49 protein-coding genes and 1 pseudogene (2 of these 50 running past the window's edge) are annotated in these 57,237 nt (G+C 66.3%); 34 read left to right on the forward strand and 16 right to left on the reverse strand.

What is annotated here, in order from left to right:
• The 12 genes in view from trbE to BA022_RS04025 are tightly spaced (at most 44 nt apart) and all read left to right on the forward strand, a layout consistent with a single transcriptional unit that may run on beyond the window.
• Positions 1-1,102: the final stretch of a conjugal transfer protein TrbE gene (gene trbE / locus BA022_RS03970; protein ID WP_033474853.1), read on the forward strand. The gene continues 1,349 nt to the left of window position 1, outside the view; the window shows 1,102 of its 2,451 coding nt (coding positions 1,350-2,451); the start codon falls outside the window, past its left edge; the stop codon is at positions 1,100-1,102.
• Positions 1,099-1,842 (forward strand): P-type conjugative transfer protein TrbJ, encoded by a 744-nt coding sequence (gene trbJ, locus BA022_RS03975; RefSeq protein ID WP_033474855.1) that lies wholly within the window; start codon positions 1,099-1,101, stop codon positions 1,840-1,842. The genes trbE and trbJ overlap by 4 nt, the downstream gene beginning before the upstream one ends.
• A 12-nt stretch (positions 1,843-1,854) precedes the next feature.
• On the forward strand, positions 1,855-2,181 hold the full coding sequence (locus tag BA022_RS03980; RefSeq protein WP_033474856.1) for a hypothetical protein: 327 nt from the start codon (positions 1,855-1,857) through the stop codon (positions 2,179-2,181).
• Positions 2,178-3,566, forward strand: coding sequence for a P-type conjugative transfer protein TrbL (gene trbL / locus BA022_RS03985; RefSeq protein ID WP_033474857.1), 1,389 nt, complete (start codon positions 2,178-2,180; stop codon positions 3,564-3,566). The genes BA022_RS03980 and trbL overlap by 4 nt, the downstream gene beginning before the upstream one ends.
• A gap of 16 nt (positions 3,567-3,582) precedes the next feature.
• A complete protein-coding gene (gene trbF / locus BA022_RS03990; protein ID WP_088886607.1) occupies positions 3,583-4,287 on the forward strand; it encodes a conjugal transfer protein TrbF in 705 nt (234 codons plus the stop codon).
• The gene (gene trbG, locus BA022_RS03995) at positions 4,284-5,273 is read left to right on the forward strand and encodes a P-type conjugative transfer protein TrbG (protein ID WP_033474859.1); all 990 of its coding nucleotides are present in this window, start codon (positions 4,284-4,286) and stop codon (positions 5,271-5,273) included. The genes trbF and trbG overlap by 4 nt, the downstream gene beginning before the upstream one ends.
• Positions 5,274-5,275: 2 nt before the next feature.
• Entirely contained in the window at positions 5,276-6,568 is a 1,293-nt protein-coding gene (locus BA022_RS04000) for a TraB/TrbI/VirB10 family type IV secretion system protein (RefSeq protein WP_033474860.1), read from the forward strand.
• Positions 6,565-6,804 carry a DUF2274 domain-containing protein gene (locus BA022_RS04005; protein ID WP_033474861.1) on the forward strand — a complete coding sequence of 80 codons (240 nt, stop codon included), beginning with the start codon at positions 6,565-6,567 and terminating at the stop codon, positions 6,802-6,804. The genes BA022_RS04000 and BA022_RS04005 overlap by 4 nt, the downstream gene beginning before the upstream one ends.
• 43 nt (positions 6,805-6,847) lie before the next feature.
• Positions 6,848-7,504 carry a TetR/AcrR family transcriptional regulator gene (locus tag BA022_RS04010; RefSeq protein ID WP_198421470.1) on the forward strand — a complete coding sequence of 219 codons (657 nt, stop codon included), beginning with the start codon at positions 6,848-6,850 and terminating at the stop codon, positions 7,502-7,504.
• A 31-nt stretch (positions 7,505-7,535) separates the two neighbouring features.
• Complete coding sequence (locus BA022_RS04015) at positions 7,536-8,402, forward strand: 3-hydroxyacyl-CoA dehydrogenase (RefSeq protein ID WP_033474862.1); 867 nt, start codon at positions 7,536-7,538, stop codon at positions 8,400-8,402.
• Positions 8,403-8,426: 24 nt separating this feature from the next.
• Positions 8,427-10,196 carry an oleate hydratase gene (locus tag BA022_RS04020; protein ID WP_033474863.1) on the forward strand — a complete coding sequence of 590 codons (1,770 nt, stop codon included), beginning with the start codon at positions 8,427-8,429 and terminating at the stop codon, positions 10,194-10,196.
• A 44-nt stretch (positions 10,197-10,240) separates the two neighbouring features.
• Complete coding sequence (locus tag BA022_RS04025; RefSeq protein ID WP_081044034.1) at positions 10,241-12,727, forward strand: heavy metal translocating P-type ATPase; 2,487 nt, start codon at positions 10,241-10,243, stop codon at positions 12,725-12,727.
• 103 nt (positions 12,728-12,830) lie between these two features.
• Here BA022_RS04025 and BA022_RS04030 read toward each other — a convergent pair whose 3' ends face one another.
• The 6 genes from BA022_RS04030 to BA022_RS04055 form a co-directional block, all read right to left on the reverse strand.
• On the reverse strand, positions 12,831-13,808 hold the full coding sequence (locus tag BA022_RS04030; protein WP_088888504.1) for a zinc-binding dehydrogenase: 978 nt from the start codon (positions 13,806-13,808) through the stop codon (positions 12,831-12,833).
• 16 nt (positions 13,809-13,824) lie between these two features.
• Positions 13,825-14,235 carry an organic hydroperoxide resistance protein gene (locus BA022_RS04035; RefSeq protein WP_033474864.1) on the reverse strand — a complete coding sequence of 137 codons (411 nt, stop codon included), beginning with the start codon at positions 14,233-14,235 and terminating at the stop codon, positions 13,825-13,827.
• Between the two features lie 46 nt (positions 14,236-14,281).
• Positions 14,282-14,611, reverse strand: coding sequence for an aldehyde dehydrogenase family protein (locus BA022_RS04040; protein ID WP_033474865.1), 330 nt, complete (start codon positions 14,609-14,611; stop codon positions 14,282-14,284).
• Positions 14,608-15,303, reverse strand: a complete 696-nt coding sequence (locus BA022_RS04045) for a type 1 glutamine amidotransferase domain-containing protein (protein ID WP_033474866.1) — start codon at positions 15,301-15,303, stop codon at positions 14,608-14,610. The genes BA022_RS04040 and BA022_RS04045 overlap by 4 nt, the downstream gene beginning before the upstream one ends.
• A 15-nt stretch (positions 15,304-15,318) precedes the next feature.
• Positions 15,319-15,957 (reverse strand): TetR/AcrR family transcriptional regulator, encoded by a 639-nt coding sequence (locus BA022_RS04050; protein ID WP_081044035.1) that lies wholly within the window; start codon positions 15,955-15,957, stop codon positions 15,319-15,321.
• Positions 15,958-16,031: 74 nt separating this feature from the next.
• Positions 16,032-16,934 carry a LysR substrate-binding domain-containing protein gene (locus BA022_RS04055; RefSeq protein WP_033474867.1) on the reverse strand — a complete coding sequence of 301 codons (903 nt, stop codon included), beginning with the start codon at positions 16,932-16,934 and terminating at the stop codon, positions 16,032-16,034.
• 103 nt (positions 16,935-17,037) lie between these two features.
• On the opposite strand from BA022_RS04055, the gene BA022_RS04060 reads away from it, so the two are divergent.
• Both BA022_RS04060 and BA022_RS19610 read left to right on the forward strand, forming a co-directional pair.
• Positions 17,038-17,721: an alpha/beta fold hydrolase gene (locus tag BA022_RS04060; protein ID WP_418236209.1), complete on the forward strand. Its 684-nt coding sequence runs from the start codon at positions 17,038-17,040 to the stop codon at positions 17,719-17,721.
• Positions 17,646-17,927 carry an alpha/beta fold hydrolase gene (locus tag BA022_RS19610; RefSeq protein ID WP_418236110.1) on the forward strand — a complete coding sequence of 94 codons (282 nt, stop codon included), beginning with the start codon at positions 17,646-17,648 and terminating at the stop codon, positions 17,925-17,927. Before BA022_RS04060 ends, BA022_RS19610 begins: the two co-directional genes overlap by 76 nt.
• Before the next feature lie 85 nt (positions 17,928-18,012).
• On the opposite strand, the gene BA022_RS04065 is transcribed toward BA022_RS19610, so the two are convergent.
• The 4 genes from BA022_RS04065 to fabI form a co-directional block, all read right to left on the reverse strand.
• A complete protein-coding gene (locus BA022_RS04065) occupies positions 18,013-18,336 on the reverse strand; it encodes a helix-turn-helix domain-containing protein (protein ID WP_033474869.1) in 324 nt (107 codons plus the stop codon).
• On the reverse strand, positions 18,329-18,700 hold the full coding sequence (locus BA022_RS04070) for a type II toxin-antitoxin system RelE/ParE family toxin (protein WP_033474870.1): 372 nt from the start codon (positions 18,698-18,700) through the stop codon (positions 18,329-18,331). The genes BA022_RS04065 and BA022_RS04070 overlap by 8 nt, the downstream gene beginning before the upstream one ends.
• Positions 18,701-19,045: 345 nt before the next feature.
• A complete protein-coding gene (locus BA022_RS04075) occupies positions 19,046-20,335 on the reverse strand; it encodes a tyrosine-type recombinase/integrase (RefSeq protein WP_080375619.1) in 1,290 nt (429 codons plus the stop codon).
• A 460-nt stretch (positions 20,336-20,795) separates the two neighbouring features.
• Positions 20,796-21,596 (reverse strand): enoyl-ACP reductase FabI, encoded by an 801-nt coding sequence (gene fabI, locus BA022_RS04080; RefSeq protein WP_015913435.1) that lies wholly within the window; start codon positions 21,594-21,596, stop codon positions 20,796-20,798.
• 89 nt (positions 21,597-21,685) lie between these two features.
• Here fabI and BA022_RS04085 point away from each other — a divergent pair, with 89 nt between their 5' ends.
• From BA022_RS04085 to otnI, 7 genes and pseudogenes are all read left to right on the forward strand, one after another.
• Positions 21,686-23,560 (forward strand): extracellular solute-binding protein, encoded by a 1,875-nt coding sequence (locus BA022_RS04085; RefSeq protein ID WP_015913434.1) that lies wholly within the window; start codon positions 21,686-21,688, stop codon positions 23,558-23,560.
• Between the two features lie 7 nt (positions 23,561-23,567).
• Complete coding sequence (locus tag BA022_RS04090; protein WP_011805074.1) at positions 23,568-24,605, forward strand: microcin C ABC transporter permease YejB; 1,038 nt, start codon at positions 23,568-23,570, stop codon at positions 24,603-24,605.
• 3 nt (positions 24,606-24,608) lie between these two features.
• Positions 24,609-25,706, forward strand: a complete 1,098-nt coding sequence (locus tag BA022_RS04095; RefSeq protein WP_088886608.1) for an ABC transporter permease — start codon at positions 24,609-24,611, stop codon at positions 25,704-25,706.
• Between the two features lie 21 nt (positions 25,707-25,727).
• Positions 25,728-27,365 carry an ABC transporter ATP-binding protein gene (locus BA022_RS04100; protein ID WP_088886609.1) on the forward strand — a complete coding sequence of 546 codons (1,638 nt, stop codon included), beginning with the start codon at positions 25,728-25,730 and terminating at the stop codon, positions 27,363-27,365.
• 330 nt (positions 27,366-27,695) lie between these two features.
• Positions 27,696-28,204: pseudogene (locus BA022_RS19410) on the forward strand (DUF4382 domain-containing protein); the annotation flags it as partial.
• Positions 28,184-28,861 (forward strand): carboxypeptidase-like regulatory domain-containing protein, encoded by a 678-nt coding sequence (locus tag BA022_RS19415; RefSeq protein WP_236884915.1) that lies wholly within the window; start codon positions 28,184-28,186, stop codon positions 28,859-28,861. The pseudogene BA022_RS19410 and the gene BA022_RS19415, both read left to right, overlap by 21 nt.
• Before the next feature lie 77 nt (positions 28,862-28,938).
• A complete protein-coding gene (otnI, locus tag BA022_RS04110; RefSeq protein ID WP_088886610.1) occupies positions 28,939-29,766 on the forward strand; it encodes a 2-oxo-tetronate isomerase in 828 nt (275 codons plus the stop codon).
• A 117-nt stretch (positions 29,767-29,883) separates the two neighbouring features.
• Here otnI and BA022_RS04115 read toward each other — a convergent pair whose 3' ends face one another.
• Both BA022_RS04115 and BA022_RS04120 read right to left on the reverse strand, forming a co-directional pair.
• The gene (locus tag BA022_RS04115) at positions 29,884-30,750 is read right to left on the reverse strand and encodes a universal stress protein (protein WP_088888505.1); all 867 of its coding nucleotides are present in this window, start codon (positions 30,748-30,750) and stop codon (positions 29,884-29,886) included.
• 148 nt (positions 30,751-30,898) lie between these two features.
• Entirely contained in the window at positions 30,899-31,831 is a 933-nt protein-coding gene (locus BA022_RS04120) for a LysR family transcriptional regulator (RefSeq protein ID WP_088886611.1), read from the reverse strand.
• 96 nt (positions 31,832-31,927) lie between these two features.
• Here BA022_RS04120 and BA022_RS04125 point away from each other — a divergent pair, with 96 nt between their 5' ends.
• The 3 genes from BA022_RS04125 to BA022_RS04135 are packed head-to-tail and all read left to right on the forward strand — an operon-like array spanning position 31,928 to position 34,683.
• A complete protein-coding gene (locus BA022_RS04125; protein ID WP_088886612.1) occupies positions 31,928-33,280 on the forward strand; it encodes an acyclic terpene utilization AtuA family protein in 1,353 nt (450 codons plus the stop codon).
• 9 nt (positions 33,281-33,289) lie between these two features.
• Positions 33,290-33,652 carry an AtuA-related protein gene (locus tag BA022_RS04130; RefSeq protein ID WP_011805082.1) on the forward strand — a complete coding sequence of 121 codons (363 nt, stop codon included), beginning with the start codon at positions 33,290-33,292 and terminating at the stop codon, positions 33,650-33,652.
• A 44-nt stretch (positions 33,653-33,696) separates the two neighbouring features.
• On the forward strand, positions 33,697-34,683 hold the full coding sequence (locus BA022_RS04135; protein ID WP_088888506.1) for a Bug family tripartite tricarboxylate transporter substrate binding protein: 987 nt from the start codon (positions 33,697-33,699) through the stop codon (positions 34,681-34,683).
• Positions 34,684-34,751: 68 nt separating this feature from the next.
• Here the strand turns inward: BA022_RS04135 and BA022_RS04140 are convergent, their stop codons facing one another.
• Positions 34,752-35,810: an AI-2E family transporter gene (locus tag BA022_RS04140; RefSeq protein WP_041835977.1), complete on the reverse strand. Its 1,059-nt coding sequence runs from the start codon at positions 35,808-35,810 to the stop codon at positions 34,752-34,754.
• A gap of 216 nt (positions 35,811-36,026) precedes the next feature.
• Here BA022_RS04140 and BA022_RS04145 point away from each other — a divergent pair, with 216 nt between their 5' ends.
• The 5 genes from BA022_RS04145 to BA022_RS04165 all read left to right on the forward strand — a co-directional run bounded on the left by BA022_RS04145 (position 36,027) and on the right by BA022_RS04165 (position 43,601).
• Entirely contained in the window at positions 36,027-38,903 is a 2,877-nt protein-coding gene (locus tag BA022_RS04145; protein ID WP_011805085.1) for a 2-oxoglutarate dehydrogenase E1 component, read from the forward strand.
• 48 nt (positions 38,904-38,951) lie between these two features.
• Positions 38,952-40,217 carry a 2-oxoglutarate dehydrogenase complex dihydrolipoyllysine-residue succinyltransferase gene (gene odhB / locus BA022_RS04150; RefSeq protein ID WP_088886613.1) on the forward strand — a complete coding sequence of 422 codons (1,266 nt, stop codon included), beginning with the start codon at positions 38,952-38,954 and terminating at the stop codon, positions 40,215-40,217.
• Between the two features lie 89 nt (positions 40,218-40,306).
• Positions 40,307-41,734, forward strand: coding sequence for a dihydrolipoyl dehydrogenase (gene lpdA, locus BA022_RS04155; RefSeq protein ID WP_088886614.1), 1,428 nt, complete (start codon positions 40,307-40,309; stop codon positions 41,732-41,734).
• An 83-nt stretch (positions 41,735-41,817) separates the two neighbouring features.
• Entirely contained in the window at positions 41,818-42,915 is a 1,098-nt protein-coding gene (gene zapE / locus BA022_RS04160; protein WP_041836257.1) for a cell division protein ZapE, read from the forward strand.
• A complete protein-coding gene (locus tag BA022_RS04165) occupies positions 42,915-43,601 on the forward strand; it encodes a hypothetical protein (RefSeq protein WP_088886615.1) in 687 nt (228 codons plus the stop codon). The genes zapE and BA022_RS04165 overlap by 1 nt, the downstream gene beginning before the upstream one ends.
• A 59-nt stretch (positions 43,602-43,660) precedes the next feature.
• Here BA022_RS04165 and BA022_RS04170 read toward each other — a convergent pair whose 3' ends face one another.
• The gene (locus tag BA022_RS04170; protein ID WP_011805090.1) at positions 43,661-44,464 is read right to left on the reverse strand and encodes a PP2C family protein-serine/threonine phosphatase; all 804 of its coding nucleotides are present in this window, start codon (positions 44,462-44,464) and stop codon (positions 43,661-43,663) included.
• A 171-nt stretch (positions 44,465-44,635) separates the two neighbouring features.
• Between BA022_RS04170 and BA022_RS04175 the strand changes: the two genes are divergently transcribed.
• Complete coding sequence (locus tag BA022_RS04175; RefSeq protein ID WP_088886616.1) at positions 44,636-46,702, forward strand: ATP-dependent DNA helicase; 2,067 nt, start codon at positions 44,636-44,638, stop codon at positions 46,700-46,702.
• On the opposite strand, the gene BA022_RS04180 is transcribed toward BA022_RS04175, so the two are convergent.
• Positions 46,665-47,462 (reverse strand): outer membrane protein assembly factor BamD, encoded by a 798-nt coding sequence (locus BA022_RS04180; RefSeq protein WP_015913419.1) that lies wholly within the window; start codon positions 47,460-47,462, stop codon positions 46,665-46,667. The genes BA022_RS04175 and BA022_RS04180 overlap by 38 nt on opposite strands.
• A gap of 134 nt (positions 47,463-47,596) precedes the next feature.
• Here BA022_RS04180 and dnaE point away from each other — a divergent pair, with 134 nt between their 5' ends.
• The 4 genes from dnaE to phbB all read left to right on the forward strand — a co-directional run bounded on the left by dnaE (position 47,597) and on the right by phbB (position 54,951).
• Entirely contained in the window at positions 47,597-51,136 is a 3,540-nt protein-coding gene (gene dnaE / locus BA022_RS04185) for a DNA polymerase III subunit alpha (RefSeq protein WP_088886617.1), read from the forward strand.
• A 77-nt stretch (positions 51,137-51,213) separates the two neighbouring features.
• Positions 51,214-51,582: an ATP-dependent Clp protease adapter ClpS gene (gene clpS, locus BA022_RS04190; protein WP_015913417.1), complete on the forward strand. Its 369-nt coding sequence runs from the start codon at positions 51,214-51,216 to the stop codon at positions 51,580-51,582.
• Between the two features lie 59 nt (positions 51,583-51,641).
• Positions 51,642-53,990 (forward strand): ATP-dependent Clp protease ATP-binding subunit ClpA, encoded by a 2,349-nt coding sequence (clpA, locus tag BA022_RS04195; RefSeq protein WP_088886618.1) that lies wholly within the window; start codon positions 51,642-51,644, stop codon positions 53,988-53,990.
• A 223-nt stretch (positions 53,991-54,213) separates the two neighbouring features.
• The gene (gene phbB, locus BA022_RS04200) at positions 54,214-54,951 is read left to right on the forward strand and encodes an acetoacetyl-CoA reductase (protein WP_015913416.1); all 738 of its coding nucleotides are present in this window, start codon (positions 54,214-54,216) and stop codon (positions 54,949-54,951) included.
• Between the two features lie 450 nt (positions 54,952-55,401).
• Here the strand turns inward: phbB and BA022_RS04205 are convergent, their stop codons facing one another.
• On the reverse strand, positions 55,402-57,237 hold the 3' portion of the coding sequence (locus BA022_RS04205) for an ATP-binding cassette domain-containing protein (RefSeq protein WP_088886619.1). Its footprint extends 135 nt past the window's final position; the window shows 1,836 of its 1,971 coding nt (coding positions 136-1,971); the start codon falls outside the window, past its right edge; it ends in the stop codon at positions 55,402-55,404.

Genomic DNA, 57,237 nt, shown 5'->3' on the forward strand with positions numbered 1-57,237 from the left:
CGGCATGGGCAAATCGGTCCTGGTCGCCATGATGGCGATGCAGTTCCGCCGCTATCCCGGCTCGCGCATCTTCGCCTTCGACGTGGGCCGATCCATTCGTGCTGCCACCCTGGGCCTGGGCGGCGAGCACTACGACTTGGGCGCGGATGGCGACATTGCCTTCCAACCGCTGGCGCGGATCGACGACGAGGGCTACCGCACCTGGGCCGCCGATTGGGTCGAAGGTCGGTTGATACGCGAAGGCGTGGCAGTCGGCCCCGACGAGAAGGCGGCGATCTGGTCGGCGCTGGAAAGCCTGGCCGGTGCGCCCGTGGCGCAGCGCACGATGACGGGGCTTTCCGTCTTGCTGCAATCGAACGCGCTGCGCCAGGCACTTTCGCCCTACGTGCTCGGCGGCGCCCACGGCAAGCTGCTGGACGCCGACCACGACCGGCTGGGCATGGCGGACGTGCAGTGCTTCGAGATGGAGGAGCTGATGCACAGCAAGGCCGCTGTTCTGGCCGTGCTGAATTACTTGTTCGCGCGTCTGGAAGAGCGATTCGATGGTGCTCCGACCATGCTTTTCCTCAGTGAAGCATGGACTTTCCTGGATGACCCGGTGTTCGCCGCACGGCTGCGGCAGTGGCTGAAAACCTTGCGGAAAAAGCAGGTCTCCGTCGTCTTCGATACGCAATCCCTCGCGGACATCAAAGAGTCGTCCATCGCGCCAGCCGTCATCGAAAGCTGCGCCAGTCGGATTTTTCTACCGAACCCGCAGGCCACCGAGCCGCAGATGCGTCCGATCTACGAGGGCTTCGGCCTCAACAGCCGACAGATCGAGATCGTCGCGAACGCCCAGCCCAAACGTGACTACTACTACCAATCGCGGCTCGGCAATCGCGTGTTCGACCTCGACCTGGGGCAGGCCGCGCTCGCTTTCGCGGGCGCATCCACTCCCCAAGACCAACGCGACATCGACCGCGTGCTGACACAAGCCGGCGCTCCCGGCTTCGCCGGTGCGTGGCTGCGCCATCGCGGCCTCGATTGGGCTGCTGACCTGCTGCCGTCCTCACCGCCAGCGGCTTCCTTCCTCGCGTCTCAACGACCGGAGGTTTCACCATGAAGACCAAACCCCGTTTGCTGTCTGCCTCGCTCGCCGCCGTGCTGTCGGTGTCGCTGCTGGCCGTGCAGCCCGCATCCGCGCTGACGGTGTTCGACCCGTCGAACTTCGTACAGAACACGCTGACCGCCGTGCGCACGCTGGAGCAGATCAACAACCAGATCAACCAGCTTCAGAACGAAGCGCAGATGCTGATGAACCAGGCGCGCAACCTCGCGAATCTGGACTTCAACATCGTCAATCGCCTGCGCTCGACGCTCGCCACGACCGAGCGCCTGATCGCCGAGGCGCGCGGCCTAGCCTACGACGTGCAGAGCATGGATGCCACGTTCGCCCGGCTGTACCCGGAGCAGTATGCCGCAACCGTCAGCGGCGACCAGATGCTGCGCGATGCGAAGGAACGCTGGACGAACACCTTGAACGGCCTGCACACCGCGATGCGGATGCAGGCGCAGGTGTCGCAGAACTTGGCGCAAGACGAGAGCGCTCTGTCCGATCTGGTCAGCCAGAGCCAGTCCGCCACCGGCGCGCTGCAAGCCATGCAGGCGACCAACCAGCTTCTGGCCCTGCAGGCCAAGCAGTCGATCCAGGCGCAGCAGCTCCAGATCACGCAGGAACGCGCCGCCGCACTGGAACTGGCACGCCAAGCGGCGGCTGTCGAGCGCGGCCGGGAAGTAACGCGCCGATTCCTGGGCGATGGCACGCCGTACACGCCGCAGCGTGTGGATTTCTACGGCAACTGACGGGAGACGGCCATGCGATGCGTTTTCTTCCTGCTGCCCGTGCTGCTGGTCGCTTGCAGCCAGCAGCCGACCGAAGACCTGGCCGCCACCTTGGCCGCCGATCCCGTGCGGCTCAAGGCGCTGCGTGCCCGATGCGCAACCGACCTGCAAGCCGCAGGCGAAGGCGCCTGCCGCGCCACCGCCGAAGCCTTCCGGCAGCGCTTCTTCGCCGGCCAGACCGGGCCAGACGAGTACCGGGCGCTGGCCGACTTGCCGCCGATTCCGCCGAGCTTCGATACGCCCGCCGACGACGTACACGAAGGCGACGCGCCACCCGCATCGCCGGAGGACGTGCCATGAACGACGTGACGGTGATCGACCGCTTTCTCGATACTTTCTCGCGCTACATCGACTCGGGCTTTGGGCTGCTGCAGGGAGAAGTCGCGTTCCTCACCGCCACGCTGATCGTCATCGACATGACCATCGCCGGGCTCTACTGGGCGATGAGCCATGCCACCGGCCAGGGCGATGACGTGATCGCCAAGCTGCTGCGCAAGGTGCTCTACGTCGGTGCCTTCGCCTACATCATCAACAACTTCAACTGGCTGGCCAGCATCGTCTTCCGCTCGTTCGCGGGCCTGGGCCTGACGGCCAGCGGCTCGACGATGAGCATGGGCGAGTTCCTGCAACCAGGACGCCTGGCCAAAACCGGCATCGACTCGGCGGCCCCCATCCTTGAGCAGATCAGCGACATGGCGGGCTTCCCCGAGGTATTCGTGAACATGACGCCCATCGTCGTCATGTTCCTGGCCTGGGCGGTGGTGATCCTGTGCTTCTTCGTGCTGGCGATCCAGCTTTTCATCACGCTGATCGAGTTCAAGCTGACCACGCTCGCGGGCTTCGTGCTGGTGCCGTTTGCACTGTGGAACAAGACCAGCTTTCTCGCCGAGAAAGTGCTGGGTAACGTCGTGTCTTCAGGCATCAAGGTGCTGGTGCTGGCCGTCATCGTCGGTATCGGCTCAGGCCTGTTCGCCGAGTTCCAGGTGCATCCGTCCGAGCCGTCCATCGACCATGCGGTGGTCATCATGCTGGCCTCGCTCACGCTGCTGGCGTTGGGAATCTTCGGCCCTGGCATTGCCACCGGGCTGGTCTCCGGCGCACCACAGTTGGGTGCCGGGGCGATGGCCGGTGCTGCGATTGGTGCCGCAGGCGCGGCGGTGGCCGTGGGGGCCACTGCCACCGGCGTGGGCGGTGCGGTCATGGCCGGAGCGCGCATGGCACCGGCTGCCGCCAAACTCGCCGGGGCTGGCGCGCGGGCCGCGACCTCGGCGGCTGGCAGCGCGAAGTCGGCATTCCAAGCTGGTTCCGCCGCTGCGGGCGGCGGAGCCAAGGGAGCGATGGCAGGGCTGGGTAATGTCGCCAAGGGCGGTGCACAGGCGGCAGGCCAGCGCGCCGGTGCTGGCATCAAAACGGCGGCAGCCAAGGCCGCTGCGCCATTCAAAGCAGGCTGGCAAGGCTCTGGCGCAGATGGTGGCTCAGGCGGTGGCACTACTGGGCCAGCCGCCACGGGTGATGCCGCTGGCACCACGGCCACCGCACAGAAGCAGGAACAACCCGGCTGGGCAAAGCGCCTGCAACGCCGCCAACGACTCACCCAGGCCACCACCACTGCCGCCCACACGCTGCGCGGTGGCGATGGCGGCGGCTCCGGGCAAGGCCCGAGCCTGCGCGATTCCGATAGCTGACTTTAAGGAGAACCCCATGCGATTCAAGCGACCGCAGGTGCGCTATGCCGACACGCCGCAGCCTGCTACTCCCTATCAAGCTGCCGCCCAGGTGTGGGACGACCGTATCGGCTCGGCCCGTGTGCAGGCGAAGAACTGGCGGCTGATGGCCTCCGGCTGCCTGGTGCTCGCGCTGCTGATGGCCGGCGGCCTGGTGTGGCGCTCGGCCCAATCCATCGTCACGCCCTATGTCATCGAGGTCGATCAGGCCGGCCAGGTACGTGCGGTCGGCGAAGCCGCTACGCCGTACCGGCCCGCCGATGCACAAATCGCTTTCCATCTGGCGCACTTCATCGGCCTGGTTCGATCGCTGTCCATCGACCCGGTCGTCGTGCGCCAGAACTGGCTCGATGCATACGACTACACCACCGACCGGGGCGCGGCGGTGCTCAACGACCATGCCCGCACCAACGACCCGTTCGCCCGCATTGGCAAGGAGTCGGTGACGGTGCAGATCACCAGCGTCGTGCGCGCCAGCGACACGTCTTTCAACGTGCGTTGGACGGAACGCCGCTACGTCAATGGCGCAGCTGCGGGGCTGGAGCGATGGACGGCCGTGGTGTCCATCGTCCTGCAAACCCCGCGCACCGAACAGCGCCTACGCCGCAACCCGCTGGGCATCTACGTCAACGGCCTGTCGTGGAGCCGTGAACTGGATTCTTCTGAAGGAGTGAAGCCATGAATGCGCTTTTCCGCAAATCCGCCTTGCCGGGGATTCTTTTTGCCTTGGCCGGCTGCGCCTCGCAGGGCAAACCGCCGCCGACCATCTCGCTCGATGAGCCGGTGCTGGCCCAGCCATTGCCCGAACCGCCCATGCCGATGGAAGTCGTCGCCGTCCCCGAACCGCTGCCGATGCCGGCGCAGTTGAAGCCGTTGCCCGAGGCCGAGGACGCTGAACCTGCACCAGAGCCTGCCGACGAGAAGGTGCGCGTCTCCCGCGCCAACGCGGAGGCGCGCATCGCACCGACCCGTGAGGGCTACGTCAATGCGATCCAGGTCTGGCCGTTCACTGACGGTGCGCTGTACCAGGTCTATGCGTCGGTGGGCCGCGTGACGGTGATCGCGCTCCAGCCCGGCGAGGAACTGGTGACGGTCGCTGCGGGCGATACCGTGCGCTGGATCGTGGGCGACACCTCCAGCGGCAGCGGGGCCGATCTGCGCGTCAATGTACTGGTCAAGCCTATCCGTTCCAGCTTGAAGACCAATCTGGTCATCACCACCAGCCGCAGGACGTACCTGCTGGAACTGATCTCGACCGACAAGGCATGGATGGCATCGGTGTCCTGGGACTACCCCAGGGATCGGATGCTGGCCTTGCAGCGCCAAGCACAGGCTGCCAACGCTGCCGCGCCGGTAGATGTGGGCCTGTCGTTGGAGAACATCCGTTTTCGCTATGCAATCAGCGGCAGCAATCCACCGTGGAAGCCGCTGCGCGCCTTCGACGATGGCGAGAAGGTCTATATCCAGTTCCCGCCGGGCATCGCCCAAGGCGAGCTGCCGCCGCTGTTCGTCATCGGCGCGCAGGGCGACGGGCAACTGGTGAACTACCGCTTCCGCCCGCCGTACTACATCGTTGATCGGCTGTTCGGTGCGGCTGAACTGCGCCTGGGCGGGGATAAGGGCGACGTGGTGCGCATCGAGCGCACGGATGGTACGCGGAGGAACTGACCATGAGCCAGGACGACACTCCCGACGTTGCCGTGCCGCAGGCGGGCAAGGTCGAACCCGAGGCGGTGGCGCTGCGCGCCCAGCCGCGTCCGGTCACACGGCTGAACCGGCGCACGCTGGCCATCCTCGCCGGCGGCCTGTCGGTCGCCGTGCTCGGCGCGTTGATGTGGTCTTTGCAACCGCAGCGGCGCGCGGCCAACGAGCAGACCGAGCTTTACAACGTGGATCGCGTTTCACGCTCCGAAGGACTCGACCAGCTTCCGGCCGACTATTCCAAGCTGCCGCCGACCTTGCTCCCCGACGTGCCCGAGCTGGGGCCGCCGCTGCCGGGCGACCTTGGGCCGGCCATCGTGAACTCGCAGCAGCCGGCCGTGGCCGCCTACGCCACACCCGGTCACGACCCGGCCGAGGCGGAACGCTTGGCGCGGTTAAAGGAGGCCGAGGAAGCGGCTGCATCGTCGGTATTTTTCCGCACCGGCACCCAGCAAGCCGCGCCGGTGGCGCAGTCGCAGGTGGCCGCCGCGCCGGGCTTCGCCGCCAATGCGGCCTTCGACCCGATGGCAGCCGGGCCGGCTTCGACGGCGGCCCAGCCCGCCGACCCGACGGCCGTGCAGAACAGGCAAGACCAGAAAGAGGCGTTCCAGCAAGCCGGAACCACGGAAACCCGTAATTCCGGCAACCTGCAAATGCCCGCATCGCCGTATCAGGTGATGGCCGGAACGGTGGTCGCCGGGGCGCTGGTTACGGGCATCAAGTCGGACTTGCCCGGCGACGTGATCGCCACAGTGACGGAGCCGGTCTATGACACGGCCACCGGGCGCTTCCTGCTGATTCCGCAGGGTTCGCGCATCCTCGGCCGCTACAACAGCCAGGTCAGCTACGGGCAGAGCCGCGTTCAAGTCGTCTGGAACCGGATCATCCTGCCCGACACGTCCTCGCTCACGCTCGACAACCTGGCCGGCACCGACCCGGCCGGCTACGCGGGCCTGGAGGATGGCGTCGATTGGCATTGGGATCGCATCTTCGCCGGTGCGGTGCTGACCACGCTGTTAGGCGTCGGCGCCGAGCTGGCCGCGCCGGAGAACCGCCAGGACGGCGATCGCATCATCATCGCCGGGCGCGACAGTGCGCAGGACAGCATCAATCAGGTCGGCCAGGAGATGACCCGGCGCAACCTCAACATCCAGCCCACCTTGACCGAGCGACCGGGCCTGCCGGTTCGCATCATCGTCAATCGGGATCTCGTGCTGCGGCCGTACCAGCCGTTGTTCTTCAATCGGGGGGCTTCGCGATGAGCACGACCAAAAGGCTGCGGCTGGGGCCGCTGCCCAAGACCGAAAGCGTCAAGCTGACCTTCGCTTGCCCGGCCGGCCTGAAAGCCGACCTCGACCGCTACGCCGCGCTGCACGCGCAGACGTATGGCGAGGCGGTCGATGCAGCGACGCTGATCCCGCACATGCTGGAGGCGTTCATCGCGGGGGATCGGGGGTTTCCGGGCGGCAGGAGAAACCGGGCGCGATTGCGACAATAATTGAGTACACTCATAAATGAGCAAACTCAGTCAATCGCCATCCATGATCACGACCGACGCGCTCGCCCGACCCGGTCGGCGCGACCGCAACATGCAGGACAAGCATGGCCGCATCTTCCAGGCGGCCGCAGCGCTGTTCGAGGCGCATGGCTATGCCGGCGTCACCACGCAGGCGATCTCCGAGCGCGCCGACGTCGGCGCGGGCACGCTGTTCCGCTACGCGTCCTCCAAGGACGAACTGCTGCTGATGGTTCTTAACCAGGCGTTGCGCGCGGCGCTGGCACAGGGCGCCGCGCGGGCCCGTGGATTGCGCGACCCGGTGGACATCGCGGTGGCGATGGTCGCGCCCATCCTGCAATTGGGCGGCCGGCATGCGGAGAACCTGGCGGTCTACCAGCGCCAGCTGATGTTCGGCGCCCCGGGCGAGAAATACCGCAACGAAGGCCTGGCACTGCTGGCCGGGCTGGAGGCGGCCGTGGCCGCCGGCCTGCTCGAGCAGGCCGGCGCGCGCGGCCTGCCGGCACGCCCGGAGCTGGCGCGAGTGGCCAGCATCTCGATCTTCGGCGCTGCGCATCTGGCGGTCTCGCGCGCCTCCACCGGCGCCCATCCCGGCCATGTCCCGATGGACGACCTGCGCGCGCAGGTCCGGCAAATCGTGGACGGCTATTTCGCGGGCCTGGCTACCGAAGGGCCAGCCTAGCCCTGTTCCCTTCGATACAAGGAGTTGTGCTTTGGACAAGATTAACAAGGTGACGGTGCTGGGCACGGGCGTGCTGGGTTCGCAGATCGCGTTCCAGACCGCCTACAGCGGCTTCGAGGTATCGGTCTACGACATCGACGAGGCGGCCATCGCCAAGGCGCGGCAGCGCCTGGACGGGCTGGTCGAAACCTACGAGGAGGAGGTGGCCGGCGCCGACGGCGACAAGCTGCACGCCGCATTGGCGCGCATCGCCTTGCACACCGACCTGGGTGCGGCCGTGGCCGATGCCGACCTGGTGATCGAGGCCATCCCCGAAGTGCTGGAACTCAAGCGCCAGACCTACGCCAGGCTGGACCGGCTGGCGCCGGAGAAGACCATCTTCGCCACCAACTCGTCCACGCTGCTGCCGAGCGCGATCCAGGACGCCACCGGCCGACCCGACCGCTTCATCGCCCTGCATTTCGCCAACCAGATCTGGAAGTACAACACCGCCGAGGTGATGGGCACGCAGGACACCGACCCGAAGGTGTTCGACGCGCTGCTGGCTTTCGCCGCCGACATCGGCATGGTGCCCATCGCGCTGCATAAAGAAAAAGCGGGCTACGTGCTCAACTCGCTGCTGGTGCCGCTGCTCAACGCGGCCGCCGAGCTGGCCGCCGGCGGCTATGCCGACCCGCACGACGTGGACAAGGTCTGGCGCATCGCCACCGGCGCGCCGCTGGGGCCGTTCCAGATCTACGACATCATCGGCCTGACTACGCCCTACAACATCCTGTCCCACGGCAACACCCACACCCAGCAGCTGGCGGCCTGGCTGAAGGAGCACTACATCGACCACGGCAAGCTCGGCGTCGCCTCCGGCGAGGGCTTCTACCGCTACGACAAGACCCCGAACTGACCCCTCATAAGGAAAGGACAACGCATGTACTACAGCAGCGGCAACTACGAAGCCTTCGCCCGCCCGCGCAAGCCGGCCGGGGTGGAGAACAAGACCGCCTGGTTCGTCGGCTCGGGCCTGGCTTCGCTGGCCGGCGCGGCCTTCCTGGTGCGCGACGGACACATGCCCGGCGAGCGCATCACCATCCTGGAGCAGCAGGCGATCGCCGGCGGTGCGCTCGATGGGCTGGACGTGCCCGAGAAGGGTTTCGTGATCCGCGGCGGGCGCGAGATGGAGGACCACTTCGAGTGCCTGTGGGACCTGTTCCGCTCGATCCCCTCGCTGGAGATTGAAGGTGCCAGCGTGCTCGACGAGTTCTACTGGCTCAACAAGGACGATCCCAACTACTCGCTGCAACGCGCCACGGTGAACCAAGGCGAAGATGCGCGCACCGATGGCCTGTTCACGCTCAGCGAGCAGGCGCAGAAGGACGTGATCAAGCTGTTCCTGGCCACGCGCGAGGAGATGGAGAACAAGCGCATCGACGAGGTGCTGGGCCGCGACTTCCTCGACAGCAACTTCTGGCTCTACTGGCGCACCATGTTCGCCTTCGAGGAATGGCACTCGGCGCTAGAGATGAAGCTGTATCTGCACCGCTTCATCCACCACATCGGCGGGTTGCCGGACTTCTCGGCATTGAAGTTCACCAAGTACAACCAGTACGAGTCGCTGGTGCTGCCGCTGGTGAAGTGGCTTCAAGGCCACGGGGTGAAGTTCCAGTACGGCACCGAGGTGACCGACGTCGATTTCGACATCGCCCCGGGCCGCAAGCAGGCCACCCGCATCCACTGGAAGCGCGACGGCGCCGATGGTGGCGTGGACCTTGGCCCGGACGACCTGGTGTTCATGACCATCGGCTCGCTGACCGAGAACTCGGACAACGGCGACCACCACACCCCAGCCAGGCTCGATGAAGGCCCGGCCCCGGCCTGGGACCTGTGGCGCCGCATCGCGGCCAGGGCACCGGACTTCGGCCGCCCGGATGTGTTCGGCGCGCATATTCCCGAGACCAAGTGGGAGTCGGCCACCGTCACCACGCTGGACGCGCGCATCCCGCAGTACATCCAGAAGATCGCCAGGCGCGACCCGTTCAGCGGCAAGGTGGTCACCGGCGGCATCGTCAGCGTCAAGGATTCGAGCTGGCTGCTGAGCTGGACGGTCAACCGCCAGCCACATTTCAAGAAACAGCCCAAGGACCAGATCGTGGTCTGGGTGTACTCGCTGTTCGTGGACACGCCCGGCGACTACGTCAAAAAGCCGATGCAGGCGTGCACCGGCGAGGAGATCACCCGCGAGTGGCTGTACCACCTAGGCGTGCCGGTGGAGCAGATCGACGAACTGGCCGCGACCGGCGCCAAGACGGTGCCGGTGATGATGCCGTACATCACCGCGTTCTTCATGCCGCGCCAGGCCGGCGACCGGCCCGACGTGGTGCCGGAAGGCGCGGTCAACTTCGCCTTCATCGGCCAGTTCGCCGAGTCCCGGCAGCGCGACTGCATCTTCACCACCGAATACTCGGTGCGCACGCCTATGGAAGCGGTGTATACCCTGCTGGGTGTGGAGCGCGGCGTGCCAGAGGTGTTCAATTCCACCTACGACGTGCGCACGCTGCTGGCGGCGACCGGCCGCCTGCGCGACGGCAAGGTACTGGACATTCCCGGCCCGGCGTTCCTGCGCAACCTGCTGATGAACCGGCTCGACAAGACCCAGATCGGCGCGCTGCTGCGGGAGTTCAAGCTGGTCACCGAAGATTGAAAACGCCGCGCGTGTAGACGCACGGCCTCATGCCGGGAGGCTCCATGCACACACCTCATCCGCCTGCCGGTCAGGCAAGCACAAGCGACAAGACCACCAGCCCACAGGTGGAGCATGGCCCTGGTGCGCACGGCCCTGGCAGCGCGCACCAGGTCACGCCGTTGCACGACCCGGTCTGCGGCATGGCGGTATCCGGGGACTCGCCGCACCGCGTCGAGCATGCCGGGGCCACGCAGGTGTTCTGCAGCGCCCGCTGCCTTGAGAAGTTCGTCGCCGAGCCCGATCGGTATCTCGCGCCCGTGCAGGCGACCGCTGCGGTGCCATCCGCCCCTGGCGGGCACGGGGCACACCATGGCGAACATGCCGCACCGGCCGCTTCTGCCTCGCAGGCAACAGGGGCGCCGTCTCGCGCCGGGATGCTCTACACCTGCCCCATGCACCCGGAGATCCGCCAGGACCACCCCGGCACCTGCCCAAAGTGCGGCATGGCCCTGGAGCCGGAATTGCCCAGCCTGGAAGACGACGACAACCCCGAGCTGAAGGACTTCTCGCGCCGCTTCTGGTGGACGCTGCCGCTGTCGGTGGTGGTCATGCTGCTGGCAATGGCCGGCCACCGGCTGCACCTGTTCGACATGGCGACCCAGAGCTGGGTGGAACTGGTGCTGGCCGCGCCCGTGGTGCTTTGGGCCGGCGCACCGTTCTTCCAGCGCGGCTGGCAATCGCTGGTCCATCGCAGCCCCAACATGTGGACGCTGATCGGCCTGGGCACCGGCGCAGCCTTCGTCTACAGCGTGGTGGCCACCGTGGCGCCGGGCGTCTTCCCCGCGTCCTTCGTCTCGATGGGGCGGGTCAACGTCTACTTCGAGGCGGCGGCGGTGATCATCTCGCTGACGCTGCTGGGACAGATGCTGGAACTGCGCGCGCGTTCGCAGACCTCGGCAGCGATCAGGTCACTGCTGGGGTTGGCGCCCAAGACCGCCCGGCGCGTGCGCGAGGATGGCACGGAGGAGGACGTGCCGCTGACCCACGTGCAGGTGGGCGACCGCCTGCGCGTGCGGCCCGGCGAGAAGGTGCCGGTCGACGGCATCGTGCTCGAAGGCGCAAGCGCGCTCGACGAGTCCATGCTGACCGGCGAGCCGCTGCCGGTGACCAAGCGCGCAGGCGACCGGCTGATCGGCGCCACCCTCAACACCAGCGGCGCGCTGCTGATGCGCTGCGAGCGGGTCGGTACCGACTCCGTGCTGTCGCAGATCGTGCAGATGGTCGCCCAGGCGCAGCGCTCCAAGGCGCCCCTGCAACGCATGGCCGATGGCGTGGCCGGTTGGTTCGTGCTGGCCGTGGTCGGCGTGGCCATCGTCACCTTCTTCGCCTGGGGGCTGTTCGGCCCCGCCCAGGGCTGGGTGTTCGGCCTGATCAACGCGGTCTCGGTGCTCATCATCGCCTGCCCGTGCGCGCTGGGCCTGGCCACGCCGATGTCGATCATGGTGGCGACCGGGCGTGGCGCCAGCCAGGGCATCCTGTTCCGCGACGCGGCGGCCATCGAGAACCTGCGCAAGGTCGACACGCTGATCGTGGACAAGACCGGCACGCTGACCGAGGGCCGCCCGGCCTTCGACCGGGTGGTGCCCGCCGAGGGCTTCGCCGCCGAGGAGGTGCTGCGCCTGGCGGCCAGCCTGGACCAGGGCAGCGAGCACCCGCTGGCCGACGCCATCGTCCGCCAGGCGCGCGAACAGGGCATCGCCTTGGATGCGGTGGAGCAGTTCGACTCGGGCTCGGGCATCGGCGTGCAAGGCCGCGTCGCCGGCCGTTCGCTGGCGCTGGGCAACACCGCGCTGATGGCCCGGCTCGGCGTGGCCGTCGAGGTGCTGGCGGCGCCGGCCGAGGCCCTGCGCCGGGAAGGCGCCAGCGTCATGCACCTGGCCGTGGAGGATCGGCTGGCCGGGCTGCTGGCCGTTTCCGACCCGGTCAAGGCGAGTACGCCCGAAGCCCTGTCGGCGCTGCACGCGGCGGGTATCCGCATCGTCATGGCCACCGGCGACGGCGTGACCACCGCCCGCGCGGTGGCCGCGCGCCTGGGGATCGACGAGGTGCACGGCGAGGTCAAGCCCGAGGACAAGCTGGCGCTGGTCGAGCGCCTGCAGGCCGAGGGTCGGGTGGTGGCGATGGCCGGCGACGGCATCAACGACGCCCCGGCGCTGGCGCGCGCCGACGTCGGCATCGCCATGGGCACCGGCACCGACGTGGCGATGAACAGCGCCCAGGTGACCCTGGTCAAGGGCGATTTGCGCGGCATCGCCGTGGCGCGCGGGCTGTCGCAGGCCACGGTGGCCAACATGCGCCAGAACCTGGCGTTCGCGCTGGTCTACAACGGCCTGGGCGTGCCGCTGGCCGCCGGCGTGCTTTACCCGCTGACCGGCTGGCTGCTCTCGCCGATGTTCGCGGCCCTGGCCATGAGCCTGAGCTCGGCCTCGGTGGTGGGCAATGCGCTGCGGCTGCGCGCCCAGCGTATCAATCCAGGCCGAACTGGCTGATCCCGCACATGCTGGAGACGTTCATCGCGGGGATCGGGTTTCAAGAAGAGGCGCATTCCACAGGCACGATCGCCAAAACACAGCGAATGGGAAAACCCCTTTCTCATGGCTTCAGCAAGACCTTGCCCTTGCGCCCCGGTTGCAGGCTGGCGGCCGCGGCCTGGGCTGCATCGGCCAGGTCGTAGATCGCCTCGACCGGCAGCAACAGTTCACCGGCCAGCGTGCGCTGCAACAGTTCGCCCACCAGCCGGCGCTTGTCATCCGCCGACAAAGCCTGGCTGACCTTGCTGCCCCAGAAACCCTTGACCGTGGCCTGCTTGAAGATGAGTGAGCCCGAGTCGATCTGCATCGGCTCTCCTGCCATCGTGCCGAAGGAAACAAGCGTGCCGCCTTCGCCCAGCAGGCCCAGCAGCGCTGCACTGGCCGCGCCGCCGATGGAGTCGACGGCCGCGTGGGCCAGGGTGGAGCCAAGGAGCGCGCGGGCGCGTTCCTGCCACTCCGGCTGCGCAGTGGAAATGACGTTGCCGATGCCCACGGCCGCCAGTTCGTCCACGCCCGCGTCGCGGCGCACCAGACTCAGCACCTGCACACCGCGTGCGGCGGCCAGCATGGCCAGCGTCTTGCCGACCGCGCCGTTGGCCGTGTTCTGCACGATCCACTGGCCCGGCTCGGCGTGCAGGAACTCCAGCAGCATCAACGCACTGAGCGGCATGGCGATGAGCTGCGCGGCGGTCTCGTCGGGCAGGGCCTGCGGCACCGGCACCAGCAGCCGCGCCGGGGCCAGGAAGTACTCGGCCCAGGTACCGTGTGCCGAGGCCACGGCAACACGCTGGCCGACGGTGGCGCCTTCGACACCCTCGCCCAGTGCATCGACGATGCCGACCGCCTCGCTGCCGCCGATGGCGGGAAGTTCCGGCTTGTAGCCGTAGCGGCCGCGGATCGTCCACAGGTCATGGTTGTGGATCGGCGCCAGCGAGGTCTTGATGCGGACTTCGCCCGCGCCAGGCTGCGGCACCTGACGGTCGCCGAGTTCGAGGACGTCGGCAGGCTCGCCAAATGTGGTGTGGATGGCACTGCGCATGATGCTGTTCTCCTGCTCAGGCCACGGAAACATGCAGGCGCACGTCGATATTGCCGCGCGTGGCATTTGAATACGGACACACCTGATGCGTGGCCTCCACCAGCTTGCGCGCAGCGGCCTCGTCCAGGCCCTGGACTTCCACATGCAAGTCCACGTCCAGTGCATAGCCGCCGGTGGCCGTCTGGCCGATGCCGACCTCCACCGAGGTGCGCGTCCCGGTCGGCGCCAGGCCCAGTTGCTTGGCGGCCACGGGCAAGGCGTTGTCGAAGCAGGCGGCGTAGCCCATGGCGAAAAGCTGCTCGGGGTTGGCGCCGGTCTTGCCGGAACCGGGCGTGGCCAGGTCGAGCGCCAGGCTGCCGTCGTCCAGCGCGGTGCGGCCGGAACGGCCGCCCGTGGCGGTGGCGCGGGTCTTGTAGAAGATCTTCATGGCTGGCTCCTGTTGGATGAGAGAGGCAAAGGATGAAAGCGGAACGTCACGCAACGCCGGCGAGCGCGGCCTGCGCCTGCGCCAGCGCGTCGGCATACGGTGCGCGCAAGCGCAGGTTGGACGCGCCATCGGCGCTTTGCACCACCACGGCCTTGGCGTAGCTGAAGCGACGGAAGCCGTGGATGCCGTGGTAGGCGCCCATGCCGGACGGGCGCACGCCGCCGAAAGGCACGCTTTCGACCACGGCATGCGTCATCACGTCGTTGATGACCGCGGCGCCGGAGGTGGTGCGGTCGAGAAACGCCTGCTGCCTGGCTGGATCGTTTCCGAAGTAATAGGCCGCCAGCGGACGCGGATGCGCGTTGTCTGCATTCATGACGCTTCTACGTCCCGCGCCAGCAGGGACAACAGCGCCTGGGCCACGCCCTCGGAACTGCCTGGGTTCTGCCCGGTGACCAGGCGGCCATCGGTGACGACGTGCGCCTGCCAGTCCGGGCCCTTCTGGTAGTGGCCGCCCAAGCGGATGAATTCGTCTTCGATCAGGAATGGCACGACGGCGCTCAGACCCACGGCCGCTTCCTCGCTGTTGGTGAAGCCGGTGACACGGCGTCCCGCGACGAGCGGCTGGCCGTTCGCTGCACGCACCTTCACCAGCGCGCCCGGCGCGTGGCAGACCAGGCCCAGCGGTTTGCCGGCGCGCTCGAAGGCTTCGAGCAAGGCGATGGAGGCGGGATCGTTGGCCAAATCCCACAACGGGCCGTGGCCGCCGGGGTAGAACACCGCATCGAAATCCGCGGCGTCCACCTGCGCAAGCGGTACGGTGGCAGCCAGGGCCGCTTGCGCCTGGACGTCCTGGCGAAAGCGTTCGGTCGCGGCCGTTTGCGCATCGGGTTCGTCGCTCTTGGGATCCAGCGGCGGCTGGCCGCCTGCGGGCGAAGCCAGCGTGATGGCGGCGCCGGCGTCCTTGAACACGTAGTAGGGGGCGGCGAACTCCTCCAGCCAGAAACCGGTCTTGTGGCCGGTATCGCCCAGGCGGTCGTGGGAAGTGAGTACGAACAGGATTTTCATAAAAAGCTCCAGGCGTTATCGGGAAAGTGCTTGGTCGGCCGCGATGTGCCGTGCCGTGCCGCAGGCCAGCAACTGCCCCGTGGCGTCGCGCGCCTGCGTCAAAGGCGTCTTGTCCTGGCTCAACTTCGCCAGCAGCGCCGCGCCCAGCCACATCTGGTAAAGCACCCGGGCCAATGCCGGCGATGGTGAGCCAGCAGGCAAGGAGCCGTCCGCGCGGGCTTCGTCGATCAGTGCCGCGATCCTTGCCAGAAGCCGTTGCACACCGGCATCGAGTACCCGGCGCATGTCTTCGGAAAGGTCGGCCACTTCCGCCGCCAGCTTCACCACCAGGCATTCGTCGGCCCATCCCTGTGCCGGATCGGCGGGATCTGCGATCCAGGCATCCCAATACCGCATCAGGCGCTCGTTGCCGTTGCCGGGCACCGAAAGCAGGCCATCGAGCTTGCGCGCGTAGCCATCGACGTACTGTTGCAGCAGCTCGCACCCGAAGGCTTCCTTCGACGGGAAGTAGTGATAGAACGAGCCCTTGGGCACGCCGCAGGCCTTGAGGATTTCGAGCAGCCCCAACGCGGAAAACCCTTTGTGCAGCACGAGCCGGTGCCCCGTATCGAGGATGTGCTGGCGTGTCGCTTCGGCTTTCTTGGTCAGGTGCATGCTGGGCATTATGCATTAAAATAGACCGGTCGTCTATATCTCGGATTCAATCAACACGAAGACAGGCATAGCGCCTATCGGTCCCGCAGCCCTCGCGGAGTAAACCGGCTTTGGCCGGCGCGTCGGGCCGCCTCGATCAGCGCCGTGCTGGCCGGGCTGTCCTTGCCGGCGAAAGCGTAGAAGCGCGCCGCCGGCAGTTCGGGCAGGCCATCCTCACCGCCCAGCACGCGCAAGCCTTCGCCGCGCTGGCTGTCGGCGATGACCGTGGCGGCGAAACCTGCCCGCGCCGCCGACAGGCAGCCTGCCATGCTGCTGCTCTCGAAGACGATGCGCCAGGTGCGATCCGTCTGGCCCAGCGCCGTGACCGCCGACTCCCGGTAGACGCACGGTTCGGGAAAGACCGCCAGCGGCAACGGTGCTTGCGCCGGCAACGGGTGATCGGCGGCAAACGCCCACACCAGCGGTTCTTCCCACAGCAGCGTGCCGCTACCTTCGACCCGGCTGCATTGCTTGCCGAACACCAGATCCAGGCGGCCACGTTCCTGCTGGCGCAGCAGGTCGGCGGTGATGCCGACTTTCAATTCCACCGTGGCTTCGGGATGCCACTGGGCAAAGCGTTGCAGCACCTGGGGCAGCCAGGCACCGGCAAAGTCTTCCAAGGCGCCGATGCGCAGACGCCCGCGCAGCGGGGTGCCCCGCAGCTTGGCGCGGGCCTCGCGCTCCAGATCGAGGATGTTGCGGCCGTAGGCGTACAGGGTATCGCCCGCCTGGGTCAGCTCCAGCCGGCGCGTGGTGCGCGCCAGCAGGCTGGCACCGGCGATCTGTTCCAGCCGCCGCATGTGCCCGCTGACGGCAGAAGGCGTCAGCGCCAGCCGCTCGGCGGCGGTGGCGAAGCTGCCGCTGTCCACGATTTCGAGGAAGGTGCGCAGCAGTACCGTTTCCAGCGGCGGGCCATCGGCGATGGGAGATAGGTTCATTCAGTAATTCAACACGAAAAATCATCAATGATGAATGATTATTCTCCAATCAAATGGAGTCGTCCAGCTACGCTGGCGCATCTTCACGACGGGAGACAAACCCATGCAGGACTATCAAGTCGCCACGACCGAACGGCTCGACATCGCCTATCTCGAATGGAACCGGCAGGGAGCGCGAACCGCCATCCTGCTGCACGGTTGGCCGGACAGCCCCGAGTGCTGGAAGGCCGTGGCGCCCATCCTGGCCGACGCTGGCTACCGGGTGCTGGCGCCGGCGCTGCGCGGTTTTGCGCCGACCCGGTTCCGAGAGGCCGGCGCGCCACGCAGCGGCCAGTTGTCCGCCCTGGGCCGTGACCTGCTGGACTTCATCGACGTGCTCGGCTTGGCGCAGCCCGCGCTGATCGGCCATGACTGGGCGCACGGGCCGCCGCCAATGCCTGCGGCCTGCGCGATGGCGTGGCCTCGCACCTGGCGATGCTGTCGGTCGGCTACGGCACCAACGACCCGAACCAGCCAATGTCCTTGGCGCAGGCGCGCAACTACTGGTATCACTGGTACATGGCCACGCCGCGCGGCGAGCGCGTGGTGCGGGAAGAACGCGAGGCGTTCGCCCGGCAGATGTGGGACACCTGGGCACCGGCCGGCTGGTACGACCCTGCCGATTTCGACGAGGCAGCGCGGGCATTCCAGGGCGAGGACTGGGCCGAGATCGTGCTGCACTCCTACCGCCACCGCTGGGGCTTCGCAGAGGGCGACCCGGCCTATGCGGAGGACGAAGCGCGCCTGAACCCCGCGCCCGTCCTGTCGGTTCCGACCCTGGTGCTGCACGGCGGGGCCGATACCTGCAACCACCCCGACAGTTCCAAGGGGCGGGAAGCGTTCTTTACGGGCCGCTACGAGCGACAGGTGCTCGATGGCGTCGGCCACTTTCCGCAGCGGGAGGCGCCGCAGGCGGTCGCCGAGGCTAATTCGCGGTTCTGCGCATCGGCGTGAGCGCCAATGCGTCGCCGCGCTGACCTCTGAAACGCAGAACCCGCCATCGCTGGCGGGTTCTGTTCGTCAATGCGCCTGCGGCCGTTCAGAGCACGGCTTCCAGGCCCTTGCGTTCGATGATGTCCAGCAGTTTCTGCGACGGGCCGCTGGGGCGCTTGTCGCCCACTTCCCACTTACGGACGGTGGACGCGCTGGTGTTGAGCACCGAGGCCAGCACGGCCTGGCTCAGTTGCAGGCGCTCGCGCAGCGCCTTGATCTTGGCGGCATCGTAGTCCTGCACCGGCTCCAGGCACAGCAGGTCGTACTTCTGCATCTTGCGCTTGTCGATAAACCCCAGGTGGTGCAGATCGCGGGCGCCTTCATGCACCGCTTCCAGAATGCGGCTCTTGGGTTGGGCTTTTTCAGTCATCGGTGATCTCCAGCAAAGTACCGTCGGCAGCGGCGGCATCCAGTTGCGCGGCCGTGCGCTCCAACAAATCGGCGGCGTAGTCCTGCAAGGCTTGCAGTTCGGCGTCGCTGATGTTGTCCCGCTCGTTCTTCTCAAACCCGAAGACGAAGAACCAGCGGTTGCCCTTGTTGGTGGCGACCAGCGTTCTCACTCCGCCGCGCTTGCCGCGCCCGGCCAATCCGATACGTTTCTTCACCACGCCACCGCCGAGATCGGCGTCGATCAGTCCGGCGGTCATTTCAAGGACAGCCTTGCGCAGATCAGAATCGCCCAATGCCGTCTTGCGCATCCACCGCTGGAAGTGACGGGTTTTGAAGATGTGCATCGCTGTCCTCACTATACCACTCAGTGGCATGACTTGTCCATGAAGGGATGGATGCTGCCAGATCGCTAGGCAGGCTCGCTTGCCGTGGCAGGTACGGCCCGGCCAGGCACGCCCAGCGGAACGAAGCCGGTCAGTTCAAGCGGCACGGGCGTCCATCCGCAAATGAAGGAAGGATGCCGCAGGCTGGCGCGGCCGGAAACTCGCTGGGGCGTGCTCCGGCGTAGCAGTCGAAAGCCACCGGCCGCGCGAATTGTCGTATCGGTGATACGACAATTCGGGGCTGGGCGAGGACGGAAAATGTCGTGTCGCCGTCACGACATTTCTCCGCTAGAGCCTGGGCCGGCATCACGCGGCTTCCAGTTTTTCCAGCAGTTCGGGCGAACGCTTGAGCAGCTTGAACAGCTCGGCCAGCGCCTGCGGCAGTTCCGTCGCTTCCTCGGCCTTCGCGGGCGCGGCCTGCTGGCCGCTGGCGATCAACTTGCGCAGCTTCGCCACCACGTCGCTGGCCTCGCGTTCTTCCTGATCCTGGGTGTGGACGTAGCGCATGAACATGCCCACGGTCTTGTGCGCCGTCAGTGCCATGCCCACCTTGATCGGCACGCCGGAATTGGCAATGTCGGTGGCCGAGCGGTGGCGAATGCCGTGGGTGCCGACATGAGCCAGGCCGGCGCGCTTGGCGAGCGTGACCCACGCATGGTAGTAAACGCCCTTGGACATGGGCCGCTTGTGGTCGCGTGCGGCCGTGATGACGTAGGGCGAATCTTCATACCTCGTGGCATTGGACAGCAACCGCTGCGCTTCCTCGCTGATGGGCTTGGACATGGGGCCGGTCTTGCTATCGGGCCAGTTGATGCGGCGGTTCTCGAAGTCGATCCAGTCCCATTGCAGAGAGAGGATTTCCGACATGCGTGCCGCGAACTCGAATTGCAGGCGGATCGCCAGCAGGGTTTCGGGGCGGACGGTGCGCTCGATCTCCGCTTGATCGAGGTAGGCGAACAGCTTGCCCATTTCCTCGTCGGTGATGAGCCGGGATTCGCCTTTCTCCGGAAGCCCCTTGATGTGCCGGCACGGATTGGAGCCTTCGGGCCGGTAGCCCCACACTTCGGCCAGGTTGAACATCACCCGCAGCAACGAGTAGGTGCGATTGCCGCAGGTCGGGATGTGTTCCATCTTCTTCATCATCGCGGCAATGTCGGCGCGCTTGACCTCAGAGACTTTGAGCTTGCCGAGCTTCGGGATGATGTGGTTGTCGATGTAGGTCTGGTAGGTCTTCTGCGAAGACTTCTTGTTGTGGCGCTTCGAGTGATCTTCCATGAAGCGCGTGCATAGCTCCTTCATCGTCGGCACCTTGCGCGCCTCGACCTTGGCCGCGCCGGGATCGCGGCCTTGGCGGACTTCCGCCAGCCAGTTTTGCGCCTTGGTGCGGGCCTGCTCGACGGTCAGTTCGCCGAACAGACCGAGCGAGGGCTTGCGGCGGTCGCCGGCATTGGTACGGTACTGGAGCATGAACACCTTGCGACCAGCCGGCGTGACCTTGCAGAGAAAGCCGGGCACGAGGGTGTCGCGCAGTTCAACGTCGTGGGCTTCGGGTTCCGCCGAATCGACCACGGATTTGGTGAGTTTGATCTTGGCCATGAACAGTCCTCGGGATGACCGATTCCAGGGGCCAAGTAGGAGCCTGGCGAGGGGGAATCAGGTCGGGTTGCAGAAAGCACCGGGATATGGTGAATCCGCGTCATCCCTAGGAAAACTCGCTGCGGCGAGGGCTGGCGTAGTCCCGCGTATCTCGGTGCGGAACCTATGTTCAAACTGTTCGACCACCGCTATATCGTGGCGGGCATGGCAGTTCGCCGAACTTGAACCTGCCGTGTGCCCCGCGTTCGGTGCAGGTGGTGGCACGCTACCGATTCTGAGATCCAGGCCCCGGGTCATGCCGCAGGAATCCTGGCGCGCCGACAAAGGCGCGATCATGGGCAACCAGCGGTCCTGAAAAGGCGGCGCACAGTGACCGAAACGAACAACGGGCCTTACAGGCCCGTTGGTTCTTCAAGCAAGGGCGGTGTGGCGCACCCACCCCGCAGTCATTTCAGCAGGCTCACACCTGGTCTGCCGAGAGCCCGGCGGTTTGGCTGAAGCCGCCGTCCACATAGGTGATCTCGGCGGTCACGCCGCTGGCCAGGTCGGACAGCAGGAACGCGGCCACGTTGCCCACGTCTTCGATCGTCACGTTGCGACGCAGCGGGGCGGCGTCAGCCACGCGGCCCAGCAGCTTGCCGAAGTCCTTGATGCCGCTGGCGGCCAGGGTCTTGATGGGGCCCGCGCTGATGCCGTTGGCACGGATGCAGCGGCCGTCTTCAGTGCGGCCCACGGCTTCGGCCAGGTAGCGCACGCTGGCTTCCAGGCTGGCCTTGGCCAAGCCCATGGTGTTGTAGTTGGGGATGGAGCGCAGGGCGCCCAGGTACGACAGCGTCAGCAGCGACGACTTGTCGTTCAGGTAGGGCAGGGCCGCCTTGGCCATGGCCGGGAAGCTGTAGGCACTGATGTCGTGGGCCACCTTGAAGGCTTCGCGAGAGAGGCCTTCCAGGAAGTTGCCGGCGATGGCCTCGCGCGGAGCAAAGCCGATGGAGTGCACGAAGCCGTCGAACTTGCCCCAGGCGGCGCCGATGTCGGCGAACAATTTGTCGATCTGCGCGTCGTCGGCCACGTCGCAGTCAAAGACCAGCTTGGAGTCGAATTCGGCGGCGAACTCGGTGATGCGGTCCTTGAAGCGCTCGCCCACGTAGCTGAAGGCCAGTTCCGCGCCTTGTTGGTGGCAGGCCCTGGCGATGCCGTACGCGATCGAGCGATTGGACAGCACGCCCGTGATGAGCAGCTTCTTGCCGGCGAGAAAACCCATTGTTGTTCTCCTGAAATGCGATGTGCGAAGGGAAATGGCAAGCGTGGCGCGGGGGCTTGCGGGCCGCTTGCGTGGTGCAGAATTGTCGCATGCGGTTCTGGCGTATCTGTTTATTGATCGGTTGGCTGGGAGGGAGCAGCGTGGCGGGCGGGGCGGCCTGGGCCGCGCATGCCTACGCGATGTGGGGGGCGCCCGCGCTGGCGGCCGACTTTGCGCACTTCCCCTACGTCAACCCACAGGCGCCCAAGGGCGGCGAGCTGCGCCTGGTGAGCAATCTGCGCACCTCCACCTTCGACAAGTACAACCCATTCACGATCCGCGGCAACGCGCCGGCCTACCTGTCGGCGCTGATGTTCGACTCGCTGCTCACCGGCTCGCTGGACGAAACGGCTACCGGCTATGGACTGCTGGCCGAGGATGTGGCGGTGGCGCCGGATGGCCTGTCGGCCACCTTCAGGCTGCGGCCCGAGGCGCGCTTTCACAACGGCAAGCCGGTGCTGGCCCAGGATGTAAAGCACAGTTTCGACACCCTGATGGGCCCTTACACCTCACCGGGCTACAAAACGCTGCTGATCGAAGTGGCTGGTGTGGATGTGCTGGACGACCGCACCGTGCGCTACCGCTTCAAGGCGCCCAACCGCGAACTGCCGCTCACCGTCGGGGGGCTACCCGTGTTCAGCCGCGACTGGGGGCTGGGCGCCGACGGCAAGCCCAAGCCGTTCGACCAGGTGGTGATGGACATCCCCATCGGCAGCGGACCGTACAAGATTGGGCCCGTCAACTTCGGCAAGGACATCACCTATGTGCGTGACCCCCAGTATTGGGCGCGCGACCTGCCCGTGCGCAAGGGGACGGCCAACTTTGACCGTGTGCTGGTCAAGATCTACAAGGACAACACTGCGCGGCTGGAGGCGCTGAAGGCCGGCGAGTTCGATCTGATGCGGTTTTTCAGTGCGGGCGACTGGGCGCGGCGGGTCAACGGCCGCAAGTTCGACACGGGTGAGCTGGTCAAGGGCGAGTTCGCCAACAAGCTGCCCTCGGGCTTCCAGAGCTACGTATTGAACACGCGCCGCCCGCTGCTGCAGGACCGCCGCGTGCGAGAGGCCCTGGGGCTGGCGTTCGACTTTGAGTGGATGAGCCGCCAGCTTTTCTATGGTGCCTATCAGCGCGTGCGCGGCATTTTCGGCAACACCATGTGCGAGACCCACGGCATGCCCACGCCGCAGGAGCTGGCGTTGCTGGAGCCTTGGCGCAAGGATCTGCCCCCCGCGGTCTTCGGCCCCATGTTCGAGCCGCCCACCACCGACGGCGCCACCACGCTGCGCGACAACCTGCGTCGCGCGCAGGCGCTGCTCCAGGAGGCAGGCTGGCAGGTGCAGGATGGCGTGCTGCGCAACGCCAGCGGCCAGGCCATGGTGCTGGAATACATGGACAGCAGCGAAGGCGGCGTGCGCACGTTGTCCTCGTGGATGCGCAACCTGCAAAAGCTCGGCATCACCCTCAAGTTCCGCTCGGTGGACTTCGCGCTGTACCAGCAGCGCCTGCAGAAGTTCGACTTCGACATCACCACCATTGCCTACCAGGGCACCAACAACCCGGGGCAGGAGTTTGCCGACCTGTTCGGCAGCGCGGCGGCAGACCAGGAAGACTCGGGCAATTTCCCCGGCGTAAAGAGCCCGGCCGTGGACGCAATGATCCGTGCCATGGTCTCCGCCAAGACGCAGGAACAGATGTTGCCTGCGTGCCATGCGCTGGACCGCATCATTGCGCATGGCCACTACCTCATTCCGCAGTGGTCCGCGGGCACCCATCGCATGGTCTACAACGCCTGGCGACTGGACCGGCCCGAAGTGGTGCCGCCGTATTCGACCGGAGAGATGTGGGCGGTGGATACGTGGTGGGCCCGTTCGCCTGCGCTGACCGCCGAGACTGCGCCCAAGGCCGCGACGCCGCGCAAGGACTGAAACCGCCATGTTCGCCTACATCCTCAAGCGCATCCTGCTCATGCTGCCCACGCTGTTGGGCGTGTTGCTGTTGACCTTCGTGGTGATCCAGTTCGTGCCGGGCGGTCCGGTGGAGCAGTACCTGGCCGAGGCCAAGGCCGGCGCTGCCGGCATGGGCGGGGGCGGCGAGGGTGGCGGCATGGCCTATCGCGGAGCGCAGGGCGTCGATCCCAAGCGGCTGGAGCAGATCAAGCAGCTCTATGGCTTTGACAAGCCGGCGCATGAGCGCTTCTTTCAGATGCTGGGCCAGTTCGCGCGCTTCGACCTGGGGCGCAGCTTCTTTCAGAACAAGGACGTGTGGCAACTCGTGAAGGAGAAGCTGCCCGTGTCCGTCAGCCTGGGGTTGTGGACCTTCTTCATCAGCTACCTCGTGGCGGTGCCGCTGGGCGTGGCCAAGGCGGTGCGTGCGGGATCGCGCTTTGACTTCGTTACCACGCTCATCATCCTGGTGGGCTACGCGATTCCGGGTTTCGTGCTCGGCGTGGCGCTGCTGGTGATCTTTGGCGGGCAGTTGCAATGGTTCCCGCTGCGCGGGCTGACCTCGGCCAACTGGGACGAGCTGGGCCTGTGGGCCAAGGTGACGGATTACCTGTGGCATATCGCGCTGCCCATCACGGCCATGGTGGCCGGCAGCTTTGCGGTGACGGCGATGCTGACCAAGAACGCTTTTCTGGAAGAGATCCGCAAGCAATATGTGCTCACCGCGCGTGCCAAGGGATTGACCGACCGGCAGGTGCTCTACAAGCACGTGTTTCGCAATGCGCTGATTCCCATCATCACGGGCTTTCCATCCGCCTTCATCGGCGCGTTCTTCGCGGGCTCGCTGCTCATCGAGACGCTGTTCTCGCTCGACGGCCTGGGCCTGCTGTCCTATGAGAGCGTGATCCGTCGCGACTACCCCGTGGTGTTGGGCACGCTGTACCTGTTCACGCTGATCGGGCTGGTGACCAAGCTCATCAGCGACCTGTGCTACGTGTGGGTGGATCCCCGCGTCAAGTTTGATTGAAATATGGCTCCAACGCCCGACCATCAAGCGCTAGCAGCTATTGATTCGGTAGCTAATGGGGCGCCAGCGGCGCCCATTGCCGCCTCCGCGTCGCCCAGTCGGCGCGCCTGGCAGCGCTTTCGCGCCAACCGCCTGGGCTTCTGGAGCCTGCTGGTGTTCTGCGCGCTGGTCGTGGTCAGCCTGGGGGCAGAACTGGTCAGCAACGACCGGCCCCTGGTCGTGCGCTATGAGGGTCAGACGTATTTCCCGTTGTTCAACGATTACCCCGAGACGACTTTCGGCGGTGACTTCCAGACGCCCACCGACTACCTCGACCCCTTCATTCGCGAGCGGCTGTCGCAGGGGGATAACTGGGCGCTGTACACGCTCAACCGCTACGGGCCAAACACGCTGAACTACTTCGCGAAGGAGCCCAACCCCTCGGGCCCGTCGCGCGACAACTGGCTGGGCACGGACGACCGCGGGCGTGACCTGCTGGCGCAACTGATCTACGGCTTTCGCGTGAGCGTGTTGTTCGGCATTGCCCTTACCGTAGTGGGCGTGGCGCTGGGCGTGGCGGCGGGGGCGGTACAGGGCTTCTTTGGCGGCAAGACCGACCTGGCTTTCCAGCGCTTCATCGAGATCTGGGGCTCCATGCCCGAGCTGTACCTGCTCATCATCTTCAGCGCCGTGTTCGCGCCCAGCATCGGGCTGCTGCTGGTATTGCTCAGCCTGTTCGGCTGGATGGGGCTGTCGGACTATGTGCGCGCCGAATTCCTGCGCAACCGGCAACTGGACTATGTGAAGGCCGCGCGGGCGCTGGGCGTGTCCAACGGCCAGATCATCCGCCGCCACATCCTGCCCAACAGCATGACGCCGGTGGTGACCTTTCTGCCGTTTCGCATGGGTGCGGCGATCTTGGCGCTGACGTCGCTGGACTTCCTGGGCCTGGGCGTTCCACCCGGCACACCCAGCCTGGGCGAGCTGCTGTCGCAGGGTAAGAACAACATCGACGCGTGGTGGATCTCCATCTTCACCTTCGGGGTGCTGGTCACCACGCTGCTGCTGCTCACCTTCATGGGCGATGCGCTGCGCGACGCGCTGGACCCCCGCAAGAACTGAGGCATCGTGAACCCTTCTGCCATGCGCGCTGCGCCCCCCCTGTCTCCCTCGACCGCGCCGCTGCTGCAGGTGCGGGACCTGCGGGTGCGCTTTGGCGCCAAGCAGGTGGTGCATGGGGTGAGCTTCGACGTGGCCCCGGGCGAAAAGCTCGCGCTGGTGGGTGAATCCGGCTCGGGCAAGACAGTGACCGCGCTGGCGCTGCTGCGCCTGACGGGCGATGCGCAATTGGAGGGGAGCGCGCTGATGCACGGGCGCGACCTGCTGCAACTGCCCGAGCGCGAACTGCGCGGCGTGCGCGGCGGCGATATCGCCATGGTGTTCCAGGAGCCCATGACGGCGCTGAACCCGCTGATGACCATTGGCGACCAGGTGGCCGAGGTTTTGGTGCTAAAACAGGCCCTGAGCAAGGCGCAGAGCGCGCAAGCAGCTATCGAACTGCTAGCGAGTACCGGCATCCCCGAGCCGGCGCGGCGCGCGGGCAGTTTTCCGCACCAGCTTTCGGGCGGGCAGCGCCAGCGCGCCATGATCGCCATGGCCCTGGCCAGCCGACCGAAGTTGCTGCTGGCCGACGAGCCCACCACTGCGCTGGACGTGACGCTGCGCGGCCAGATCCTGGACCTGCTGTCGGACCTGCAGCGCCAGACCGGCATGGCTGTGCTGCTCATCACGCACGACTTGTTGCTGGTGCGCCGCTTCGCCGACCGCGTGGCCGTCATGGAACAGGGCGCCGTGGTGGAGCAGGGCACCGTCGCCCAGGTATTCGATGCGCCGCAGCATGCCTATACGCGCAAGCTGATCGGCAGCACGCCGCGGCGGGACGTGGTGGAAGGTGCGGTCGACGGTGGCGCGGTGCCCGCCGCGCAGGCAAGCGGCCTGCGCGTGGCCTACCCCGTGCCAGTGCCGGGCATCCGCGGCTGGTTTGCCAAGGGCGAATTCGTGGCCGTGAAGGATGCGGGCTTTCGCATTGCGCGTGCGCGCACGCTGGGGGTCGTGGGCGAATCGGGCTCAGGCAAGTCCACGCTGGCCCAGGCGCTGCTGGGCCTGCTGCCGGCACGGGGCGAGCTGCATGTCTCCGGCCAGGCCTGGCAGCAGCCCGCCCACCGCAACACCGCGCACAACCAGCAGCTGCGCCGGCAGGTGCAGGTGGTGTTCCAGGACCCGTTCTCGTCCCTGTCGCCGCGCATGACCGTGGAGGAGATCGTGGGCGAGGGCCTGCGCGTGCACATGCCTGCGTTGGACGTGGCCGAGCGCCGCACGCGCGTGGCCGCCATGTTGGCCGAGGTGGGCCTGACGGACGCGCAGTTCCCCGGCCTGCTGGCGCGCTACCCGCATGAATTCTCGGGCGGCCAGCGCCAGCGCCTGGCCATTGCGCGCGCGCTCATCGTCGAGCCGCAGGTGCTGGTGCTGGACGAGCCCACCAGCGCGCTGGACGTCACCATCCAGCAGCAGGTGCTGAGCCTGCTGCAGCGCCTGCAGAAGGAGCGGGCGCTGTCGTACCTGCTCATCACGCACGACGTGGCGGTGGTGCGCGCCATGGCGCATGAGGTCATCGTCATGAAGGACGGCGAGGTGGTGGAAAGCGGCAGCGTGCACCAGGTGCTGGATGCTCCGCGCCACGCCTACACGCAACGGCTGGTGCAGGCCGCGCAGCCGGTCTGACCTGCCCGGCGGCGGGTCGCGCAGCAGGGTGTGCGGGGCCGTGGGCGACTACCGCGTTTGGTGTAGGACACGAGCGCGATCTGCTTGCATGTCCGTTGGCCGGTAGCTCTGCTATTCATAGCGTTGAATTTCGATTTCATGTGCCTGTCCGGTGTTTTGCAGTGCACAAGGCGGCTCCCTTTTTTCTGGCGATTTCATACATCAGGCAACACACCTGACACTTGGCTGCCAGGTGCCGCGGGGTGCCGCTTTCACAATGCGCCCCGGGGCGGTCAGGCTGGTCTGACGGCACCTTCCTCGGCAAGAAAAACCCCGGAGGCAATGAACATCATGCGCACGAAAACCCTCTCCTGTTGCAAGTATCTGGCTGGCGCCACCGCGCTGGCCGCCCTGGTCGCCTGTGGCGGCGGCGGTGGTGATGGCGGTGACGGTAGCGGCTCCGGCACGCTGAAGCTGGCGCTGACCGACGCTCCCAGTTGCGGCTATGACGCGGTGAACGTCACCGTGCAGAAAATACGCGTGCACCAAAGCGCTACGGCGGCGGATGACGCTTCCGGCTGGCATGAGCTCACGCTGAACCCCGCGCGCCGCGTGGACCTGCTGTCGCTGACCAACGGCGTGCTGGAGGAACTGGGCGAGCTGCCGCTGCCCACAGGCAAATACACCCAGATGCGTCTGGTGCTGGCCGGCAATGGCGGAGCGGCCCCCTTCGCCAACTCCGTCTTGCCCACGGGGTCGGGCGAAGTAGCGCTGACCACGCCCAGCGGCCAGCAAGTGGCGTGAAGATGAACGTGAACATCGACATCGCCGCCAACCAGATGGCGGACTTCGTACTCGACTTCGACGCCTGCAAGTCCGTCGTCACGGCCGGCGCATCGGGCCGCTACCTGCTCAAGCCCGTGGTGGCGGTGATTCCGCGCCTGGTCTCTGGTGTGCAGGGCTTCGTCGAACCCGTTGCTGGCGCCACGGTGACGCTGCAGTCCCAGGGCGAGGTGGTGCGCGCCACCGTGCCGGACGCTTCGGGCCGCTACCTGCTGCGGCCGGTGGTGCCGGGCAGCTACACGCTGGTGCTGACGGCACCCGGCCGCACCACGGCCGTGGTGACCCAGGTGCCGGTGCAGTCCGAGCTGGTCACCTCCGTCGGCACGTCCACCCAGGCCGTGGCGCTGCCGGCATCGCCCGTTGCCACCGTGAACGGCACCACTTCGGTGGATGCCTGGGTGCGGGCCCTGCAGCCGCTGACGGCGGCTGGCATGGTGGAAGTGTCGGCCAAGCCCGTGGACGGCGTAACCGGCGCCTACAGCTTCACGCTGCCCACGGCCGCACCGCTGGTGGCGCCGTATGCCGCGGCGCCCACTCCGCTCGTGTTCACGGCCGATGCCGGCGCCGCAGGGCGCTACACCATCCAGGCGCGTCTGGCGGGGCAGGCCGACAAGCAGCAGGCCCTGACGCTGGGCGCGGGAACGACCCAGACGGTGAACTTCACGTTCCCCTGACGCCCGCCACGCGTTCCTAGAATGAAGGGCGCCAGTCCGCGACTGGCGCCCTTTTTTGTACGAACGCCCTTCCTGTCATGCCCCGCCTCGCTGCCAACCTCTCCATGCTCTACGCCGAGCATGCCTTCCTGGACCGCTTTGCCGCTGCCGCGCGGGACGGCTTCCGGGGGGTGGAATACCTCTTTCCCTACGACCATCCTGCGGAGCAGATCGCGCAGCGCCTGGCCGAACATGGACTGACGCAGGTACTGTTCAATGCCCCGCCGGGGGACTGGGCGGCGGGCGAGCGCGGTCTGGCCTGTCTGCCGGGGCGCGAGGCGCAATTCCAGGAGGGGCTGCAACAGGCGCTGCACTATGCGCAGGCGCTGCGCTGCGAGCGCCTGCACGTGATGGCTGGCGTGGTGCCGCCCGGGCTGGCGCACGCCGACGCACGCGCCTGCTACTTGCGCAACCTGCACTGGGCCGCCGGCCAGGCCGGGCGCCAGGGCGTGCGGCTGATGATCGAGCCCATCAACGGGCGCGACATGCCCGGCTACTTCCTGCAGCGCCAGCAGGACGCCCATGCCGTGCTGCAGGAACTGGGCGCTTCCAACGTGCAGGTGCAGTTCGACCTGTACCACTGCCAGATCATGGAGGGCGACTTGGCCACGAAGATCCGCCACTACCTGCCCACGGGGCGGGTGGGGCATTTCCAGATCGCCGGCGTACCCGCGCGGCACGAGCCCGACCAGGGAGAGCTGCAGGTCGACTACCTGCTGGGCGTGATCGACGAGGTGGGGGCCACCTGCGGCTTCGACGGCTGGGTGGGCTGTGAATACCGTCCGGCGATCGCGGGCCCGGGCGGCACCTCGCAGGGGCTGGCCTGGGCGCGGCGCTGGGGTGTCGTGCCGCGCGGCGCGGATTGAGGGCGTTCGCCCCGGCGCGGGGCCGGGGCTAGCGTGGGGACGTCACAGTTCAGATAAAAAAGGCCTGCAGCGCTTATGCAGTAAGCGCTAGCAGCTATTGAATCGATAGTGAACCCGTCAGCGCAGCACCAGCACCGGCACGCTGCACAGCCGCAGCAGCGCGGTGGTGGTGCTGCCGACGATGAGCTGGCGGATGCGCGAATGCCCGTAGGCGCCCAGCACCAGCAGTACGTTGCCGTGCGACTGCAGCAGGGCCGGCAGCGCCTCCTCCGGCACGCCCGGCACGATCTGCGTGGTGATGTCGAAGCCTGCGGCCTCCAGGTGTGACTGGGCGCTTTGCAGCGCTTCCAGCATCTCCAGCGTGGGCTCGCCGGCCAGGGCCAACAGGCCGGGCATGCCGCGCAGCAGCGGGCTGCGGCCCACGGCCTCTACGGCGCGGCGCGCGGTGGCGCTGCCGTCAAAGGCCACGACGAAGCCCGCCGGCGCTACGAACTCCGGCATGGTCACCACCATCACCGGCTGGCGCACGTTGCGCACCACGCCTTCCACACGGTAGTCCAGCCGCAGCTTGCGCGCGGCGGTGGCGCGGTGTTGGCGCCCCAGCACGAACAGGCGCGCGCTGGGTTCGTGCTCCAGCAGCACGTCGGTCAGCTCGCCCTGGCGCAGCAGCGCCTGCAGCGAAGGCACGCGGGCGGCATCTACGCGCGCCTGGGCCTCGGCCAGCATGCGGCGCGCGGCCTCCTGTGCGACGTGGCTGCGCTCTTCATCGAGGGTATTCAGGCGCTGCAGCAGCAGGTCCTGCGCGCCCATGCCGATGACGCCGCTGTAGTCGCCCACGGGCGGCATGGGTTCAGGCCGCTCCAGTGCGTGCAGCAGCGCCAGGGGTGCCTGCAGGCGCTGCGCGGCCCACAGGGCCCCGTCCACCACGGCGTGGGTGGTGGCCAGCCCGTCGATGCAGGCATACACGGTGTCGTGGGTGTTCATTGCTTCCTCCTGCGCACGCATGTGATGGCCCGAGTGTGGCATCGCAGAGCGTGCAGTGCCACCGGAAGTGCCCCGCAGGCCGTGGGCGCGGGTGAACGCAAATTTCAGGGAAATCGGGCTCCGGCGCTTGTCCATCAAGCGCTGCCAGCTATTGTTTTGATGGCATTTCGGCATGCATCGGCCGCTGCTGCATCACCCGTGCGTACAGCGCCTGCGCGGCCACCGACAGGCCCCGGTCGCGCCGGCGCACCAGGTAGATCTGCCGCGTGAGCCCGGGCAGGGCCAGCGGCCGGGTGTCCAGGCCCTCCTGCTGGAAGTGGAACAGCGTGAGCGTGGGCACCACGCTGATGCCCAGCCCGGCCCGCACCATGCCCATGACGGTGGCCAACTGCTCCACCTCCATCAGCGTGCGCATCGCATGGGGATGGAAGGCCGCCTCCAGGTACTGGCGCACGCTGCTGTGCCGCGCGAGATGGATGAATGGCCACTCGGCCAGGGCGCGCCATTGCGCGGCGGCGCTGCGCCGGCCGGCGGGCAAGGGCTGCCGGGTGAGCGGATGGTCCGCGCGGCAGACCAGGTGAAAGCCGTCCTCGCAGAAGGGCTCGGCCTGCAGCTCGGGCGTGTCCGCGCGGATGGCGGCCAGCGCGAAGTCGGCCTTACCCGTGGCCACGCGCTCGATGCAAGGCTCGGACAGCACGTCGGCAATGTCCAGTTCCACGCCCGGGTGCTGTGCGCGAAAGCCGGCCAGCACACCGGGCAGCCACCCTGCGGCCAGCGAGGGCAGCAGCGCGACGGACACGCGCCCGCGCCGCAGCAGTGCGGCGTCGCGCAGCGTGGCCAGCGCGGCATCCACCTCGGCGCGAATGCGCAGCGCCGACGCATGGAAGTTCTCGCCCTCGGCCGTCAGGCTCACATGGCGCGTGCTGCGGTCGAACAGGCGCAGACCCAGGTCGTCCTCCAACGCGCGGATGAGCGCGCTGAAGGCCGGCTGCGACAAGTGGCACTGCGCCGCGGCGCGCGTGAAGCTGCGCTGCGCCGCCAGGGCAAGGAAGGCGTCGACCTGCCGTGTGGAGATATTCATTTGATATCCAGATGAATTGATCTTGACAATCTATTTCACAGAATAACCTGTCGTGCCTACAGTGCGCCCTGGAGACATTCCCCAAGGACCCCTGCAATGGCGAACCCCTCACCCCTGCTCATCGGCTGTGCGGCCGGCTTCTCGGGCGACCGCCTGGATGCTGCCGCACCCGTGGTGCAGGCGCTGGTGGACAGCGGCCGGCCCGGCGTGCTGATCTTCGAGACCCTGGCCGAGCGCACGCTGGCGCTGGCCCAACTGGCGCGCCGCGCCAATCCCGATGCGGGCTATGAGCCGCTGCTGGATGAGCTGCTGCGGCCGGTGCTCGCGCAATGCCTTCAACACGGCGTGCGCATCGTGAGCAACTTTGGCGCGGCCAATCCGCGGGGCGCTGCGCTGCGTATCCAGCAACTGGCGGCCGAGCTGGGCGCGCGCCGCCCGCGCGTGGCGGTGGTGCACGGCGACGACCTGAGCGGCGCACAGCACCGCGCCGTGCTGGAGCGGGCGCTGGGCCCGTCCATGCCCGCGCAGCCCATCGTGAGCGCCAATGCCTACATTGGCGCGGAACCCATCGCCCAGGCGCTGCGCGCGGGGGCCGACATCGTGGTCTGCGGCCGCGTGGCCGACCCTGCGCTGGTGCTGGGCCCGGCGCTGGCGCACTACGGCTGGTGCATGGACGACTGGGACCGCCTGGCGCGCGCCACCATGGCGGGCCACTTGCTGGAATGCGGCGCGCAGGTCACGGGGGGCTACTTTGCCGACCCGGGCTACAAGGATGTGCCGGGCCTGGCTCGGCTGGGCTACCCCATCGCCGAGATCGACGCCGACGGCCATTGCACCCTTACCAAGCCGCCGGGCACGGGGGGGCGCGTGGACGAGCGCACGGTCAAGGAGCAGCTGCTGTATGAACTGCACGACCCCGCCGCCTACCTGACGCCCGACGTGGCGGCCGACATTACCCAGGCGAGCGTGGCGCAGGTCGGCAGCGACCGCGTGCACCTGCAGGGCGTGCGCGGCCATGCGCGGCCGCCGTCGCTGAAGGTGAATGTGTGCTTCGAGTCCGGCTGGTTTGCCGAGGGCGAAATTTCGTATGCCGGCGCGCGCGCCGAGGAGCGCGCCCGCCTGGCGGGCGACGTGTTGCGCGAGCGGCTTGCGAGCGTGGCACCGCTGCGCGTGGACCTGATCGGCGTGGCCAGCGTTTGGGGTGACGACGCAGGGCGGTGGCTGGCGGCGCAGGCAAGCCAGGGCGCGCGGGACGTACGCCTGCGCGTGGCGCTGCAGCACCGCGACCATGCCAGCGCGCAGCGCCTGGTGCGCGAGGTGACGGCGCTGTACTGCTGCGGCCCGGCGGGGGGCGGCGGTGTGCGCACGGCCATGCGCCCGCGCCTGGGCACCGTTTCCTGCCTCGTGCCGCGCGAGGCGGTCAATCCTGGCTACACGCTGCTGGACTGAAGGACCACGATGAACCCTACCGATCTCACGGTTCCCCTGTACCGCCTGGCGCACGGCCGCACGGGTGACAAGGGCGACCGCTCCAACATCAGCGTGATCGCCTGGCACCCGGCCCTGTGGGACGTGCTGGTGCAGCAGGTTACCGAGGAGGCCGTGGCGCGCCAGTTCGCGGCGCGGGGGCCCACGCGCGTCACGCGCTATCTGCTGCCCCAACTGCAGGCGATGAATTTCGTTCTGGATGGCGTGCTGGACGGCGGCGTGAACGACGCGCTCAACCTCGACAGCCATGGCAAGGCGCTGTCCTTTCTGTTGCTGGACCTGCCGGTGCGGATGCCGGCGGCGCTTGTACATCACCTGGCCGGAGCGCATTGACGCGCGCCGGCGGCATTTTTCATCACCACAACCAAGGAGACACCATGAACCCGTTCCCGCATCGCCGCCGTGTACTGGCTGCCACCGCTGCGGCCGTCCTGTGTGCCGCGGCCGGCGCCGCCAACGCACAGGCCCCCGCCTATCCTGCCAAGCCCGTCACTTTCGTCGTGCCGTTTGCGGCCGGCAGTGCCACCGACCAACTGGCGCGGGCATTGGGCCAGGCCGTGAGCACCGATGCGCGGCAACCCGTGGTCGTGGAGAACAAGGCCGGCGCCAGCGGCATGATCGCCGCGCAGTCCGTCGCCAAGGCACCGGCGGATGGGTACACGGTGCTCATCACCACCAACACCACGCATGCCGCGAACGAACACCTGTACAAGAAACTGCCCTACGACCCAGTGAAGGATTTCGCTCCCGTCACCGGCTTGGGCAAGGGCGGCCAGGTGCTGGTGGTGAACGCGGTCGCTCCCTACAAGAACGTGGGCGACCTGCTGGCCGCCGCCCGCAAGAACCCCGGCAAGCTGAGCTTTGGCAGCGGCAGTTCTTCCAGCCGCATGGCCGGCGAGATGCTCAAGCAACTGGCGGGGGTGGACATCCTGCATGTGCCGTACAAGAGCAACCCGTTGGCCATCACCGATCTGCTCGGCGGGCAGATCGACCTGATGATCACCGACACGTCCACCGGCGTTCCTCAGGTCAAGGCGGGCAAGCTGCGCGCGCTGGGGTACTCCACGCAAAAGCGCAGCACGCAGCTGCCCGAGGTGCCCACGCTGGATGAGGCCGGCGTGAAGGGCTATGACATGGGCTACTGGTTTGCGGCCTACGTGCCCGCCGGCACGCCCGCGCCCGTGGTGGCGCGGCTGAACGCGCTGCTGGCGCAGGCGACGAGGAGCCAGGCCGCCCAGTCGTTCTTCGAGACCGCAGGCTCCGAGGCCTGGACCACCACGCCCGAAGAGCTGGCGCGCTTTCAGGCCGCCGAGACCCAGAAGTGGGGCAGGGTGATCAAGGCCGCCGGTATTGAGGCGGAATGAGTGCGTCGGCGGGGTTGAAGGCGTTTTGGCCTTCAGCGCCCGCCCATCAAGCGCTAGTAGCTACTATTTCAGGAGCGTTCTGCGCCGTCGTGCGGCGCGAACAGGTCCCAGGTGGCGATGAACAGTGCGGCGATCATCGGGCCGATCACAAAGCCCGTGAGCCCGAACAGCGCCATGCCGCCCAAGGTGGAGATCAGCACCACGTAGTCGGGCAGCTTGGTGTCCTTGCCGACCAGCACGGGACGCAGTACGTTGTCCACCAGCCCGATGACGAATACGCCATAGGCGGTGAGGATCACGGCCTGCCCCGGCGCGCCGGTCGCCAGGAAGTAGATGGCCACCGGCCCCCAGATCAGGCTGGCGCCCACGGCGGGCAGCAGCGACAGGAACGCCATCAGCACGCCCCACATCACCGGCCCCTGGATGTTCAACAGCCAGAAGATCAGGCCGCCCAGGGCGCCCTGGGCCGCAGCCACCACGATGTTGCCCTTCACGGTGGCGCGGATCACGGTGGTGAACTTGATGGCCAACTGCTCCTTGTGCCGCGCATCCAGGGGGATGGCCTCGCGGATGCGCGCCGCCAGCCGCGCGCCGTCGCGCAGCAGGAAGAACAACAGGTAGAGCATGACGCCGAAGCTCACCACGAACTGCAGCGTGTTCTGGCCCACATCCAGCGCCTTGGTGGCCAGGAACTGGCTGGCCTGGGCGCCGATCGTGGTCAGGCGGGCTTGCAGCTCCGCGCGGGTGGTGAGGTGAAAGCGGTCCAGCAGCTCCAGCATCCAAGGGGGCAGTGCGGCCAGCACCTGCTGCAGGTAGGCGCCGAAGTTCAGCTGCCCCGAGCGGGCGCGCTCGTAGGCCACGCTGGCCTCCTGCACCAGCGAAGCGCCGATCAGCGTGACCGGCAGGATCACGATCACCAGGCACACGCCCAGGGTGGCAAGCGCGGCCAGGTTGCGCCTGCGCGGCATGCGCCGCTGCAGCCGCCGGTGCAGCGGCGTGAACAGGATGGCGAGCACCACACCCCAGAAGATGGCGCCGTTGAGTGGCCAGAGGATGGCGCCAAAGGCCAGCGTCACGACGGTGAGCAGGAGCAGCAGGGTGCGGGACTGGAGCGTGGGCGGGTTCATGGGGGCGGTGGAAGGAAGGAAGCCCAAAATGTAAGCCACACACACGCCTGTCTTGATACACCGCTCGCCGCGCGCGCAGGCGTTCAATGGCACAATAGCGGCCGCAAACGAGGCCCTTCCCCTGCCACAGTCGCATCCGCCAACCGGTTCAGCCGTGACGCGGAAGGTTTGTTAACCAGCTAACGCTTCCTTCAGGGAAGTGGAGGTCAGCGGAATATGAGCGATCCGACATCCGTCTACCAAGCCTACCAAGGCAACACCTATCTTTTCGGCGGCAACGCGCCCTACGTCGAAGAGATGTATGAGAACTACCTTGCCAACCCTGGCAGCGTGCCAGACTCCTGGCGCGAATACTTTGACGCACTGCAACATGTGCCCGCGGTAGACGGCAGCAATGCCAAGGACGTTCCCCACCTGCCCGTCATCAACGCCTTTGCCGAGCGCGCCAAGGCCGGCGGCACCAAGGTCGTGGTGGCCAGCGCCGACGCCGAGATGGGCCGCAAGCGCACCGCCGTCCAGCAACTGATCGCCGCGTACCGCAACGTGGGCCAGCGCTGGGCCGACCTGGACCCCCTCAAGCGCACCGAGCGCCCCCAGATTCCCGAACTGGAGCCGTCGTTCTACGGCTTCAGCGATGCCGACCAGGAAACGGTGTTCGACGCGAGCAACACCTTCTTCGGCAAGGACAAGATGCCCCTGCGCGAGCTGCTGAACGCGCTGCGCGAGACCTACTGCGGCACCATCGGCGTGGAGTACATGTACGCCACCGACCAAGTGCAAAAGCGCTGGTGGCAGCAAAAGCTGGAAAGCATCCGCAGCAAGCCCAACTTCTCTGCCGACAAGAAAAAGCGCATCCTGGAGCGCCTGACGGCCGCCGAAGGCCTGGAACGCTATCTGCACACCAAGTACGTGGGCCAGAAGCGCTTCTCGCTCGAGGGGGGCGAGTCCTTCATCGCCGCCATGGACGAGTTGATCAACTCCGCAGGCGCGAAGGGCGTGCAGGAAGTGGTGATCGGCATGGCCCACCGCGGCCGCCTGAACGTGCTGGTGAACACCCTGGGCAAGATGCCCAAGGACCTGTTCGCCGAGTTCGACCACACCGCCCCCGAGGACCTGCCCGCCGGTGACGTGAAATACCACCAGGGCTTCAGCTCCGACGTCTCCACGGCCGGCGGCCCGGTGCACCTGTCGCTCGCGTTCAACCCCTCGCACCTGGAAATCGTCAACCCGGTGGTCGAGGGCTCCGTGCGCTCGCGCATGGACCGCCGCGGCGACCCCAAGGGGAAACAGGTGCTGCCCGTGCTGGTGCACGGTGACGCGGCCTTTGCCGGCCAGGGCGTGAATCAGGAAACCCTGGCCCTGTCCGAAACCCGTGGCTACACCACGGGCGGTACGGTGCACCTGATCATCAACAACCAGATCGGCTTCACCACGTCCGATCCGCGCGACCTGCGCTCTACGCTGTACTGCACCGACATCGTGAAGATGATCGAGTCGCCCGTGCTGCACGTGAACGGTGACGATCCCGAGGCCGTGTGCCTGGCCATGCAGCTGGCGCTGGATTTCCGCATGGAATTCGCCAAGGACGTGGTGGTGGACATCATCTGCTACCGCAAGCTGGGCCACAACGAGCAGGACACGCCGGCGCTGACCCAGCCGCTGATGTACAAGAAGATCGGTCAACACCCCGGCACGCGCAAGCTCTACGCCGACAAGCTGGCAGCCCAGGGTCTGGGCGAGACGCTGGGCGACGACATGGCCAAGGCCTATCGCGCCGCCATGGACGAGGGCAAGCACACGGTCGATCCGGTGCTGACCAACTTCAAGAGTAAGTACGCCGTGGACTGGAGCCCCTTCCTGGACCAGAAGTGGACCGATGCCGGCGACACCGCCATCCCGCTGGCCGAGTGGAAGCGCATCGCCGAGAAGATCACGACCATTCCGGAGACCGTCGCACCGCACCAACTGGTGAAGAAGGTCTACGACGACCGCGCCGCCATGGGCCGTGGCGAGGTCAACGTGGACTGGGGCATGGGCGAGCACATGGCCTTCGCATCGCTGGTGGCATCGGGCTATCCGGTGCGCCTGTCTGGCGAGGATTGCGGCCGCGGTACGTTCACGCACCGCCACGCCGTGATTCATGACCAAAAGCGTGAGAAGTGGGACGAAGGCACCTACATCCCGCTGCAGAACGTGGCCGAGAACCAGGCGCCGTTCACGGTGATCGACTCCATCCTGTCCGAGGAGGCCGTTCTGGCCTTCGAGTACGGCTACGCCTCCAACGACCCCAACACGCTGGTGGTCTGGGAAGCGCAGTTTGGCGACTTCGCCAACGGCGCACAGGTGGTGATCGACCAGTTCATCGCCTCGGGCGAAGTGAAGTGGGGCCGCGTGAACGGCATCACGCTGATGCTGCCGCACGGCTACGAAGGCCAGGGCCCCGAGCACAGCTCGGCCCGCCTGGAGCGCTTCATGCAGCTGGCCGCTGACACCAACATGCAGATCGTGCAGCCCACCACGGCCAGCCAGATCTTCCATGTGCTGCGTCGCCAGATGGTGCGCAACCTGCGCAAGCCCCTGGTCATCATGACGCCGAAGTCGCTGCTGCGTAACAAGGACGCCACGTCGCCGCTGTCCGAGTTCACCAAGGGCGGTTTCCAGACCGTCATCTCGGAGCAGGACGAAGCCATCGCCAAGAAGGCCGACAAGGTCAAGCGCGTGATCGCCTGCTCGGGCAAGGTCTACTACGACCTCGTGAAGAAGCGCGTAGAGAAGGAAGCTACCGACGTGGCCATCATCCGCGTCGAGCAGCTCTACCCGTTCCCGCACAAGGCCTTTGCCGCCGAGCTCAAGAAGTACCCGAATGCCACCGACATCGTGTGGTGCCAGGACGAACCACAGAACCAGGGCGCCTGGTTCTTCATCCAGCACAACATCCACGAGAACATGCTCGATGGCCAGAAGCTGGGCTATGCCGGCCGCGCCGCATCTGCCTCCCCCGCAGTGGGTTACGCCCATCTGCACCAGGAGCAGCAAAAGGCCCTGGTGGAAGCCGCTTTCGCCAAGCTCAAGGGTTTTGTCCTGACCAAGTAAGGCCGCAACCCACACCTTCAGTACAGAACCCTCTTTGGAAAGAATCAAATGGCTATCGTAGAAGTCAAAGTCCCCCAGCTGTCCGAGTCCGTGGCCGAGGCCACCCTGCTGCAGTGGAAGAAGAAGCCCGGCGAGGCCGTGGCAATCGATGAAATCCTGATCGAGATCGAGACCGACAAGGTGGTGCTGGAAGTGCCCGCACCGGCCGCTGGCGTAATGGCCGAGATCGTGGTTGCCGACGGCGGCACCGTGGCTTCGGACCAGGTCATCGCCAAGATCGACACCGAGGGCAAGGCCGGCGCGGCCGCGCCGGCAGCTGCTGCCGCTGCACCGGCGCCCGCAGCGGTATCTGCCCCGGCGGCCGCTGCGCCTGCCGCTGCTGGCGGCAGCAAGGGCGACGTGGCCATGCCGGCCGCCGCCAAGCTGCTGGCCGACAACAACCTGTCGGTCGGCGATGTGACGGGCTCCGGCAAGGACGGCCGCGTAACCAAGGGCGATGTGCTGGCCGCAGTGGCAGGCGGCGTGAAGTCGACGGCCGCCGTGATCCCCACCGGCGTGCCCACCAAGGCGCTGCCCCAGGTGGCGGCCCCGTCGTCCGCTGCTGATCTGGGCGAGCGCCCCGAGCAGCGCGTGCCCATGAGCCGCTTGCGTGCCCGCGTGGCCGAGCGTCTGCTGCAATCGCAGTCCACCAACGCCATCCTCACCACGTTCAACGAAGTGAACATGGCGCCGGTGATGGACCTGCGCAAGAAGTTCCAGGACGCATTCACCAAGGAGCACGGCGTGAAGCTGGGCTTCATGTCCTTCTTCGTGAAGGCCGCGGTGCATGCCCTCAAGAAGTACCCGGTGCTCAACGCCTCGGTGGACGGCAACGACATCGTCTACCACGGCTACTTCGACATCGGTATCGCCGTGGGCTCGCCGCGCGGCCTGGTGGTGCCCATCCTGCGCAACGCAGACCAGATGAGCTTTGCCGACATCGAAAAGAAGATCGCCGAATTCGGCAAGAAGGCGGCCGACGGCAAGCTGGGCATCGAAGAGATGACCGGTGGCACGTTCTCCATCTCCAACGGCGGCACCTTCGGCTCGATGATGTCCACCCCCATCATCAACCCGCCGCAGTCGGCCATCCTGGGCGTGCACGCCACCAAGGACCGCGCCGTGGTCGAAAACGGCCAGGTCGTGGTGCGCCCGATGAACTACCTGGCCATGTCTTATGACCACCGCATCATCGACGGCCGCGAAGCCGTGCTGGGCCTCGTAGCCATGAAGGATGCGCTGGAAGACCCATCGCGCCTGTTGTTCGACCTGTAATTCCCACAGGGTTCGACGCATACGAAAACCCACCCCCGGCGCGGTCCAGCGGTGGGTTTTTTCTCATCACCAGATACTGTTTTTGAACCATGAGCAAGCAATTTGACGTCATCGTGATCGGCGCAGGCCCTGGCGGCTACATCGCCGCCATCCGCGCCGCCCAGTTGGGCATGAATGTGGCCTGTATCGACGAGTGGAAGAACGCCGCTGGCGGCGCCGCACCCGGCGGTACCTGCACCAACGTGGGCTGCATTCCCTCCAAGGCGCTGCTGCAGTCGTCCGAGCACTTCGAACATGCCAACCTGCACTTTGCCGACCACGGAATCACCGCCACGGGCGTGAAGATGGACGTGGCCAAGATGATTGCCCGTAAGGACAACGTCGTGAAGCAGAACAACGACGGCATCCTGTACCTGTTCAAGAAGAACAAGGTGACCTTCTTCCACGGCCGCGGCTCCTTCGTGAAGGCGGTGGACGGCGGCTATGAAATCAAGGTCACCGGCAAGGCCGAAGAAACGCTGACCGCCAAGCAGGTCATCGTGGCCACCGGATCCAACGCACGTGCGCTGCCCGGTGCGGCCTTCGACGAAGAGCAGATCCTGTCCAACGACGGCGCGCTCGCCATCGGCAGCGTGCCGAAGAAGCTGGGCGTGATCGGCTCCGGCGTGATCGGCCTGGAAATGGGCAGCGTGTGGCGCCGCCTGGGTGCCGACGTGACCATTCTGGAAGGCTTGCCCACGTTCCTGGGCGCGGTGGACGAGCAGATCGCCAAGGAGGCCAAGAAGGCCTTTGACAAGCAAGGCCTGAAGATCGAGCTGGGCGTGAAGATTGGCGAAGTCAAGACTGGCAAGAAGGGCGTGAGCATCGCCTACACCAACGCCAAGGGCGAGGCCCAGGCGTTGGAAGTGGACAAGCTGATCGTCTCCATCGGCCGCGTGCCCAACACCACCGGCCTGAACGCCGAAGGGGTGGGCCTGAAGCTGGATGAGCGCGGCGCCGTGGTGGTTGATGGCGACTGCAAGACCAACCTGCCCGGCGTGTGGGCGGTGGGCGACGTGGTGCGCGGCCCCATGCTGGCGCACAAGGCCGAGGAAGAGGGCGTGGCCGTGGCCGAGCGCATGGCTGGCCAGCACGGCCATGTCAACTTCAACACCATCCCCTGGGTCATCTACACCAGCCCCGAGATCGCCTGGGTCGGACGCACCGAGCAGCAGCTCAAGGCCGACGGCGTGAAGTACAAGGCGGGCACCTTCCCGTTTCTGGCCAATGGCCGAGCGCGCGCACTGGGCGACACCACCGGCATGGTGAAGTTCCTGGCCGACGCCGCCACGGACGAAATCCTGGGCGTGCACATCGTCGGTCCGATGGCTTCCGAACTGATCGCCGAAGCCGTGGTCGCCATGGAGTTCAAGGCATCGAGCGAAGACATTGCGCGCATCTGCCATGCCCACCCCTCGCTGTCCGAAGCCACCAAGGAAGCGGCGCTGGCCGTGGACAAGCGCACCCTCAATTTCTGATAATTTGAGGCAAAAATGGCTGCCAGCGCTTGTGTGGCAAGCGCTGGCAGCTATTGTTTTTGAAGCATAGGGATAACATGCGGGTGAACGTCAGGCAGGCGTACGAGGCCGAGCTGGCCGCCAAGGGCTTCAAGAGCGACCCGGCCCAGTTGCGGGCCGTGGACGCGCTGGAGCGTTGTGCCCAGGAATGGGGAGCGTACAAGCAGCGCCGCTCCAACACGCTGAAGAAGCTCATCAACCGGCCCCAGGTGCCGCGGGGCGTGTACATGTACGGCGGTGTGGGGCGGGGCAAGAGCTTCCTCATGGACTGCTTCTTCAACGCCGTACCCATCAAGCGCAAGGTGCGTCTGCACTTTCACGAATTCATGCGCGAAGTGCACCGTGAGCTGGCTGGCCTGCAGGGGACGCAGAACCCGTTGGATGTGCTGGGTGCGCGCATCGCCAAGCGCTATAAGCTGATCTGTTTTGACGAGTTCCACGTCGCGGACATCACCGACGCGATGATCCTGCACCGCCTGCTGGCGGCGCTGTTCGACAACGACGTGGGCTTTGTCACCACTTCCAACTTCAAGCCCGACGAACTGTACCCCGGCGGCCTGCACCGCGACCGCATCCTGCCCGCCATCGACCTGCTCAACGAGCGCATGGAGGTGGTGAACGTGGACAACGGCACGGACTATCGGCGCCGTGCGCTGGAGCTGGTCGAGCTCTACCACACGCCCCTGGGCCCCGCGGCGGACGCGGCCATGCAGCACGCCTTCGAGCAGTTGGCCGAGGTGCGTGACGAAGACCCGGTGCTGCACATCGAGGCGCGCGAGATCAAGGCCATCCGCCGTGCGGGCGGCGTGGTGTGGTTCGACTTCCGCGAGTTGTGCATGGGCCCGCGGTCGCAGAACGACTATCTGGAAATCGCCTCGCAGTTCCACACGGTGCTGCTGTCCAACGTGCCCTACATGCCTGTCAGCATGGCGTCGCCCGCGCGCCGGTTTACCTGGCTGGTGGACGTGCTCTACGATAGGCGCGTGAAACTCGTCGTCTCCGCCGCCGTGCCGCCCGAGCAGCTCTATACGGAAGGCCCCCTGGCGCATGAATTTCCACGCACCATTTCGCGCCTCAACGAGATGCAATCCAAGGAATTCCTGGCGCTTGAGCGGCGCGTCGTCGATACCGGACTGACCTGATGCCTGCACTGCCTTCCCGCTTTCTTGCCGCAGCCCTCCTGTGCGTGGGTGGGGCAGCGCTGCCTCCCCTGGCGGCGTGGGCTGCCGACGCTCCAGTGACCGATGCAGCGCAGGCGCAGCAGCACCGCCAGACCCAGCGTGAGCACATCCAGGCGCAGCGCCGGGAGATCGAGGCGCAGCGTGAGCGCGGCGAGGCGGCTTGCTACCAGCAATTTGCCGTGGAGGATTGCCTGCGCAGGGTGCGTGTACAGGCACGAGAGGCCGACAACGTGCTGCACCACCAGGAAGTGCAGATCAACGATGCGGAGCGCCGGGAGAAGGCGGGGCAACGCCTGCAAGCAATCGAGGAGCGCAAGCAGGAGCAACGCCAGAAACTGGAAGCCGGGGAGCGTCCCGCCCCGATGCGGGTGGCGCCCCGCAATGCGCCGCAGAAGCCCCGCGAGCAGGAGGCGCGCGACCGTGCGCAGCAGCAGAGCCGCCGCGCAGCCGAGCATGCGGCCGATGTGCAACGCCGTGAGCAAACGCAGCCCCAGCGCATCCAGGATTCCCGTGCCCGCTACGAGGCCAAGCAGCAGAAAGCGCGTGAGCGCCGCGAACGCCTTGAGCGCCAGCAAGCCGAGGCGGCCGGCCGCAATCCGCCGACGGCATTGCCGCCGCCGGCCCCGGCCGCGAGCAGCGACCGTTGAGTGCCCTTTAGGGCCCGGTGGACGCCACGGCCCATGCGGGGCCGTTTTCCACGCGCGTTTTAGGTGGCGGGTGTGAGTTGCGCCAAGCGTGGAGGCTTCTTTTCCTCTACCAGCGTTTCGATCTTCACGATGGCGAGCGACAGGTTGTCGCCGCCCCCGCGTGCGCGCGAGCGCGCCTTGTCGATGAGGAACTCGGTGGCCTCGCGCGGCGTCAGCGAATCCAGGACCGACGCCAGTTCCGCAGGTGAGAAGTAGTGCCACACGCCGTCGCTGCAGGCCAGCAGCACGTCGCCCGGCTGCATCTGCGGAATCAGGTGGGTGGTGATGGGAGGGTCGCTCTCGGTGCCCAGACAGCCGACGAGGATGTTGGAGTGGGGGTGGGTGTTGGCCTCGGCTTCCGTGATCTCGCCACGGTCCACGAGCGCCTGCACATAGGAGTGGTCGCTGGTGCGGAACACCAGCCGCCCTCCCTGGAAGTGGTAGATGCGCGAGTCCCCTGCGTGGGCCCAGTGGCAATCGCCGCGTGGGTTGATCACGAATGCCGCGATGGTGCTGTGTGGCTCCTGTTCCGCGGAAATCGCGGTGAGGCGGATCACGATGTGCGCCTCCTCCACGATGTGCTTGAGCAGGGCGGCGGCGTCGTCCGTTTCTGGCGAATAGCGTTCAAACAACTGGCGCGCGGTGAGCATCACCTGGTCGGACGCCTTGCGCCCTCCGCTGCGGCCACCCATGCCATCGGCCACCACGCCCAGTACGCATCCATTGAAACGCGGGTGCGACAGCAGGGCGACCTGGTCTTGCTGGTACTCGCGGTCACCCTTGTGGATGCCGGTCGACGCAATGAGGCGGAACGCTTTGGTCATGGGATTGGAGCGGAGGACGAAAGGCCGCCTCGCAGTCGCGAAAGCGGGGGGAGCCGCCTATTATGATCAACTCCCGGGCCTTGTCATCGCTGGTGCGTCTGCTTGTGTTTTTAGAGCATCACGGCCGGTGCAGGGCCATTACTTTCTGACACTTCTTTTGGCCCGCGGCGCATGTCCTTGAGCGATCTCGTCCTCCCGGTGTTTGCGCCCGACGGACCCCTGGCGCGTGTGCGACCTGATCTGCGTTCCCGCCCGGGGCAGGCGGCCATGGCCCTCGCTGTGGCGCAGGCCATCAACGCCCGGGAGTCACTGGTGGTGGAAGCGGGAACGGGGATTGGAAAGACCTTTGCCTATTTGGTTCCCGCACTGCTGAGCGGCGAGCGTGTGCTCATTTCCACGGCCACCAAGACGCTGCAGGACCAACTGTTGACGCGCGACCTGCCGCTGCTGCAGCGGGCGCTGGCGCTCCCGCTACGCGTAGCGGCCCTCAAAGGCCGGGCCAATTACCTTTGCCTTTACCGACTGGAGCAGGCGCGTCGCAACGGGGAGGGGTATGACGAAGCAGTCGCCCACGATCTGGCGTGTGTTGAGCGATGGGCCCAGTCCACGCGCAGCGGAGACCTGGCGGAGGTCCCCGGTCTGGATGAATACTCAGCCGCCTGGAGGCAGGTCACTTCGACGGTGGACAACTGCCTGGGTTCCGGGTGCCCGCGGTTGCGCCAATGCCATGTCTACCGGGCACGGCACGACGCGCAGGCGGCGGATGTGCTCATCATCAACCACCACCTTTTCTTTGCGGACCTCGGTGCGCAGGGGGCGGGGGCCGCGCAACTGCTACCGGACACCGGGGTCGTGGTGTTCGATGAAGCCCATCGGTTGGCCGAGACCGCGGCCCAGTTCCTGGGCACGCATGTCAGCACCAGCCAGCTGCTGCAACTTGGGCAGGATGTGGTGGCGGCTGGGGCGCGGCATGCGCGCGGCGCTGCGGATTGGCAGGGGTTGCTCCAGCACCTGCACCAGTGCGCGCACGCGCTGCGCCTGGCGGTCGCTCCGGGCGAAGATGCCGATGCAGCCGGCTCCCGCATCGCCTGGACGGGCGTCACACCCGAGGCCTTGGATCCGTCAGCCTGGGACGGTGCGCTGGAGGGAGTAGTGGCGGCACTCCGCGCGGTGCTGGCCGCACTGGACGGCGTGGCGCAGCACGCTCCCGATCTGGCCCACCTGCACAGCCGGACGGTCGCGTTGCTGGAGCGTGTACTGCATTTCTGTTCCGACGCGGAAGCTGGCACGGTGCGCTGGGTTGAATCTGCAGGTGCGTTGCGCATGGTGGAAACACCCCTGGATGTGGCCGGGGCCCTGCGCACGCTGTGGAAGGGAAAGCCCCCCACGGAGGGTGCCTGGGACGAGAGCGACGAACCGCCTGCCGCGTCCGCACCGCGTTCGTGGATCTATACCTCCGCCACGCTGGGCGATGGCAAGGACCTGCGCTGGTTCACCGATGCCTGTGGATTGGAGGGTGCTCGTACCCTGCAGGTGCCTAGCCCCTTCGACTACGCGCGGCAGGCGGCGCTGTATGTGCCACCCGCACTCCCGCTGCCTTCCGACGCGGGGCACAGCGTTCAGCTTGCGCGCTGGGTGGGTGATGCCGTAGCACGGCTTGGCGGGCATACGCTGGTGTTGACCACCAGTCTGCGGGCGCTTGCGGTGATCGCGGATGAGCTATGCCGCCGGTTCGCGCCCGGCGGCGGCATCGAGGTGCTGGTGCAGGGACATGCCTCACGGTCGCGCATGGTGGAGCGCTTTCGTGCCCAGCTTGACGCGAGCGGCCGGCCGGCGGGCCATGTGCTCGTGGGGGCGGCGTCGTTCTGGGAGGGGATCGACGTGCCGGGCGAGGCCCTGCAGATGGTGGTGATCGACAAGCTGCCATTCCCCGCTCCGGGTGACCCGTGGGAGCAGGCGCAGGCACGGCGGCTGGCGGACCAGGGAGGCAACGTGTTCCGCAGCCACGCCCTGCCATCGGCGGCAGTGGCGCTCAAGCAGGGGGCCGGCCGGCTGATCCGCAACGAGAACGACCACGGCATACTGGTCATCGCCGACACACGCCTGTTGCACAAGGGCTATGGCAAGCCTCTGCTGCGGGCATTGCCCCCCATGCGGAGGCTGCATACGCAGGAAGAGTTCGGCGCGGCGCTGGATGCCCTTACCAGAACTTCCACCAGGGGTTCGCCTTCGCCTTGAATCCCGTCTGCGGCAGGCTGCTCTGGGGATAGGACGCATCCATCACGCGGCGCGTGTCGTCACGCAGTTGCGTGAGCCCCAGCGCGTCGTACGACCGAACCAGGATGTACAGAGCCTCTTCCGTCGCCGGGACGTCCTTGTAGTCGGCAACGGCACTCTGCGCGCGACTCACGGCAGCCACATACGCGCCGCGCTCATAGTAGTAGCGCGCCACGTGTACTTCGTACTGCGCCAGCGAGTTGACGATGTAGGTCATGCGCTGGCGCGCGTCGGGCGTGTAGCGCGACTCCGGGAAGCGGGTCACCAGTTCGCGGAAGGACTCGAACGAGTCCTTGGCAGCCTTCTGGTCGCGCTCCGACAGATCCTGGCGCGAGAGCCACGAGAACAGGCCCAGGTTGTCGTTGAAATTCACCAAGCCTTTGAGGTACAGCGCATAGTCGTACGCGGGACTGGCGGGGTGCAGTTTCATGAAGCGGTCCAGCGTGGCAATAGCCTGCGCCTTCTCGCCGCCCTTGTATTGCGCGTAGGCCTTTTCCAACTGGGCCTGTTGTGCCAACGGCGTGCCGGCGGCGCGTCCTTCCAGCTTTTCCAGCAGCGGCACGGCTTTGTCGTAAGAGCCGCCATTGAGCTCGTCGCGTGCTTCCGAATAAATCTTGTCGGTGCTCCAGCCAGCGGTCTTGTCTTCAGGCGTGCTGGAGCAGGCAGCCAGCAGGCCGGCGGCGAGCAGGGCAGAAATCAAAGGCAGGGGAAAACGCGGCATGGCGGCAGCTCTTGGATTAAGGGTATGCGACGGCGGCGGCACCTCCATGGAGCGGCCGCATGGCGCCATTGTAAGGATGCTGCGCGTGGGGCCCTGAGCAAGCATGGGACATGCCCGCGTTCCTACAATGCCGCATGTTTGTCCACTTGCGCTTGCACACTGAATTTTCCGTCGTGGACGGAACCACCCGTATCGACGAGGTCGTGAAGGCGGCGGCGAAAGACGGCCAGCCCGCCCTGGCGATCACGGACCTGAACAACCTGTTCGGCGCGATCAAGTTCTACAAGGAAGGCCGGGGCAAGGGCGTCAAGCCCATCCTGGGCGCCGAAATCTACCTGGAGGGCGAAGCGGCAGGCGCACCCTCGCGCATGGTGCTGCTGGTGCAGAACCGCACCGGGTATCTGAACCTCTCCGAACTGCTGGCCCGCGCGTGGACGCGCAACATCGTCAGGAACCAGGCGCTGTGCACCTGGGAGTGGCTGCAGGAATTGGGCGACGGCCTGATTGCCCTCGCTGGAGCGCAGGCTGGGCCCGTGGGGCAGGCGCTCATGAAGGGCGATGACGCCGGAGCTGCGCGGCTGGCGCTGCGTCTGGCGGGTATTTTCCCGCACCGCTTCTACCTGGAGGTCCAGCGCGCCGGACGACCTGACGACGAAGCCCATGTCACCGCCGCGGTGCAGCTTGCCGCGCGCCTGGCCCTGCCGGTGGTAGCCACCCACCCGGTGCAGTTCGCAACGCCGGACGATTACGAGGCGCACGAGGCGCGTGTGTGCATTGCCGAGGGCGAGATCTTGGCGAATCCGCGGCGCGTGCGCCGTTTCACGCGCGAGCAGTATTTCAAGAGCAGTGCCGAGATGGAAGCGCTGTTCGCCGATGTACCCAGCGCGCTCGCCAACACCGTTGAGGTGGCCAAGCGCTGTAATGTGTCGCTGGTGCTGGGCAAGCCGCAACTGCCGAACTTCCCCATTCCGGGCGGCATGACTATGGAGCAGTACTTCCGCCACGCGTCCCATGAGGGCCTGGAGGAGCGGCTGCTGCACCTGTACCCGGACACCGCCGAGCGCGACCGCCAGCGCCCCCGCTACCAGGAGCGGCTGGAGTTTGAACTGGGCACGATCCTGAAGATGGGATTTCCCGGCTACTTCCTCATCGTGGGTGACTTCATCCAGTGGGCCAAGAAGAACGGCTGCCCGGTGGGCCCCGGGCGCGGCTCGGGTGCGGGCTCGCTCGTGGCCTATGCGCTCAAGATCACGGATCTGGATCCGCTGCAATACAACCTGCTGTTCGAGCGCTTCCTGAACCCCGAACGGGTGTCCATGCCCGACTTCGACATCGATTTTTGCCAGGCCAACCGCGACCGGGTGATCGACTATGTGAAGGACAAGTACGGCAAGGAGGCCGTGAGCCAGATCGCCACCTTCGGCACGATGGCGGCCAAGGCTGCCATCCGCGACGTGGGGCGGGTGATGGATATGAGCTACACGTTCTGTGACGGTATCTCGAAGCTGGTGCCCGGTAAACCCGGCCAGACCTATACGCTGGCCTACCCGCCAGAGCCCAAGAAGGAAGGGGACAAGAACAACTACGCCCTGGAGTTGGAACCCATCCTGTACGAGCGCGTGCGCAAGGAGGAGGACGTGCGCACCATCATCGAGATGGCGCAAAAGCTCGAAGGGATGACGCGCAATATTGGCATGCACGCCGGCGGCGTGCTGATCGCGCCGGGCAAACTGACCGATTTCTGCCCGCTGTACCAGCAGCCAGGCAGCGAATCGGCGGTGAGCCAGTACGACAAGGACGACGTGGAGGCCATCGGCCTGGTGAAATTCGACTTCCTGGGCTTGGCGACGCTGACCATCCTGGAAATCGCGCGTGAGTTCATCATGCAGCGTCACAAAGGGCAGGAAAACTTCGCGTTCGAGAACATTCCCCTGGACGATGCTGCGACCTACAAACTGTTCTCGGACGGCAAGACAGAAGCCGTGTTCCAGTTTGAAAGCCGGGGCATGCAAGGCATGCTCAAGGAAGCGCGCCCAAGCAGGCTGGAAGACCTGATCGCCTTGAATGCCCTGTACCGGCCGGGCCCCATGGACCTGATTCCCAGCTTCGTGAACCGCAAGCACGGCAAGGAGGTGGTGGAGTACCCGCATCCGCTGGTGGAGCCCGTGCTGGCCGAGACCTACGGCATCATGGTCTACCAGGAGCAGGTGATGCAGACGGCGCAGGTGCTGGGTGGTTACTCGCTCGGCGGCGCCGACATGCTGCGCCGCGCCATGGGCAAGAAAAAGGCCGAGGAAATGGCCGAGCACCGTGCCATCTTCCGCAAGGGTGCAGCCGAAAAGGGTATCAGTCAGGACAAGGCCGACGAGGTCTTCGACCTGATGGAAAAGTTCGCGGGTTACGGCTTCAACAAGTCGCACGCCGCCGCCTATTCGCTGCTGGCCTACCACACCGGGTGGCTCAAGGTGCACTACACGGCGGAGTTTTACTGCGCCAATATGACCGTGGAAATGGACGACACCGACAAGCTCAAGGTGCTCTATGAAGATGCGGTCAAACATTTCGGCATGACCTTCGAGCCGCCGGACATCAACCGCGGCAATTACCGCTTCGAGCCGGTGACGGACAAGGTCATCCGCTATGGCTTGGGCGCAGTCAAGGGCACGGGACAGCAGGCGATCGAGGCCATCATCGCTGCACGCGAAGGGCAGGGCGTGGGCCCACAGGGCGCAACCCGGGGGCCTTTCAAGAGCTTGTTTGACTTTTGCGTACGCGTGGACCGCACGCGCGTCAACAAGCGCACGGTGGAGGCGCTCATCAAGGCGGGCGCCTTCGATGCCCTGCAGCTCAACCGTGCCGCGCTCGTGGCATCCCTCGATCGGGCGTTCGAGTTTGCCAATGCGCAGATCGCCAACGCCAACCAAGGCGGGCTGTTCGACATGATGGGCGATGACGCCATCGGCTCCAGCACGCAGGAGCCTGATCTGGTGGATGTGATGCCCTGGGGCATCAAGGAACGGCTGATGCAGGAGAAGACCGCGGTGGGCTTCTACCTCTCGGGCCACTTGTTCGATGAAGTGCACCAGGAAGTGCGCCGCTTCGTGCGCACCGCTATCGACGAACTGGTAGACAGCCGCGAGACGCAGGTGGTAGCCGGCATCGTGAGCGACTACCGCATCATCAACGGGCAGCGCGGCAGGCTGGCGTTGTTCAAGCTGGACGACAAGTCGGGCGTCATCGAGGCTTCCGCCGACGAAGGGCTGATCAACGCGAACGCCGGCCTGCTCAAGGACGATGAATTCGTAGTGGTGAGTGGTCGGCTGCAGTTGGACCACTTCAGCGGAGGCCTGCGTATGAAGGTGCAGCAGGTCTGGGATTTGGCGGGTGCGCGGGCACGCTATGGGCGCTATCTGCAGGTGTGCCTGGGGCAGCAGTTGCCAGACATCGGGGCGCTGGTGCGTGACTATCCTCCGCAACGGGAGGAGACAGAACACGGCGAGGTGCTTGCCCATGGCCTGCGCGTGCGCATGCAGTTGCGCTGCACAGCGGCGGCCGGCGCGGCCACGGCCGAGGTGCAGTTGGGAGAGGCCAGCAGGTTCTTTCCCAGCGATGCCGCGCTGGCCGCGTGGAGCGCTCAGGCGGGCAGCGGTGCTGTGAATGTGGTCTATGAGTAGGGCTGTGATCAGCGCTTGAAAAAAGCCCGCGCGGCACCATGTGCGGTCTGCTCAGGTGCCGCATCGGCCTCGCTAGAATGAAATTCATGGCAACCACCCCCCCAATCCCCGCGCCGGTGCCGGCTCCCACCCCTCCGTCCTGGGACGAGGGTGGTTCGGTCGTGCTGGAGCGGCGTACACAGAAGACCCAGCCGCCCCAGATGTACCAGGTGGTCATGCTCAACGACGACTACACCCCCATGGAGTTCGTCGTCGTCGTGTTGCAGGAGTTCTTCAACAAGGACCGCGAGGCCGCCACGCAGATCATGCTGAAGATTCATCTGGACGGCAAAGGCGTGTGCGGTGTGTACACGCGCGATGTCGCCGCTACCAAGGTGGACCAGGTGCTGGAAGCGGCGCACAAGGCGGGCCACCCTCTGCAATGTTTGAGTGAGCCCGTTGAATAAGGGGGCATTGCTCCCGATCTACAGTCATCCCTAACACGCAAGCAAAAAGGAGTTCTCACATGATTGCCCAGGAACTGGAAGTCAGCTTGCACATGGCCTTTGTCGAGGCCCGCCAGCAACGCCACGAGTTCATCACCGTGGAACACCTGCTGCTGGCACTGCTCGATAACCCCAGCGCGGCCGAGGTGCTGCGTTCATGCGCTGCCAACATCGACGATCTGCGCGCATCGCTGACCAACTTCATCAAGGACAACACCCCGCAGGTCGCCGGTACCGACGAGGTGGACACACAACCCACGCTGGGCTTCCAGCGGGTGATTCAACGCGCCATCATGCACGTGCAGTCCACGGGCAACGGCAAGAAGGAGGTCACGGGCGCCAACGTGCTTGTGGCCATCTTCGGCGAAAAGGACTCCCATGCCGTGTACTACCTGCACCAGCAGGGCGTGACGCGCCTGGACGTGGTGAACTACATCGCCCACGGCATCAAGAAGGGCGAGCCGCCGGAGCCCGCCAAGGCCGAGGGCCAGGCCGACGGGGAAGAGGGCGCGCAAGGCGAGCGCAGTGAAAAAGCGTCGCCCCTGGAGCAATACACCCAGAACTTGAACCAGGCGGCCAAGGACGGCAAGATCGACCCCCTGATCGGCCGCAACTACGAGGTCGAGCGCACGATCCAGATCCTGTGCCGCCGCCGCAAGAACAACCCGCTGCTGGTGGGTGAGGCCGGCGTGGGCAAGACCGCGATTGCCGAGGGCCTGGCCTGGCGCATCACGCAGAATGACGTGCCCGAGATCCTGGCCGAGGCCACGGTGTATTCGCTGGACATGGGCGCGCTGCTGGCGGGCACCAAATACCGTGGCGACTTCGAGCAGCGCCTCAAGGGCGTCTTGAAGAGCCTGAAAGACAAGCCCAACGCCATCCTGTTCATCGACGAGATCCACACGCTGATCGGTGCGGGCGCGGCGTCGGGCGGGACACTGGATGCGTCCAACCTGCTGAAGCCTGCGCTGTCCAGCGGGCAGCTCAAGTGCATCGGCGCGACTACCTTCACCGAATACCGCGGCATCTTCGAAAAGGACGCGGCGCTGTCGCGGCGCTTCCAGAAGGTGGACGTGGTCGAGCCAACGGTACAGGAGACCATCGACATCCTCAAGGGACTCAAGAGCCGCTTTGAGGAGCACCACAGCGTGAAGTACGCCGCCGCCGCCTTGCAGGCCGCGGCCGAGCTGAGTGCCAAGTACATCAATGACCGCCACCTGCCCGACAAGGCCATCGACGTGATCGACGAGGCTGGCGCCGCGCAGCGCATCCTGACGCCGTCCAAGCGCAAGAAGACCATCGGCAAGGCCGAGATCGAAGAGATCGTGGCAAAGATCGCCCGCATCCCGCCTGCCAACGTGTCCAATGACGACCGCGGCAAGCTGCAGACGCTTGAGCGCGACCTCAAGAGCGTGGTTTTCGGCCAGGACAAGGCGCTGGAGGTGCTCGCCGCCGCCGTCAAGATGGCACGCTCGGGACTGGGTAAGGCGGACAAGCCGATCGGCTCCTTCCTGTTCTCGGGCCCCACAGGCGTGGGCAAGACCGAGGCCGCCAAGCAGCTCGCCTACATCATGGGCGTGGACCTGATCCGCTTCGACATGTCGGAGTACATGGAGCGCCACGCCGTGAGCCGTCTGATCGGTGCGCCTCCGGGCTACGTGGGCTTCGACCAGGGTGGTTTGCTGACCGAGGCCATCACCAAGAAGCCGCACGCCGTGCTGCTGCTCGACGAAATCGAGAAAGCACACCCGGACATCTTCAACGTGCTGCTGCAGGTCATGGACCACGGCACGTTGACGGACAACAACGGGCGCAAGGCCGACTTCCGCAACGTCATCATCATCATGACGACGAACGCTGGCGCCGAGACCATGAACAAGGCCGCTATCGGCTTCACGAATCCGCGCCAAGCGGGCGACGAGATGGGCGACATCAAGCGCCTGTTCACGCCCGAGTTCCGCAACCGCCTGGATGCCATCGTGAGCTTCAAGCCGCTGGATGAGCAGATCATCCTGCGCGTGGTGGACAAGTTCCTGCTGCAGCTCGAGCAGCAGCTCGCCGAGAAGAAGGTGGAAGTTACCTTTACCGACGCGCTGCGCAAGCACTTGGCCAAGAAGGGCTTTGATCCGCTCATGGGCGCGCGCCCCATGCAGCGCTTGATCCAGGACACCATCCGCAAGGCGCTGGCGGATGAGCTGCTCTTCGGTCGCCTGACCGAAGGGGGCCGCCTGACGGTGGACATCGAAGTCAAGACGGATGACAAGGGCGTGGAGACTTCCGAGGTGCTGCTGGACATCCAGCCGGTGCCCAAGAAGGAGCGCGGGGCCAAGTCTGAACCGGCAGAGCCCGAAGAAGCCACCGCCGACTGATTCCGACACCGCCGCAGTTGTTCCACCAACCCGCAGCCTGCGCTGCGGTTTTTTCGCGGACGATATCAACGGTCGTCTACGACGCGTAAAAAGGTAATCATGCCCTATTTTTGCGCCGCAACAATAATGCCGGGGCGCAGTGTTTTCCTCCTCGGTGTTGTCGTAATTCTTGGGTAGAGTGGTCACTGATCTGATTCACTTTTGACACATCCAAGGAGCACACATGAGCCAGAAAGTTGCGTACGTCACCGGGGGTATGGGGGGCATCGGCACGGCCATCTGTCAGCGTCTGCACCGGGACGGGTTCAAGGTCATCGCCGGGTGCGGCCCCACGCGCGACTACAACAAGTGGCTGGGCGAGCAAAAGGCGCTGGGCTATACGTTTTACGCGTCGGTCGGGAACGTGGGCAACTGGGAGTCCACGGTGGAGGCCTTCACCCAGGCCAAGGCCGAGCATGGCAGCGTGGATGTGTTGGTGAACAACGCCGGCATCACACGCGACCGCATGTTCCTCAAGATGTCGCGCGAGGACTGGGACGCTGTCATCGAAACCAACCTCAACAGCATGTTCAACGTGACCAAGCAGGTCGTTGCAGACATGGTGGACAAGGGCTGGGGCCGCATCATCAATATCAGCAGCGTGAACGGCGAGAAAGGCCAGGCCGGCCAGACCAACTACTCGGCGGCGAAGGCGGGCATGCACGGTTTTTCGATGGCGCTGGCGCAGGAACTGGCCACCAAGGGCGTGACGGTGAATACCGTGAGCCCCGGCTATATCGGCACCGACATGGTCAAGGCGATCCGCCCGGATGTGCTGGAAAAGATCGTCGCCACCGTGCCCGTGAAGCGCCTGGGCGAACCCAGCGAGATCGCGTCCATCATTTCGTGGCTGGCCTCCGAAGAGGGCGGCTATGCCACCGGGGCGGATTTCTCGGTCAACGGCGGCCTGCACATGGGCTGACCTAGCGGCAGCTGGAAAAGGCTGCCTTGAAATGCAAAAGGAACGTGGTGGCACGTTCCTTTTTTTGTCTCCACCCTGAAGTGGGCGGTGTGAATCGGGGCCGGTAGCTCCCGGCGGGCTCTGGCAGTGGCTTGGAATTGCGCAGTGCGGCGATTCCTCCAACGAACGGCCTTCAGAACAGGCCGAGTGGACGCTTACAGGCGGGCCGGGGCGCGCTTGCGGTCACGTTCGTCTTCGGGCCAGGCAGAGAGGATTGCAGTCATGGTCATAGGGAAAACTCCTTAGATGTACCCACAACGCGGCCCCCTGGGGGAGCGTTGACAGTGCGCTGCAAAAAAATGCAACCCCGGGATATCCCCAGAATTTACTCCTGAAAAAGGAGCTGTCTGCGCTTTATCCGTGAGGCTTGGAGGCTGTTTTTATACAGATATCAAAAATACCTGTAGCCCCTCAGCGCGTCAGTTCCTCCAGCGCTGAGGAAACATCCAGCCACTTTTCCTCAAGGGCTGTCACCTCTTCGGTGCAGTCCTTGAGCCTGCGCCCGCATTCCGCGATCTCCGCGGGGGGCAACGGCTGCATGAGCCGTTCTTCCAACTGCGCTTTTTCCCGGTTCAGGGCTTCCAGGCGCTGGTCGATTTTTTCCAGCTCTCGCTTGAGGGGGCGGGTTTTCTCGGCCAGTTGCTGGCGGGCCTGGGCTTCCTGGCGGCGCTGTTCGCGGGCGTCGCGCAGGGGAGGGGCGGCAGTGGCGGTTGGGGGCGCGGCCTCGGCAAGGACCGCCTGCTCGGCTGCGCGGGTCAGTTCGCGCAGGCGCTTGGACTCCTCAAGCAGGTAGCGCTGGTAATCGTCCAGATCGCCGTCGAAGGGCGCAACGGCACCCCGGCCCACCAGCCAGAACTCATCGCACACGGCGCGCAGCAGCGCCCGGTCGTGGCTGACCAGCATCACCGTGCCCTCGAACTCGTTGAGCGCCATGGACAGCGCCTCGCGCGTGGCCAGGTCCAGATGGTTGGTGGGCTCGTCCAGCAGCAACAGGTTGGGGCGCTGCCAGACGATCATGGCCAGCACCAGGCGGGCCTTCTCCCCGCCGCTCATGGTGCCCACGGCCTGGTGCACCATGTCGCCGCTGAAGTTGAAGCTGCCCAGGAAGTTGCGCAGGTCCTGCTCGCGGCTGGGTTCCTGGGCCTGTGCACCCAGTTCGCGCGCCAGGCGCACCATGTGCTCCAGCGGGTTATCGCCGGGGCGCAGCACGTCCAGCTCCTGCTGCGCGAAGTAGCCGATCGACAGGCCCTTGCCCTCGGTCAGGGTGCCGGAGAGCGGCGCCATGGTGCGGGCGATGGTCTTGACCAGCGTGGACTTGCCCTGGCCGTTGGCGCCCAAAATGCCGATGCGCTGGCCGGCCAGCACCGAGCGGTTCACGTGGCGCAGGATGGTGGTCTCGCTGCCATCCTCGGCGCGATAACCGAAGGACGCGTCGGTGATGGCCAGCATCGGGTTGGGCAGGTTGGCCGGCTCCTTGAACTCGAAGGTGAAGTCGGCCGAGGCCAGCACGGGGGCGATCTTCTCCATGCGCTCCAGCGCCTTCACGCGGCTTTGTGCCTGTTTGGCCTTGGTCGCCTTGGCCTTGAACCGATCGATGAATTTCTGCAGGTGCGCGATCTTGTCCTGCTGGCGCTCGTAGGCCGACTGCTGCAGTTCCAGCTGCTGGGCGCGCAGCTCCTCGAACTTGCTGTAGTTGCCGCCGTAGCGGGTCAGGCGCGCGTTATCGATGTGCAGCGTGACCTGGGTCACGGCGTCGAGGAATTCGCGGTCGTGGCTGATGACGACCAAGGTACCGTTGTAGCGCTGTAGCCAGGCTTCCAGCCATACCAGCGCGTCCAGGTCCAAGTGGTTGGTGGGCTCGTCCAGCAGCAGCAGGTCGCTGGGGCACATCAGCGCGCGCGCCAGTTGCAGGCGCATGCGCCAGCCGCCGGAGAAGCTGTTGACCGGGCGCTCCAGCTCCGCCACCTGAAAGCCCAGGCCCAGGATGAGCGCCTGCGCGCGCGCGGTGGCGTCGTGCGCACCGGCGTCTGCCAGGTCGGAGTGCGCCTGGGCGATGGCCATGCCATCCCCCGCCTGCTCGGCCGTGTGCAGCGCCTGGCGCAGCTCCGACAGGCGGGTGTCGCCCTCCAGTACGAAGGCGGTGGCAGACTCGTCCGTCTCTGGCATGTTCTGCGCCACCTGGGCCATGCGCCAGGCTGCGGGCAGGAAGAAGTCACCGCCGTCTTCGTGCAGCGAACCATTGAGCAG

Source organism: Diaphorobacter nitroreducens (assembly GCF_002214645.1).
Classification (GTDB): Bacteria; Pseudomonadota; Gammaproteobacteria; order Burkholderiales; family Burkholderiaceae_C; genus Diaphorobacter; species Diaphorobacter nitroreducens.

Bases quoted from the DNA above. Each gene is read 5' to 3' on its own strand.
- trbJ (WP_033474855.1), top strand. From the start codon at position 1,099: ATGAAGACCAAACCCCGTTTGCTGTCTGCCTCGCTCGCCGCCGTGCTG.
- BA022_RS03980 (WP_033474856.1), top strand. From the start codon at position 1,855: ATGCGATGCGTTTTCTTCCTGCTGCCCGTGCTGCTGGTCGCTTGCAGC.
- trbL (WP_033474857.1), top strand. From the start codon at position 2,178: ATGAACGACGTGACGGTGATCGACCGCTTTCTCGATACTTTCTCGCGC.
- trbF (WP_088886607.1), top strand. From the start codon at position 3,583: ATGCGATTCAAGCGACCGCAGGTGCGCTATGCCGACACGCCGCAGCCT.
- trbG (WP_033474859.1), top strand. From the start codon at position 4,284: ATGAATGCGCTTTTCCGCAAATCCGCCTTGCCGGGGATTCTTTTTGCC.
- BA022_RS04000 (WP_033474860.1), top strand. From the start codon at position 5,276: ATGAGCCAGGACGACACTCCCGACGTTGCCGTGCCGCAGGCGGGCAAG.
- BA022_RS04005 (WP_033474861.1), top strand. From the start codon at position 6,565: ATGAGCACGACCAAAAGGCTGCGGCTGGGGCCGCTGCCCAAGACCGAA.
- BA022_RS04010 (WP_198421470.1), top strand. From the start codon at position 6,848: ATGATCACGACCGACGCGCTCGCCCGACCCGGTCGGCGCGACCGCAAC.
- BA022_RS04020 (WP_033474863.1), top strand. From the start codon at position 8,427: ATGTACTACAGCAGCGGCAACTACGAAGCCTTCGCCCGCCCGCGCAAG.
- BA022_RS04025 (WP_081044034.1), top strand. From the start codon at position 10,241: ATGCACACACCTCATCCGCCTGCCGGTCAGGCAAGCACAAGCGACAAG.
- BA022_RS04030 (WP_088888504.1), bottom strand. From the start codon at position 13,808: ATGCGCAGTGCCATCCACACCACATTTGGCGAGCCTGCCGACGTCCTC.
- BA022_RS04035 (WP_033474864.1), bottom strand. From the start codon at position 14,235: ATGAAGATCTTCTACAAGACCCGCGCCACCGCCACGGGCGGCCGTTCC.
- BA022_RS04040 (WP_033474865.1), bottom strand. From the start codon at position 14,611: ATGAATGCAGACAACGCGCATCCGCGTCCGCTGGCGGCCTATTACTTC.
- BA022_RS04045 (WP_033474866.1), bottom strand. From the start codon at position 15,303: ATGAAAATCCTGTTCGTACTCACTTCCCACGACCGCCTGGGCGATACC.
- BA022_RS04050 (WP_081044035.1), bottom strand. From the start codon at position 15,957: ATGCACCTGACCAAGAAAGCCGAAGCGACACGCCAGCACATCCTCGAT.
- BA022_RS04055 (WP_033474867.1), bottom strand. From the start codon at position 16,934: ATGAACCTATCTCCCATCGCCGATGGCCCGCCGCTGGAAACGGTACTG.
- BA022_RS04060 (WP_418236209.1), top strand. From the start codon at position 17,038: ATGCAGGACTATCAAGTCGCCACGACCGAACGGCTCGACATCGCCTAT.
- BA022_RS04065 (WP_033474869.1), bottom strand. From the start codon at position 18,336: ATGACTGAAAAAGCCCAACCCAAGAGCCGCATTCTGGAAGCGGTGCAT.
- BA022_RS04070 (WP_033474870.1), bottom strand. From the start codon at position 18,700: ATGCACATCTTCAAAACCCGTCACTTCCAGCGGTGGATGCGCAAGACG.
- BA022_RS04075 (WP_080375619.1), bottom strand. From the start codon at position 20,335: ATGGCCAAGATCAAACTCACCAAATCCGTGGTCGATTCGGCGGAACCC.
- fabI (WP_015913435.1), bottom strand. From the start codon at position 21,596: ATGGGTTTTCTCGCCGGCAAGAAGCTGCTCATCACGGGCGTGCTGTCC.
- BA022_RS04085 (WP_015913434.1), top strand. From the start codon at position 21,686: ATGCGGTTCTGGCGTATCTGTTTATTGATCGGTTGGCTGGGAGGGAGC.
- BA022_RS04090 (WP_011805074.1), top strand. From the start codon at position 23,568: ATGTTCGCCTACATCCTCAAGCGCATCCTGCTCATGCTGCCCACGCTG.
- BA022_RS04095 (WP_088886608.1), top strand. From the start codon at position 24,609: ATGGCTCCAACGCCCGACCATCAAGCGCTAGCAGCTATTGATTCGGTA.
- BA022_RS04100 (WP_088886609.1), top strand. From the start codon at position 25,728: ATGCGCGCTGCGCCCCCCCTGTCTCCCTCGACCGCGCCGCTGCTGCAG.
- BA022_RS19415 (WP_236884915.1), top strand. From the start codon at position 28,184: ATGGCGGACTTCGTACTCGACTTCGACGCCTGCAAGTCCGTCGTCACG.
- otnI (WP_088886610.1), top strand. From the start codon at position 28,939: ATGCCCCGCCTCGCTGCCAACCTCTCCATGCTCTACGCCGAGCATGCC.
- BA022_RS04115 (WP_088888505.1), bottom strand. From the start codon at position 30,750: ATGAACACCCACGACACCGTGTATGCCTGCATCGACGGGCTGGCCACC.
- BA022_RS04120 (WP_088886611.1), bottom strand. From the start codon at position 31,831: ATGAATATCTCCACACGGCAGGTCGACGCCTTCCTTGCCCTGGCGGCG.
- BA022_RS04125 (WP_088886612.1), top strand. From the start codon at position 31,928: ATGGCGAACCCCTCACCCCTGCTCATCGGCTGTGCGGCCGGCTTCTCG.
- BA022_RS04130 (WP_011805082.1), top strand. From the start codon at position 33,290: ATGAACCCTACCGATCTCACGGTTCCCCTGTACCGCCTGGCGCACGGC.
- BA022_RS04135 (WP_088888506.1), top strand. From the start codon at position 33,697: ATGAACCCGTTCCCGCATCGCCGCCGTGTACTGGCTGCCACCGCTGCG.
- BA022_RS04140 (WP_041835977.1), bottom strand. From the start codon at position 35,810: ATGAACCCGCCCACGCTCCAGTCCCGCACCCTGCTGCTCCTGCTCACC.
- BA022_RS04145 (WP_011805085.1), top strand. From the start codon at position 36,027: ATGAGCGATCCGACATCCGTCTACCAAGCCTACCAAGGCAACACCTAT.
- odhB (WP_088886613.1), top strand. From the start codon at position 38,952: ATGGCTATCGTAGAAGTCAAAGTCCCCCAGCTGTCCGAGTCCGTGGCC.
- lpdA (WP_088886614.1), top strand. From the start codon at position 40,307: ATGAGCAAGCAATTTGACGTCATCGTGATCGGCGCAGGCCCTGGCGGC.
- BA022_RS04165 (WP_088886615.1), top strand. From the start codon at position 42,915: ATGCCTGCACTGCCTTCCCGCTTTCTTGCCGCAGCCCTCCTGTGCGTG.
- BA022_RS04170 (WP_011805090.1), bottom strand. From the start codon at position 44,464: ATGACCAAAGCGTTCCGCCTCATTGCGTCGACCGGCATCCACAAGGGT.
- BA022_RS04175 (WP_088886616.1), top strand. From the start codon at position 44,636: ATGTCCTTGAGCGATCTCGTCCTCCCGGTGTTTGCGCCCGACGGACCC.
- BA022_RS04180 (WP_015913419.1), bottom strand. From the start codon at position 47,462: ATGCCGCGTTTTCCCCTGCCTTTGATTTCTGCCCTGCTCGCCGCCGGC.
- dnaE (WP_088886617.1), top strand. From the start codon at position 47,597: ATGTTTGTCCACTTGCGCTTGCACACTGAATTTTCCGTCGTGGACGGA.
- clpS (WP_015913417.1), top strand. From the start codon at position 51,214: ATGAAATTCATGGCAACCACCCCCCCAATCCCCGCGCCGGTGCCGGCT.
- clpA (WP_088886618.1), top strand. From the start codon at position 51,642: ATGATTGCCCAGGAACTGGAAGTCAGCTTGCACATGGCCTTTGTCGAG.
- phbB (WP_015913416.1), top strand. From the start codon at position 54,214: ATGAGCCAGAAAGTTGCGTACGTCACCGGGGGTATGGGGGGCATCGGC.